At 59.6% G+C, this 57,550-nt stretch carries 50 protein-coding genes and 1 riboswitch (1 of these 51 cut by a window edge); of the genes, 21 read left to right on the top strand and 29 right to left on the bottom strand.

Features of this window, described 5'->3' with window-relative positions:
* The 11 genes from CGX12_RS03385 to CGX12_RS19810 all read right to left on the bottom strand — a co-directional run.
* On the bottom strand, positions 1–211 hold the start of the coding sequence (locus CGX12_RS03385; RefSeq protein ID WP_094038493.1) for an SDR family NAD(P)-dependent oxidoreductase. 539 nt of this gene lie to the left of the window's left edge; 211 of the gene's 750 nt are visible here — the first part of the coding sequence; it begins with the start codon at positions 209–211; its stop codon lies beyond the left edge, outside the window.
* Positions 195–1,058 carry a sugar phosphate isomerase/epimerase family protein gene (locus CGX12_RS03380; RefSeq protein WP_094038492.1) on the bottom strand — a complete coding sequence of 288 codons (864 nt, stop codon included), beginning with the start codon at positions 1,056–1,058 and terminating at the stop codon, positions 195–197. Before CGX12_RS03380 ends, CGX12_RS03385 begins: the two co-directional genes overlap by 17 nt.
* Before the next feature lie 12 nt (positions 1,059–1,070).
* Positions 1,071–1,955: an NAD(P)-dependent oxidoreductase gene (locus CGX12_RS03375; RefSeq protein ID WP_094038491.1), complete on the bottom strand. Its 885-nt coding sequence runs from the start codon at positions 1,953–1,955 to the stop codon at positions 1,071–1,073.
* 31 nt (positions 1,956–1,986) lie between these two features.
* Complete coding sequence (locus tag CGX12_RS03370) at positions 1,987–3,246, bottom strand: TRAP transporter large permease (RefSeq protein WP_094038490.1); 1,260 nt, start codon at positions 3,244–3,246, stop codon at positions 1,987–1,989.
* Complete coding sequence (locus tag CGX12_RS03365) at positions 3,243–3,809, bottom strand: TRAP transporter small permease (protein WP_094038489.1); 567 nt, start codon at positions 3,807–3,809, stop codon at positions 3,243–3,245. The genes CGX12_RS03370 and CGX12_RS03365 overlap by 4 nt, the downstream gene beginning before the upstream one ends.
* A 116-nt stretch (positions 3,810–3,925) precedes the next feature.
* Positions 3,926–4,900, bottom strand: a complete 975-nt coding sequence (locus tag CGX12_RS03360; protein ID WP_094038488.1) for a TRAP transporter substrate-binding protein — start codon at positions 4,898–4,900, stop codon at positions 3,926–3,928.
* Between the two features lie 91 nt (positions 4,901–4,991).
* A complete protein-coding gene (locus tag CGX12_RS03355) occupies positions 4,992–5,975 on the bottom strand; it encodes a transketolase family protein (protein ID WP_198401849.1) in 984 nt (327 codons plus the stop codon).
* A gap of 41 nt (positions 5,976–6,016) precedes the next feature.
* Positions 6,017–6,859: a transketolase gene (locus CGX12_RS03350; RefSeq protein WP_094038486.1), complete on the bottom strand. Its 843-nt coding sequence runs from the start codon at positions 6,857–6,859 to the stop codon at positions 6,017–6,019.
* A gap of 64 nt (positions 6,860–6,923) precedes the next feature.
* Positions 6,924–7,631 carry a FadR/GntR family transcriptional regulator gene (locus CGX12_RS20040; RefSeq protein WP_254918193.1) on the bottom strand — a complete coding sequence of 236 codons (708 nt, stop codon included), beginning with the start codon at positions 7,629–7,631 and terminating at the stop codon, positions 6,924–6,926.
* Positions 7,632–8,002: 371 nt separating this feature from the next.
* Complete coding sequence (locus CGX12_RS03340) at positions 8,003–9,481, bottom strand: aldehyde dehydrogenase (protein ID WP_094038484.1); 1,479 nt, start codon at positions 9,479–9,481, stop codon at positions 8,003–8,005.
* Positions 9,482–9,571: 90 nt separating this feature from the next.
* Positions 9,572–9,733, bottom strand: a complete 162-nt coding sequence (locus CGX12_RS19810) for a hypothetical protein (protein ID WP_176441988.1) — start codon at positions 9,731–9,733, stop codon at positions 9,572–9,574.
* Positions 9,734–9,891: 158 nt separating this feature from the next.
* On the opposite strand from CGX12_RS19810, the gene rpiB reads away from it, so the two are divergent.
* The 3 genes from rpiB (at position 9,892) to dhaL (ending at position 12,111) form a co-directional block, all read left to right on the top strand.
* Entirely contained in the window at positions 9,892–10,350 is a 459-nt protein-coding gene (rpiB, locus tag CGX12_RS03335) for a ribose 5-phosphate isomerase B (RefSeq protein WP_094038483.1), read from the top strand.
* Between the two features lie 109 nt (positions 10,351–10,459).
* Positions 10,460–11,467 carry a dihydroxyacetone kinase subunit DhaK gene (locus tag CGX12_RS03330; RefSeq protein ID WP_094038482.1) on the top strand — a complete coding sequence of 336 codons (1,008 nt, stop codon included), beginning with the start codon at positions 10,460–10,462 and terminating at the stop codon, positions 11,465–11,467.
* Entirely contained in the window at positions 11,467–12,111 is a 645-nt protein-coding gene (gene dhaL / locus CGX12_RS03325; protein ID WP_094038481.1) for a dihydroxyacetone kinase subunit DhaL, read from the top strand. Before CGX12_RS03330 ends, dhaL begins: the two co-directional genes overlap by 1 nt.
* A 1,063-nt stretch (positions 12,112–13,174) precedes the next feature.
* On the opposite strand, the gene derI is transcribed toward dhaL, so the two are convergent.
* From derI to CGX12_RS03310, 3 genes are all read right to left on the bottom strand, one after another.
* Positions 13,175–13,639: a D-erythrulose-4-phosphate isomerase gene (gene derI, locus CGX12_RS03320; RefSeq protein ID WP_094038480.1), complete on the bottom strand. Its 465-nt coding sequence runs from the start codon at positions 13,637–13,639 to the stop codon at positions 13,175–13,177.
* A gap of 270 nt (positions 13,640–13,909) precedes the next feature.
* Complete coding sequence (locus tag CGX12_RS03315; protein ID WP_094038479.1) at positions 13,910–14,680, bottom strand: triose-phosphate isomerase; 771 nt, start codon at positions 14,678–14,680, stop codon at positions 13,910–13,912.
* 10 nt (positions 14,681–14,690) lie between these two features.
* Positions 14,691–15,455, bottom strand: a complete 765-nt coding sequence (locus tag CGX12_RS03310; RefSeq protein WP_094038478.1) for a DeoR/GlpR family DNA-binding transcription regulator — start codon at positions 15,453–15,455, stop codon at positions 14,691–14,693.
* Positions 15,456–15,607: 152 nt separating this feature from the next.
* Between CGX12_RS03310 and tkt the strand changes: the two genes are divergently transcribed.
* Together tkt and fsa are read left to right on the top strand one after the other, a co-directional pair.
* Complete coding sequence (gene tkt, locus CGX12_RS03305) at positions 15,608–17,626, top strand: transketolase (RefSeq protein WP_094038477.1); 2,019 nt, start codon at positions 15,608–15,610, stop codon at positions 17,624–17,626.
* Between the two features lie 12 nt (positions 17,627–17,638).
* A complete protein-coding gene (gene fsa, locus CGX12_RS03300) occupies positions 17,639–18,292 on the top strand; it encodes a fructose-6-phosphate aldolase (protein ID WP_094038476.1) in 654 nt (217 codons plus the stop codon).
* 130 nt (positions 18,293–18,422) lie between these two features.
* On the opposite strand, the gene CGX12_RS03295 is transcribed toward fsa, so the two are convergent.
* The 5 genes from CGX12_RS03295 to CGX12_RS03275 form a co-directional block, all read right to left on the bottom strand.
* Positions 18,423–19,376, bottom strand: a complete 954-nt coding sequence (locus tag CGX12_RS03295; protein ID WP_094038475.1) for a sugar-binding transcriptional regulator — start codon at positions 19,374–19,376, stop codon at positions 18,423–18,425.
* Positions 19,377–19,452: 76 nt separating this feature from the next.
* Positions 19,453–20,598, bottom strand: coding sequence for an iron-containing alcohol dehydrogenase (locus CGX12_RS03290; RefSeq protein WP_094038474.1), 1,146 nt, complete (start codon positions 20,596–20,598; stop codon positions 19,453–19,455).
* 99 nt (positions 20,599–20,697) lie between these two features.
* Positions 20,698–21,630 (bottom strand): sugar phosphate isomerase/epimerase family protein, encoded by a 933-nt coding sequence (locus CGX12_RS03285; RefSeq protein WP_094038473.1) that lies wholly within the window; start codon positions 21,628–21,630, stop codon positions 20,698–20,700.
* A gap of 19 nt (positions 21,631–21,649) precedes the next feature.
* Entirely contained in the window at positions 21,650–23,185 is a 1,536-nt protein-coding gene (locus tag CGX12_RS03280) for a glycerol-3-phosphate dehydrogenase (RefSeq protein ID WP_094038472.1), read from the bottom strand.
* A complete protein-coding gene (locus tag CGX12_RS03275) occupies positions 23,182–24,816 on the bottom strand; it encodes an FGGY-family carbohydrate kinase (RefSeq protein WP_094038471.1) in 1,635 nt (544 codons plus the stop codon). Before CGX12_RS03275 ends, CGX12_RS03280 begins: the two co-directional genes overlap by 4 nt.
* A gap of 840 nt (positions 24,817–25,656) precedes the next feature.
* Between CGX12_RS03275 and CGX12_RS03270 the strand changes: the two genes are divergently transcribed.
* From CGX12_RS03270 to CGX12_RS03240, 7 genes are all read left to right on the top strand, one after another.
* Positions 25,657–26,307, top strand: a complete 651-nt coding sequence (locus tag CGX12_RS03270) for a DUF2291 family protein (protein ID WP_094038470.1) — start codon at positions 25,657–25,659, stop codon at positions 26,305–26,307.
* Positions 26,304–27,863: a sugar ABC transporter ATP-binding protein gene (locus CGX12_RS03265; RefSeq protein ID WP_094038469.1), complete on the top strand. Its 1,560-nt coding sequence runs from the start codon at positions 26,304–26,306 to the stop codon at positions 27,861–27,863. The genes CGX12_RS03270 and CGX12_RS03265 overlap by 4 nt, the downstream gene beginning before the upstream one ends.
* A gap of 54 nt (positions 27,864–27,917) precedes the next feature.
* Entirely contained in the window at positions 27,918–28,946 is a 1,029-nt protein-coding gene (locus tag CGX12_RS03260; RefSeq protein WP_094038468.1) for an ABC transporter permease, read from the top strand.
* Between the two features lie 96 nt (positions 28,947–29,042).
* Positions 29,043–29,990: a D-ribose ABC transporter substrate-binding protein gene (locus tag CGX12_RS03255; RefSeq protein WP_094038467.1), complete on the top strand. Its 948-nt coding sequence runs from the start codon at positions 29,043–29,045 to the stop codon at positions 29,988–29,990.
* Positions 29,991–30,087: 97 nt separating this feature from the next.
* Positions 30,088–30,954 (top strand): DeoR/GlpR family DNA-binding transcription regulator, encoded by an 867-nt coding sequence (locus CGX12_RS03250; protein WP_094038509.1) that lies wholly within the window; start codon positions 30,088–30,090, stop codon positions 30,952–30,954.
* Position 30,955: 1 nt separating this feature from the next.
* Positions 30,956–32,470 (top strand): FGGY-family carbohydrate kinase, encoded by a 1,515-nt coding sequence (locus CGX12_RS03245; RefSeq protein ID WP_094038466.1) that lies wholly within the window; start codon positions 30,956–30,958, stop codon positions 32,468–32,470.
* A gap of 21 nt (positions 32,471–32,491) precedes the next feature.
* Positions 32,492–34,180: a glycerol-3-phosphate dehydrogenase/oxidase gene (locus CGX12_RS03240; protein WP_094038465.1), complete on the top strand. Its 1,689-nt coding sequence runs from the start codon at positions 32,492–32,494 to the stop codon at positions 34,178–34,180.
* A 51-nt stretch (positions 34,181–34,231) separates the two neighbouring features.
* Here CGX12_RS03240 and mtnC read toward each other — a convergent pair whose 3' ends face one another.
* The 3 genes from mtnC to glpX form a co-directional block, all read right to left on the bottom strand.
* On the bottom strand, positions 34,232–34,978 hold the full coding sequence (gene mtnC, locus CGX12_RS03235) for an acireductone synthase (RefSeq protein WP_217898111.1): 747 nt from the start codon (positions 34,976–34,978) through the stop codon (positions 34,232–34,234).
* A 233-nt stretch (positions 34,979–35,211) separates the two neighbouring features.
* Positions 35,212–35,880 (bottom strand): 3,4-dihydroxy-2-butanone-4-phosphate synthase, encoded by a 669-nt coding sequence (ribB, locus tag CGX12_RS03230; protein ID WP_094038464.1) that lies wholly within the window; start codon positions 35,878–35,880, stop codon positions 35,212–35,214.
* A gap of 127 nt (positions 35,881–36,007) precedes the next feature.
* A riboswitch (FMN riboswitch) is annotated at positions 36,008–36,165 on the bottom strand.
* A gap of 148 nt (positions 36,166–36,313) precedes the next feature.
* Positions 36,314–37,282: a class II fructose-bisphosphatase gene (gene glpX, locus CGX12_RS03225; protein ID WP_094038463.1), complete on the bottom strand. Its 969-nt coding sequence runs from the start codon at positions 37,280–37,282 to the stop codon at positions 36,314–36,316.
* Positions 37,283–37,609: 327 nt separating this feature from the next.
* On the opposite strand from glpX, the gene CGX12_RS03220 reads away from it, so the two are divergent.
* From CGX12_RS03220 to CGX12_RS03190, 7 genes are all read left to right on the top strand, one after another.
* Positions 37,610–38,593, top strand: a complete 984-nt coding sequence (locus CGX12_RS03220; RefSeq protein WP_094038462.1) for a sugar-binding transcriptional regulator — start codon at positions 37,610–37,612, stop codon at positions 38,591–38,593.
* Between the two features lie 130 nt (positions 38,594–38,723).
* On the top strand, positions 38,724–39,659 hold the full coding sequence (locus tag CGX12_RS03215; RefSeq protein WP_094038461.1) for a chromate resistance protein ChrB domain-containing protein: 936 nt from the start codon (positions 38,724–38,726) through the stop codon (positions 39,657–39,659).
* A complete protein-coding gene (gene chrA / locus CGX12_RS03210) occupies positions 39,656–41,005 on the top strand; it encodes a chromate efflux transporter (RefSeq protein ID WP_094038460.1) in 1,350 nt (449 codons plus the stop codon). The genes CGX12_RS03215 and chrA overlap by 4 nt, the downstream gene beginning before the upstream one ends.
* A 194-nt stretch (positions 41,006–41,199) precedes the next feature.
* On the top strand, positions 41,200–42,228 hold the full coding sequence (locus CGX12_RS03205) for a sulfate ABC transporter substrate-binding protein (RefSeq protein ID WP_094038459.1): 1,029 nt from the start codon (positions 41,200–41,202) through the stop codon (positions 42,226–42,228).
* A 48-nt stretch (positions 42,229–42,276) separates the two neighbouring features.
* Positions 42,277–43,113, top strand: coding sequence for a sulfate ABC transporter permease subunit CysT (cysT, locus tag CGX12_RS03200; RefSeq protein WP_217898110.1), 837 nt, complete (start codon positions 42,277–42,279; stop codon positions 43,111–43,113).
* An 18-nt stretch (positions 43,114–43,131) separates the two neighbouring features.
* On the top strand, positions 43,132–44,013 hold the full coding sequence (gene cysW, locus CGX12_RS03195; protein WP_094038458.1) for a sulfate ABC transporter permease subunit CysW: 882 nt from the start codon (positions 43,132–43,134) through the stop codon (positions 44,011–44,013).
* 3 nt (positions 44,014–44,016) lie between these two features.
* Positions 44,017–45,084 (top strand): sulfate/molybdate ABC transporter ATP-binding protein, encoded by a 1,068-nt coding sequence (locus tag CGX12_RS03190; protein ID WP_094038457.1) that lies wholly within the window; start codon positions 44,017–44,019, stop codon positions 45,082–45,084.
* Between the two features lie 87 nt (positions 45,085–45,171).
* Here the strand turns inward: CGX12_RS03190 and CGX12_RS03185 are convergent, their stop codons facing one another.
* A complete protein-coding gene (locus CGX12_RS03185) occupies positions 45,172–46,116 on the bottom strand; it encodes a CysB family HTH-type transcriptional regulator (RefSeq protein WP_094038456.1) in 945 nt (314 codons plus the stop codon).
* A gap of 332 nt (positions 46,117–46,448) precedes the next feature.
* Positions 46,449–50,063, bottom strand: coding sequence for a bifunctional proline dehydrogenase/L-glutamate gamma-semialdehyde dehydrogenase PutA (gene putA / locus CGX12_RS03180; protein WP_094038455.1), 3,615 nt, complete (start codon positions 50,061–50,063; stop codon positions 46,449–46,451).
* Between the two features lie 234 nt (positions 50,064–50,297).
* On the opposite strand from putA, the gene CGX12_RS03175 reads away from it, so the two are divergent.
* Positions 50,298–50,750 (top strand): Lrp/AsnC ligand binding domain-containing protein, encoded by a 453-nt coding sequence (locus tag CGX12_RS03175; protein ID WP_094038454.1) that lies wholly within the window; start codon positions 50,298–50,300, stop codon positions 50,748–50,750.
* Positions 50,751–51,014: 264 nt separating this feature from the next.
* On the opposite strand, the gene CGX12_RS03170 is transcribed toward CGX12_RS03175, so the two are convergent.
* From CGX12_RS03170 to ttdA, 3 genes are all read right to left on the bottom strand, one after another.
* The gene (locus CGX12_RS03170; RefSeq protein ID WP_094038453.1) at positions 51,015–52,010 is read right to left on the bottom strand and encodes a TAXI family TRAP transporter solute-binding subunit; all 996 of its coding nucleotides are present in this window, start codon (positions 52,008–52,010) and stop codon (positions 51,015–51,017) included.
* Between the two features lie 227 nt (positions 52,011–52,237).
* Positions 52,238–52,846, bottom strand: a complete 609-nt coding sequence (gene ttdB / locus CGX12_RS03165; RefSeq protein WP_094038452.1) for a L(+)-tartrate dehydratase subunit beta — start codon at positions 52,844–52,846, stop codon at positions 52,238–52,240.
* Complete coding sequence (ttdA, locus tag CGX12_RS03160; RefSeq protein ID WP_094038451.1) at positions 52,843–53,748, bottom strand: L(+)-tartrate dehydratase subunit alpha; 906 nt, start codon at positions 53,746–53,748, stop codon at positions 52,843–52,845. Before ttdA ends, ttdB begins: the two co-directional genes overlap by 4 nt.
* Positions 53,749–53,997: 249 nt before the next feature.
* Here ttdA and CGX12_RS03155 point away from each other — a divergent pair, with 249 nt between their 5' ends.
* The gene (locus CGX12_RS03155; protein WP_094038450.1) at positions 53,998–54,921 is read left to right on the top strand and encodes a LysR family transcriptional regulator; all 924 of its coding nucleotides are present in this window, start codon (positions 53,998–54,000) and stop codon (positions 54,919–54,921) included.
* Positions 54,922–54,983: 62 nt separating this feature from the next.
* Here CGX12_RS03155 and CGX12_RS03150 read toward each other — a convergent pair whose 3' ends face one another.
* Positions 54,984–56,426: an SLC13 family permease gene (locus tag CGX12_RS03150; RefSeq protein WP_198401846.1), complete on the bottom strand. Its 1,443-nt coding sequence runs from the start codon at positions 56,424–56,426 to the stop codon at positions 54,984–54,986.
* A gap of 770 nt (positions 56,427–57,196) precedes the next feature.
* Positions 57,197–57,550: type 1 periplasmic-binding domain-containing protein (locus CGX12_RS19805; protein WP_217898109.1), on the bottom strand; the 354-nt coding region annotated here is incomplete at its 5' end.

The raw sequence follows: 57,550 nt of genomic DNA, 5'->3' as shown, positions 1-57,550 counted from the left end.
CCTTCTCGCAGGAGGCCTTGTCGGTGACGTCGCAGGCCACGCCGAAGGCGCGCTCGCCCACCGCCCTGGCCGCTTCCTCGCTCTGGGCCTGGTTCAGATCCAGGATGGCCACATAGGCGCCGTGCTTATGGAACAGCTCGGCGGTATTGCGGCCGATACCGCGGGGGCTGGCGGCACCGGTAATGACACACACTTTATTTTCCAGCAACATGGTCTATCTCCTTTAATACATCGTCAAGAAAAGTCAGGGATTTCAACAACTCGTTTTCAATTTCCGCCAACGGCAACAGCGTTGTCTTCTTGTAGGGTTTGGCGTCGTTATTGCGCAACAGCCGGAAGGGCAGTTCCAGACTGAATGACAATTCGGGAAAAGCGGCCTCGATGGCCGGCAGCAACCGGATAAAATCTATCTGGCCTTCGCCCAGGGCACAGAAGTGGTATTTTTCATCGCGGTAATAGGCGTCCTTGATATGCAGGTGCTCGCAGTACGGCAGGGCCTGCAGGGTATCGGCCACCGGATCCAGCCAGGGGCGGTGGGAAATGATGTTGCCCACGTCGTAATTGATGCTGAACACGTCTCGCTCCAGCCGCGCCAGCAAGGCGGGGATGTCGGCAGCGCTGTTCAGGATGTTGTCGACCCGGTCGCCGGGATTTTCCAGGCAAACCCGCAGGCCATGCTGGCGGGCGATGGCCGCCATATCCGGTGCCAGCTCGAAGAAACGTTCGGCGGTGGCCAGGGTGGCGGCATTGGTGACAAAGCGGGAGGCACCGAGCTCGGCGGCGAAGCGGGCCCGCACCTCGAACTGGGCGATAGCGTCTTCATCCCCCAGGTTGATATGGCCCGAAAAGGTGGGGCAGCGCTGCCCCAGGGAGTTCATCAGGGCCACCAGCTCACGGGCATAATCCCGGCTCAGATCGGCATCGGTAAACTCGTTGACGTAGCCCTTGATAAAGGCCAGCTCCACATTTTTTATGCCGCACCGCTGCATCGACTGCAGGATCTCAGGCATGGCATAGCCGTCGTAAGCACCGGTGCTTACGGAAATATCTCGTCCCATGGAATCTTTCCTTTATGCTTGGCAGTTGCCGTTAATCAGGTCGTAGCTCTGGATCACCTGGCTGTCATCCGCCTGGCCCAGGCCGCGGCCGGCGGTGGCGAGGAACATCTGGTGCGCCGCCGCCGCCAGCGGCAGTGCCACCCGGCTGTCGCTGCCCGAAGCCAGCACTATGCCTAAGTCCTTCACGAAAATGTCGATGGCGCTGGTCACCTCGGGATCATCCCGCAGCATGCGAGGGCCCCTGTCCTTCAGCATCCAACTGGCCGCCGCCGAGCCGCTCATGATCTCGAGCAACACCTGCAGATCCACCCCGGCCTTGCGCGCCAGGGAAAAGGCCTCGGCCACGGCGGCGATGTGCACGCCGCACAGCAGTTGGTTGACGGTCTTGACCACGGCGCCCTGTCCCGGCTCTTCGCCCACGTGGAACACCTTGTCACCCATGCCCCGCAGCACCGGAAAAATACGTTCGAAGACGGCTGCCGGTGCCGCCGCCATGATCGACAGGGTGCGGGCCCGGGCACCGACCACGCCGCCGGACACAGGGGCATCCACCAACTGCCGGCCGACGGCCGCTACCCGCTCCGCCAGCCGGGCTACCGCCGCCGACGGGCAGGTGGCCATCAATACCACCAGGGCGTCGTCCGCCAGGCTCTCAAGAGCCCCCTCGTCAAACAGTATCTGTTCGGCCTGGGTCGCGTTGACCACCATCAGGATCAGGGCGTCTGCCCCCCGGGCCGCGTCCCGGGCCGAGTCGCAGACCCGGCCGCCGGCGTCTGCCAGGGCCGCCAGGGCCCGAGGATTCATGTCGAAACCGGCCACCGGAAAGCGTGCCGACAGCAGGTTCCTGGCCATGGGCAGGCCCATGGAGCCCAGGCCGATAAAGGCTAATTGATTCATTTGCTGCTCCTTGTCGCGTCGTTCGCCGCGGTTAATAGATGGTGAAGGCCGGCACATAGGAGATCAGCAGCAGCACCGTAATCGCCACCAGGTAGAAGGGCCACAGCTCCCGCACAATGCGGCCGATCTTTTCCCGAGAGATGGCCGCGGCCACAAACAGGGTGGTACCTATGGGCGGGGTGAACAGGCCGATGCTCAGGTTCACCGCCATCATGATGCCGAGCTGGATGGGGTCCATGCCGATGCTGTTGCCCACCGCCACCAGGGTGGGACCGAGCAGCAGAATGGCGGCCGGCAGGTCCAGGAACATGCCGATGCACAGCAGCAGGATGTTCATGGCCAGGATGATCATCCAGGGGCTGGAGAACGCTTGCTGGGCGTAGCTGGCGATCTGGTTGGGGATCTGTTCGGTGATCAGCACATGGCCGACCAGGTTGGAGGCGACGATCACCAGCATTACGATGCCGGTGGTCAGGGCGGTGCCCACCAGGGCGCCGATCACCCGCTTGACGGTCAGATCCCGGTAGATGCACAGGCTGACCACCAGGGCATAGGCCACGGCGATCACGCTCACCTCGGTGGGAGTGGCGATGCCGGCGCGCAGCAGGATCACGATAAACAGCGGCATGGCCAGGGCAGGGGCGGCGAACAGCAGCGCCTTGAGCAACCCGCGTACCGAGAAGCTCTCTTTCAGCAGCGGGAAGCCCCGCAACCGCCCGGAGAAATAGCACACCATCATCATGCCGCCGGCCAGCATGATCCCGGGCAGTATGCCGGCCACGAACAGCGAGGCAATGGAGCTGTTGGACACCAGGGCATAGAGGATCAGCGGGATGGAAGGCGGGATCAGCCCGGCAATGACCGATGACGAGGCGGTGACCGCGGCGCTGAAGGCACCCGGATAGCCTTCCCGCTTCTGCCAGGGGATCAGCATGGAGCCCAGGGCCGAGGCCTCGGCCACCGCCGAACCGGACACCCCGCCGAACACGGTGGAGCCCACCACCGTTACCTGGCCCAGGCCGCCGTGAAAGCGCCCTACCAGGTAGGCGGCAAAGTCCACCAGTTTCCGGCCCAGGGTGCCGGACATCATCAGGCTGCCGGACAGGATGAAGAAGGGGATGGCCAGCATGGGAAAGCTCTGGGTGGGCTGGAACAGCTTCAGTACCGCGATCACGCTGGGCGCATCGCCCACGAACAAGACTGCCGCGCCGGCACTGATAATCAGCGCATAACCGACCGGAAACGCAAACAGCATCAGCAGGGCAAACAGCCCTATCATCAACGGAGTCATTCTGCCACCTCGGATTTAGTCATACGCTGATCAAAGGCGGACGCATCGGCCAAAAACCAGAGAATATTGGTGAACGCGGTCAGGGCGATGGCGCCGAAACCATACACAAGCGCCATATAGGCGTAGCTGGAAGAAATGCCGGAGATGGGGAATAACTGCCTGCCGGCAATGCGGACCACATCCACGCCGATATAAGCGAGGTAGCTGAAGGTCACAACCACCACCAGTTGCATCACCAGCATCAGCACCCGGGTCGCCGGGATATTGAGCAGTCCCAGGACGGCATTGACCGCCACGTGCTGGCCCCGCTGGGCCGCGGCGACGATGGCGCCCATCACCAACCAGGGAAAGAGCAGGTTCGGCATCTCCGCCGGCCAGCCCAGGCTTTGGGTGGTGAGATAACGCACCACCACATCGGCGCCAAGGAACAGGAACAAAGAGACAATCGCCGCCATGAAAATACCCAGTGCGGTATATTCAACGGCCTTGTCCAGCCCGCACAATAATCGGGCACCGGTACCGCCGCATGATGGTTGATACATGAGTTTTCCCTGTACGTTCATTTTCCGCCTCCTTGTTGAGGGGGTTGCAAGTCCCCGTTTTTCTATGCGCCCTGATGGGTGCGACACAAAAACAGGCACTCCGGAACAAGGCGGGGGAAAGTCCCCCGCCCTCGGGCTTACTTGGCGCGGGCCGCTTCCGCCACCAGTAGTGGTACCAGCTCCGGATACTGCTGCTGCCACTTGTCGTAGACCGCCTGGGTGGCCTCGGCAAAGACCTGGCTGTCGACGGCATTGAACTGCACGCCAGCCGCTTCCATCTCTGCACGCAGCTTGGACTCCTGCTCGACAAAGGTTCTGCGGTTGAACTCGCCGGCTTCCATCGCCGCTTCCTTGACTGCCTGCTGATCCGCCTCGGACAGACCATCCCAGATGAGTTTGCTCGCCAGCAACGGCGTGGACTCGTATTTGTGGCCGGTCAGGGAGATGTATTTCTGCACCTCGTAGAGTTTGGAAGAATGGATATTGGCCAGCGGATTCTCCTGGCCGTCCACTACGCCCTGCTGCAGCGCGATGTACAGCTCGGAGAACGCCATGGGCGTGGGGTTGGCACCCAGGGTCTGGAAAATATCCACCGTCATGGTATCGGGCGGGGTTCTCAGCTTGATACCGGCCAGATCCCCGGGTTTGGTGATGGGGCGGACGTTGTTACTGACATGACGGATGCCGTTGTCCCAGAACGACAGCACCACCAGTCCTTCTCGCTCGGCCAGGGCACCCAGCTCTTCACCCACGGGGCCATCCAGCGTCTGCCAGGCCTCTTCCGAGCTGGAAAACAGGAACGGCAGTCCAATCAGGCCAAATTCGGGGATCACGCTGGAGGTGGTGCCCTGGGAGTTGGCGCTGAAGGCGATGGCGCCCAGGCGCATGGAGGTGATGGCTTCGCTGTCTTCACCGAACTGGGCGTTGCCGCCGACGACCACCTTGATGCGGCCGTCGGTTTTTTCTTCCACCAGTTTGGCAAACAGCAGGGAGGCTTCGGCCTTGGGATTGCCGTCTGCGGCGTTATGGGCCAGACGCAATGTTTGCTGGGCCCATACCGGGGCAGAAGCGAGCGTGATAGCCAGTGCGGCGGTGGTCAGTACCTTTTTCATATCACAATCCTTACTAGTGAGAGTTATGTCCATATTTCACACAAAGGGCCGAGATCCCGATGGCCACAGGCCCCATGTCAGTTACCGCGTCTCAGAGCCATTCCCGGGTTCGGGCCACGATGCGATCCACGGAGATGCCGTAGCGGTCGTGCAGGGTGGGCAAGGCACCCGCATCCAGGAACTGATCCGGCAGTCCAATATGGCGGAATGCGGGGGTGACTCCGGCCCGCAACAGGGTGCCGGCCACCGCCTCGCCCAGGCCGCCGACGACAGAGTGATTCTCGGCCACCACCACCATGCGTCCGGGCTTGGCGGCTTCCCGCAGTATGGTGGCTTCGTCCAGGGGCTTGATGGTCGGCACGTGCAGCACCGCCGCGTCCACGCTGTCCTTCTGCAGCCGCTTGGCGGCGTCCAGGGCGCGCATGGTCATGAAGCCGGAAGAAATGAACAGCACCTCGCGGCCGTCGCGGAGCAACTTGGCCTTGCCCAGTTCGAAGCGGTAGTCATACTCGTCCAGTACCAGCGGCACATTGCCACGCGGCAGGCGCATGTATACCGGCCCCTGGTGCTCGGCGATGGCCGGCACCGCCTGCTCCACATCCAGGGCGTCGCACGGATCCACTATGGTCAGGTTGGGCATGGCACGGAAAATGGCGATATCGTCGGTGGCCTGGTGGCTGGGGCCGTACCCCGTGGTCAACCCCGGCAGGGCACAGGCGATCTTGACGTTCAGGTTTTCTTCGGCGATGGCCATGCAGATGAAATCGTAGGCCCGGCGCGAGGCAAACACCGCGTAGGTGGTGGCGAAGGGCAAGGCGCCTTCCCGCGCCAGGCCGGCGGCCGCGCTCATCAGCAGTTGCTCGGCCATGCCCATCTGGTAGAACCGCTCCGGGTAACGCTGGGCGAAAATATGCAGATCGGTATATTTGGCCAGGTCGGCGGTCAGGCCCACCACATTCGGATTGGTTTCCGCCAACTGGCTCAAGGCATGGCCAAAGGGAGCCGGGGCTGTTTTTTGTCCTTCCTCGGCGATGGAGGCAATCATGGCCGAAGTTTTCAGGCGAACTTTACTCATGTTAGTGTCCTTGTTATCCATTCACGGCAGATAAAACATCGTTATCGGGCTTGAAAGCCGGCATCCAGCGCGGCCAGGGCCTGCTCCCACTCCGACGGCTCGACCCGGATGAAGTGGGTCTTCTCGCGCTGCTCCAGGAATGGCACGCCCTGCCCCATGCGGGTGTCACAGATGATGATCCGGGGACCCTTGAAGTCGCTGTGGCGGGCCTGGTCGAAGGCCTGGCTGACCGCCGCTATGTCATTGCCGTTGACCCTTTGCACCTGCCAGCCGAACGCCTGCCATTTGTCGGCCAGGGGCTCGAAGTTCAGGATCTGGGTAGAGGGACCATCCGCCTGCTGGTTGTTGACATCGACGATGGCGATCAGATTGTCCAGCTGCCAGTGGCCGGCGGACATGGCCGCCTCCCAGGTGGATCCCTCATTCAGTTCACCATCGGACAGCAGGTTGTAGATAAACGAGCCGGACTGCTTTCTTTTCAGCCCCAGCGCCATGCCCACGGCGATGCCGAGGCCCTGGCCCAGCGAGCCGCCGGTGATTTCCATGCCAGGGGTATAGGAGGCCATGCCGGACATGGGCAACCGGCTTTCATCGGAGCCGTAGGTTTCCAGCTCGTCTTCCGGCACGATTCCGGCTTCGATCAGCGCGGCATAGAGGGCGATGGCGTAGTGGCCGATGGACAACAGGAAACGATCCCGACCTTCCCATTCGGGCTCGTCAGGCCGGTAATTGAGCGCCTGGAAGTAGGAGACCGCCAGCACATCGGCAATGCCCAGGGCCTGGCCCACATAGCCCTGCCCCTGAACCTCGCCCATGCGCAGGGCAAACCGGCGAATGCGGTAGGCGCGCTCTTCCAGACTGATTTGGACATGTTCCTGTTGCATAATAACCCCTTGTCTTCAGATAAAACGAATACGCAAACCCCGGGTGCAGCACCGCCTTGGCGATTCAATCCGCCGAGGTCAACCAGTTGATCTTTTCCTTTGATTCCTCGTCCCACACCCGGAAATGGGTATCCATGGCCCGCTTGGCGGCTTCCGGATCTCTATTACGCAGTGCGTCTATCACGGCCTGGTGGCTGCCGTTGGTCCGCGCCATCGATGCCGGCGACTGCCTCACCATGACCCGGCGGCGATGCACCACTTCCTTCAGTACCGAGGCCAGCCCCTGGATGATCAGGATGATGACCGGGTTCTGGGTCATGTAGGCCAGGTGGCGGTGAAAATCGTAATCCGCCGCCAGGCTCTCGTTGACGTTGCTGTTGTCGTTCATCACCTCGAGCAGTCCTTCCAGCTTGACGATATCGGCCTCGGTGGCTTTGCTGGCCGCACTGTAGGCGATTTCCCGCTCCAGCATTTCCCGGGCACCTTCCAGCGCGTCCACCGAGATGTAGCCGAGCCGCAGGGCGATATCGAAGTAGATCTGCACGAAGGCTGGCTGGGGCATCTGCAGGAAGGTGCCGCTGCCGCGGGTACGCCGAATGAAACCCAGGTTTTCCAGCGTGGCCAGTTGCTCCCTAACCATTGATCTCTGCACGCCTAATTGTTCAGCCAACTTACGCTCGGGAGGCAAGCGTATCCGGCCATACTCATCGGTTTCAGCCGTGGCCAGCACTTCCCTAAGGCGTTTGAATGTGTCCACTTTGCTATCTCCCATCCTGGCCAACCTCATTGGTAGTACCAATCCATGAGTAAAAAATAACAAAAGAATCACAGATAAACAAATTTCAGAACAAAAAATAAAAGCTTAAAAATCAAATACATAATTAATTTATGTTAATCAGTATCGTTTTTAGTGATCCGGATCGCACTAAAATTGATCATCTTGGTAGTACCAAGTTAGAGCTTTTGTCAGCGATAACGGGGAAGAAAGGAAGGATGACAGTCAACAAACGAACATTGGTTCACAGGAATAAACCAAAGATCAATCGTGTGGCGACGAGGGAGTACGCGCACGTCCGGATGGCGACCGTGAGCCACGCGCAGGAAATGGATGCGCCGCCGGCAGCAAGGCCGGCGACGGATGACTCAGCGGATCACGAAAGGGTCGGGCACGTCTTCCGTCGTCGATAACCACACCGACTTGACCTTGAGGTATTCACGCAAGCTATCCTGGCCACTCTCCTTGCCCAGGCCGCTCTGCTTGAAGCCACCGAAAGGTGTAAGGTAGCTCATGGTGCGGTAGGTATTGACCCAGACCGTGCCCGCCTCCAGCCGGTCCGGCAAGGTCAGGGCCCGGCGCAGATCCTCGGTCCATATTCCCGCGGCAAGGCCGTAAGGGCTGTCGTTGGCAATTGCCACCGCCTCCTCTTCATCCTCGAACGGAATGATGGACAGCACGGGGCCGAACACCTCTTCCCGGGCGATGCGCATGCGGTTGTGCACTCCGGCGAAGATGGTGGGCTCAACAAACCATCCTTGTTCAAGCCCAGGCGTATCAGGCCGGCCACCTCCCAGCAGGCAGTCGGCCCCCTCCGCCCTGGCGATATCAATGTAGCCGAGGATCTTCTCCAGCTGCGGCAGGTTGGTGACCGGTCCCACCTGGGTATCCGGGCTCATGGGATCACCGAGCCGGGCGTGGCGGGCGAAGGCCAGCAGCTTGTCGACGAACTCGTCGTGAATGGCACGCTGCACCAGCAGCCGGGAGCCGGCGACACAGGTCTGGCCGCTGGCGGCGAATATGCCGGAGATCACCCCCTTGACCGCGTTGTCCTGGCGGGCGTCGGCAAAGACGATATTGGGCGATTTGCCGCCCAGCTCCATGGTGACCCGCTTCATGCCCCGGGCCGCCGCCTGGTAAATCTGCCGGCCGGTCTGATCCGACCCGGTAAAGGCCACCTTGGCGACTTGCGGATGTTCCACCAAGGGCGCCCCCACCTCGGCGCCGAAGCCGGTGACTACGTTCAGCACCCCGGGGGGAAAGCCGACCCGCTCGACGATGCGCGCAAATTCCAGCAGGGAAGCGCTGGTGTATTCCGATGGCTTGAATACCACCGTATTGCCCGCCGCCAACGCCGGCGCCAGCTTCCAGCTGGCGAGCAGCAGCGGCGAGTTCCAGGGAATAATGGCCGCCACGACCCCCACCGGCTCATGCCGGGTGTAATTGAAATGACCGGCCTTGTCGGTAGGGATCACCGCGCCCTCAATCTTGTCGGCCAGGCCGCCATAGTAGTAGTACCACTGGCGCAGGTAATGGGTCTGAGCACGCATTTCGGCATAGAGCTTGCCATTGTCACGTACCTCTATGCCGGCCAGGAAATCGGCCCGATCGGCCAGCGCATCCCCCAGCCGGCGCAGCAACTCGCCCCGGCCGCTGGCGGTGAGCCCGCGCCAGGCCGGATCCTGCAGAGCCCTGGCCGCGGCGGCAACCGCGCAGTCCACGTCTGCCCCATTGCCCCTGGGGATCCTCGCCCAGGGCAGGCCGGTATAAGGATTGGAGGATTCAAACCACTCGCCGGACAGGGATTCGACCCAGCGCCCGTCGATATACATCCGATATTGCTGCATGGATCACTCCTGTATGCACAATGTTTTGGCGCCACCCAAAGACGGCGTCGTCAAGGGCCCTCGCCTACCGATCTTCAAACTAGCACCCAATCATCTGCATCCATTAAGCTCTTTTGAACAGGTCGTGATCCGGATCAAAAATCCAGCAATATTTTTACCAACTGCCTTCACGGCCGTCGCGGCTCGCCTTTTCACCCAGAAACGACTAATCACCTGATAAAAAATACTTTTTCTGCCACTCTTCTTGCTCATCCCCCCCCCCCTGTTCCAGTATCTTTTCCCCTCGCCACAATCGAACATAAGAACACATTAATAACAAAAGTATTCACAACACAACCCTATTGCCTTAGACTGAAACCATCAAATGAAACAACAAATGAACAATTGAACAATCAATCGGGAGGTCCACCATGATCACCAAGAAGATAGCGATCGGCTGCGACGATGCGGCCGTGGAGATGAAGAACACCCTCAAGCAGTACCTGACCGAGTTGGGCTTCGAGGTCAGCGATTTCGGGGTCGAGGCCGGGGTCAGCGTGCACTACCCTGACATCGCCTACCAACTGGCCACCTCGGTGCGCGACGGCGCCCAGGAGCTCGGCATTCTGTGCTGCGGTACCGGTATCGGCATGGCCATCACCGCCAACAAGGTTAATGGCATCCGCGCCGCCCAGGCCCACGACACCTATTCGGCCCAGCGGGCACGCAAGAGCAACGACGCCCAGATCATCACCCTGGGCGCCCGTGTGGTGGGCATCGAGCTGGCCAAAGAAATCGTGCATGCCTTCGTCACCTCGGATTTCGAGGCGGGCCGCTCCGGGCCCAAGGTGGAACGCATCCGTTACTATGAAAACCTCGACAAACGGTAACGGGCTCACAGCTCGCACGGAAGAAGGATTACGGGCATAGGGGATTCACATATAGTCCCTTATGGCTCAGTCACATGTACAAGCAAGGAATGACAACAGGAGTGTTCTAATGCAGCGCATCATCAACGATCCGGATCTGGTAGTGGAAGAATCGGTACTGGGCTACGTCAAGGCCCATCCCCGGCTGCTGGCCCACACCGACAACCCGCGGGTGCTGAAGTACCCGGGCAAGGTCGCCGACAACAAGGTGGGGGTGATCACCGGCGGCGGCTCCGGCCACGAGCCGGCCTTCCTCGGCTACGTGGGCAAAAACCTGCTGGACGCCGTGGCCGTCGGTGAAATATTTTCCTCCCCCACCGCCATCAGCTTTCTCGATGCCGCCAAGGCCGCCGACCGGGGCGCGGGGGTGGCCTGCCTGTACGGCAACTACGCCGGCGACAACATGAACGTCAAGATGGCCACCAAGATGGCCGAGAAACAGGGCATCACCATCAAGACGGTGGTGGCCAACGACGACGTGGCCTCGGCCCCCGCCACCGAGCTCGGCAAGCGCCGGGGCGTGGCCGGCGAGATCCTGATGTGGAAAACAGGCGGTGCCGCCGCCGCCCGCGGCTACGACCTGGACGGGGTGATCCGGGTAGCCCAGCGCACCATCGAGCAGACCCGCAGCATCGGCGTGGGCCTGTCTTCCTGCGTGATCCCCGCGGCCGGCAAGCCCAACTTCCATATCGAGGCGGGCACCATGGAAGTGGGCATCGGCCACCACGGCGAGCCGGGTATCAACGTGACCGCCCTGGCACCGGCCAACGAGATGGCACGCATCATGGTGGACACCGTGGTACCCGACCTGCCCTTCACCGCCGACGATGAGGTGGCGGTGCTGATCTCCGGCCTGGGCGCCACCCCCAACAACGAGCTGCATATTCTCTATTCGGCGGTGGCCGAACTGCTGCAGGAAAAGGGGATCCGGGTGCACCGCAGCTACGTGGGCAACTATTTCACCTCGCTGGAAATGCTCGGCGCTACCCTGACGGTACTGAAGCTGGACGACGAACTGAAACAACTGCTGGACCTGCCGGCCACATCCATTGGCCTGACCCAGGTGGAGGAAGACTGATGAGCACATTCAACAATTTGCACGGCAAGCAGTGCGTGCTGGAGATCTGCGACAAGATCATCGACAACAAGGCCTACCTGAGCGAGGTCGACGGCCTGATCGGCGACGGCGACCACGGCATCAACATGGCCAAGGGCTTCAACCTGTGCAAGAACGATCTGCAGGCGCTGGACACCGTCACCCTGGATCAGAGCTTCTCCATCCTGGCGAACATCCTGATGGGCTCCATCGGTGGCTCCATGGGCCCGCTCTACGGCAGCATCTTCTTCGGCATGGCCTCGGCCATCGAAGGCCGGGACAGCATCGATGCGGAACAATTCGACACCATGCTGCGTGAAGGGCTGGCCAGCGTACAGGAGATCAGCAGTGCCCAGGTGGGCGACAAGTGCCTGATGGATGCCCTGGTGCCGGCGGTCGATGCCTTTTCCGCCGCCGTCGCCGCCGGCGACGGCTTCGCGGACTGCCTGGCAAAAATGGCGGCCGCCGCCCAGGCGGGCAGTGAGTCCACCAAGGATCTGGTGGCCAGGATCGGCCGCGCCAGCCGGCTGGGCGAACGCTCCCGCGGCGTGCTGGATGCCGGCTCTGTGTCCTGCGCCATGATCCTGGGCACCCTGGCGGAGGCGGTAGCCAGGCGCCTGGATTAATCTCTCCGTGGTATTAAGCTAAACCACTATAATCGGCATAAGGGTGGCTACAGTGTTGAACTGTTTAACATATGGCCACCCTACTTCCTCTCCAAGACTTCCGTGTAGGTGATGCAACCCCACACAAGCGTAAGGTTGCGAATGAAGTGCGAGTCTTGTCCTCCGCAGACGGCCCGCCAGTATAATGCCCTCTGCACTCTATCAATCTGCGCAATGCAAGAACTTCGCGATCACCTGTTCCTGGCTTTCTATCACCCTTATATTCATAGGGGTAGTGGCCAATGCAATCGCCCAGCGTTCAAGTTGTCCACTTTATTCAGCAACACCAAGCGCTTCTGCTGTCCGCACCATTGGCGGTAGTGACCGCAGAACTGGGAGCCCGTAGCCGGCGCTTTAGCCGCCGGAACATACCGGACCGGCACGGCAGGCACACCACCAGTTGCAGGTTCGCACCACGTAAACGGGCGTCAACAGCCCCACCACCAACCATCACTACCGTCCGCAACTAAATAACTGATCCTAATAGTGCTACATCGACCGGGTCCCACACGCAGACACGCCGTAAACCCGTCCCTGTGGGCTCCGCCGCGCCATCCCTGGCGCGGAGGGTCTGCTTAGCGAAACCCAGTCGCTGCCGGTAGTGATCTACCATTCGGAACAGCTATTTAGGATAGTCCTGAAGCCAGAAACAGGAGCAAGAGCAAGAGCAGGAACACCAAGATAATTTATATATTCAGACACAATCACCGAACCAAATGGAGGGCGACCGCTAGGAATGCTCTCTTCCCGTCAAATATCATATTTGGAGGAAAATAAAAAATCCGATGACCACCAGTCATCGGATTTTTACCATCTAAAAAGTCTATCTAAACGAACCAAACTAGCCAACCAGAATTATAACTCCCTCAACTTTATTTGCACGCGGAAAATATTAACAAGCGCTACTAAACATTACAACCACACGTATTAATGCCATCCTATTTCCGGAAAAAACTTTTATTTTTTCAGAAAACCTTTCTTAATCACAACTGAGCCTCATTATCAGATCAGTTACATAGATCTCTTAATTTGATAAATATTTTCGGTATTTACAATCAACTTCATTAATCGCATTCACATTTCCGGTGGAGCGCCCTTGCTCGTCAAATGTCTCTTTCAGATATGCATCGGCGATAGCTTTGGCTACTTCCGCTCCAATCACACGGGCCCCCATCGTTATAATTTGAGCATTGTTGGAAAGTGCGGCCCTCTCGGCAGAGTAAGTGTCGTTTGCCAAAGCAGCACGAATACCTGGTACTTTGTTGGCGGCGATACAAACGCCAATACCCGTACCACAGACAAGAATAGCACGATCATAAGTTCCGTCGATCACTCTGGATGCAACACGATCAGACAAATTTGCATAGAAAGGATCGGCCCCCTCTGAATCACGAGATATATCCTCGACATCATAACGTGTGGACAGATAGTCAGCCAATATTTTCGCCAGGTCCTCGCCTGCGCTATCACCGGCAATTGCAATTTTCATATCAAGACTCCTTGATTTGTTAAGACATTAACAACAGATAGATATTACTCGAGCACTATCACATTAATTTTCAATGGGCACATTGCAAATGTATATATAGGATATTCAACTCAACGTTCACCGAGACATTACTATCACTTAACACAAGTCGCCAACGACAGCTCAATTACTGTGTGACTATGGTAAAAATTTTTTGAAATCATTTTTTACAAATAGCACACTCAATAGGCCAAACCAAGGCCTCCACAACTAACCATTCAGTACAGGAAGTTAAATAAATGCCGAACACTTTCTCAAAATATTTAGAAATCCCTCTACTTGCCATGCGGAGCGTCCAATGAAAAGACCATCTATATGCGGGCAACGGATCAACTCTTCGCAATTATCCGAGTTCACCGAACCTCCATATAAACAGGGAACCCGCCGACCAAGCACGGCCTCTGCCACCTGGATGATTTCCGCCTGACGTTCGTCCGCATAACCAGGGGTGGCTGGAATTCCACCCTCGCCAATAGCCCATACCGGTTCGTAAGCCAGCAGAATGGGAGCTGATTTCTGCATCTCATCCAGATACTGAAGCGCGCCACGCACCTGGGCTTCCAGCACCGTCGCAGCCTGGCCGTTCTCGCGGTCCCGCAGGGTCTCTCCGATGCAGATCAAGGGAATAAAACCATGCCGCACCGCAGCCTCTGTTTTCAGACCAACGGTATGATCGGTCTCTCCGAAATGTTCACGACGCTCCGAGTGACCCAGTTCGATGATATCGAGACCGCAGTCTTTCAGCATCAAGGGAGAAATCTCACCCGTCCAGGCACCAGTGTCAGCCCAGTGCATATTCTGAGCTCCTACCTTCACCCGCGTACCGGCCAGTGCCGCCTTTACCTCGCGCGCGGCGGTGAAGGGCGGGATCACAAAGCGCTGGATACGCGGATCGGCATCCGACTCGGTTTCCTTCAGTCCCTCGGCGAAGCGCAGGGCCTCAGCCAGAGTCTTGTTCATCTTCCAGCTCGTACCAATCCAAAAATCTGCTTGTGTTGCCATTTGTCGCATCCTAGTGATTTGCTACTGTCAGTTTGATACCACCTCTGTCCAGCTCGCCGCATACCTTCTGGTCGGGCAACTGATCGGTGATGATAGTGTCAAACTCCTCAAGGTCGGCGAGCAAGTGCAGAGCGACCCTGTCGAAACGCCCGTGGTGAACCATCAAACAAGACTTCGCAGCCCCCTTAAGCATTGCTCTCTTGGCTCTTACCACTTCTCCATCCATATGAAATGCCTTGTTGCCTGATACCGCAGGGGTGGATAGGAAGGCAATATCGGCTCGCAAACTGGCCAGGTTTTGCTCCGTCAGAACGCCAAAGTATCCATTGAACTTGGCCGAGTAACACCCTCCCAACGCGATCAAGCTGATCCCACTCTCATGACGTAAGCAGTCCAGGATGGCAGCATTGTTGGTGATCACCGTAAGCGGTCTCTTCTCAGGCAGCATGGATCCCAACACGGCAGCCATGGAGCCATCGTTGATCATGACGGTCATCCCAGGCTCGATCTGCTCCAGGGCCTTACGTGCAATCAACTCCTTATCCTCACTTCCCTGCCGCTCTCGGAATCGGAAATCACTCTCGAACTGCATACCCGCTTCGATCGTAGCCCCACCACGCACCTTGCGTAACACGCCTTCCCGTTCCAGCTCATCCAGATCACGATGAATGGTCATCTTCGACACGAAGAAGCGTTGTGAGAGGTCTTCAACCTCCACCCCCCCCTTGTCTCCCAAGAGTTCCATGATCAGCTGTTTACGCTCTTCCCTCTTCATCGGACTCTCCTGCCTGAACCCGTCAGGCAACGCTGCAAGTGTATTATTAACATTAATTGAAACATTTTCAATGCTAGGATTGTTATTTTGTTATGTTTTGATGTTATATTGTACGCCGACTTCCTAACAAATCACTTATAGGATAACAAACCATGATACTTTCAGAGACAGTTGAAGCCAAAGCAAAGCTGGATCCGGAGAATTTCTCTCTCGCCAACTGCATACGTGCACTCTCTATTGATGCGGTAGAGGCCGCGAATTCTGGTCATCCGGGGGCGCCCATGGGGATGGCGGACGCGGCAACTGTGCTTTTCCGCAAACATCTGAAGTTTGACGCCAGCCAGCCTGACTGGCCGGACCGGGACCGTTTTGTGCTATCCAATGGCCATGCCTCCATGCTGTTATATAGCCTGTTACATTTAACAGGTTACGAAGCCATGACGCAGGAGCAGCTGCGCAACTTCAGGCAGTGGGGTTCCATCACTGCTGGTCACCCTGAATATGGGCACACCCCGGGGGTAGAAACAACAACGGGCCCCCTCGGGCAGGGCTTTGCCGGAGCCGTCGGCATGGCCATCGCCGAGAGAAGACTGGCGAGCGAGTTCGGTGACGATCTCGTCGATCACCACACTTACGTGTTCCTCGGTGACGGATGTTTACAGGAAGGGATCGGTCAAGAAGCGGCCAGCCTCGCCGGTCACCTGGGCCTGGGCAAGCTGATCGTGCTTTACGATGATAACGAAATTACGATAGACGGCCCCACCTCTGTCTCCTTTTCTGAGGATGTTCTGGGACGTTTCACAAGCTGCGGCTGGCATGTACATCGGTGTGACGGCCATGATCCCGTAGCGATCGATATGGCGATCCAGGCTGCAAAAGCAGAAACGGACAAGCCTTCTATTATCTCGCTGAAAACAGTGATCGGCTTCGGCTCCCCCAACAAGGCAGGCTCGGCTTCATCCCACGGTTCTCCGTTAGGTACCGAGGAAGCAGCCCTGGCCAAGACGGCGCTTGGCTGGTCTGCGGAGCCCTTCGTCATCCCGCCATCATTGCGCCAGCAGTGGCTGGATATCGGCAAACGCGGCAGCGAAGCACGAACACAATGGGAGAGCCGACTGGCGTGTCGGCCCGAGGATGTGGCAACCGAGTTCAATCGCCGGTTAAAGGCAGAGCTGCCGCAGGAGTACGCCACGGCCCTGAAGCTGGCACGCCATGCCCTGTTCCAACAGCCAAAGAAGATAGCTACCCGCAAAGCCAGTCAGTTGGCACTGGAAGCTCTCGCCCCTGCCCTGCCCGAACTCATCGGTGGTTCCGCCGACCTGACCGGCTCCAACCTGACACGTGTTAACGCGGTTGACAGCCAATACACCAAAGAACGGCCGGGGCGGTATATCGGGTACGGCGTGCGTGAGTTCGGCATGGCGGCAGCGATGAACGGCCTGTCGGTACACGGCGGCTTTATCCCGTACGGCGGAACCTTTCTGGTGTTCTCCGACTATGCCCGCAACGCCATTCGTCTCTCGGCGCTGATGGGTATAGGCACCATCTACGTAATGACACACGATAGCATAGGGCTGGGTGAAGACGGTCCGACCCACCAGCCGGTCGAACATCTCGCCTCACTGCGCGCTATGCCTAACCTTCACACCTTTCGTCCCGCGGATGCAGTCGAGGCCCTTGAATGCTGGGACATCGCGATTCGCAGCCGTACAACACCTTCCTTAATGGCACTATCGCGGCAGGACGTGCCTCAACTGCGTACCGAGGTCACAGATGAAAACCTTAGCGCACGCGGTGCCTACATCATCCGCCAGTGCGGCCAGCACAGAGATCTGACCCTGCTGGCAACCGGAACCGAAGTGGCACTGGCTGTTGAAGCTGCTGCAGCCCTGCAGGCGCAGGGTGTCGGTGTCACCGTTGTATCCATGCCTTGCTGGGACCTGTTCGAACAGCAGCCAAAAGCGTATCGCGACGAGATACTCGGAAAGGCCCCGCGCATCGCAGTCGAGGCGGCCGGCAAGTTTGGCTGGACAAGATACGTTGCCAGCGAAGAAGACGTTATCGGCATGAACGGTTTCGGTGCTTCAGCACCCGCCGACATACTGTACCAAAAGTTCAACATCACCGGCGAGGCTATCATCGCCCGCGCCAAGGCCCTGCTGACTAACTGATAAGGAGAAAACATGAAATTCTTTGTTGATACCGCAATCGTAAAAGACATCGAAGAACTCAACAGCTATGGTCTGTTGGACGGGGTTACGACCAATCCCTCGTTGATTGCCAAGTCAGGCCGAAATTTCCTCGAAGTTATCGCAGAAATCTGCGATCTGATAGAGGGCCCGGTATCGGCTGAAGTCGCCTCGATGGACTATGAAAACATGATCGCCGAAGGTGAACATCTGGCGCGAATTGCAAGCAACATCGTGATCAAACTTCCGCTGACACTGAACGGGCTCAAGGCATGTCGTCACTTCAGCCAGAAGGGTATCAAAACCAATGTCACCCTATGCTTCTCGGCAAACCAGGCGTTGCTGGCCGCTAAAGCAGGCGCAACCTATATCTCCCCGTTCCTGGGACGTCTGGATGACCTCAATATCGATGGTATGGAGCTTATTCGCGAGATCCGCGCCATCTACGACAACTATGGTTTCAATACCGAGATACTTGCCGCCTCCGTACGCAGTGCCAATCACGTCAAGGATGCCGCTATTGCCGGCGCCGATGTCGCCACCATTCCGCCTGATGTCATTCGCAATCTGGTCAATCATGTCCTGACGGACAAGGGACTGGCTCAGTTCGAGCGAGACTGGGCACAAACCGGACAGACAATTATCTGATCCGAGGCGTCGGTCCGACCTTGCCGGCCTTCACTTCCGGCAAGGTCGTTATTCACCCCTGGTGATATCGGAGAGCGAAGACCAAATGGTCAGCACCTGGTTATGCCGGAATATTCATTCAGAGTCGGCGCTAGCCGAGCAGGGCCTGAGCCGTGCGTTCATCCGTGATCAGCCCCGTCAGAATGCGGCTTTTCAGTATTGCACGAATGGCGTCGATTTTTCCGGGACCACCCGCAACCGCGACCACCTGCCCCTCTGGGTTGGTAGCGAAAGGAATCGACAGAATGCGAGCCGTCAGACGGGTATTCAGCAAGTTTCCCGACCTATCGAAAAAGTGGCCCGCAGCCTCGCCAACACCACCGGCTGCCGAAATCTCCTCGATTTCTTCACGGGATATAGTCCCAGACGAAACCAACTGAGCTGTCGTATCCACTGTGCCTATACCCAGCAGCTTGACGTCGGCGTGTTCGGCCATGGCAAACACATCACGAACACCTCTCTGAGAGAGCAGGACTTCACGGTCTTCGACCGTATTTGCCAACAACGGTACGGGCATAATGTAGGCAGGCGCTCCGGTCTTGCTCGACATCCAGTAAAGGACGTCATCCCGGTTTACCGCATAATCTCGCGTAAGTCCGCCGATAAGGGAGACAAAACGGACATCGTGGGCCTCCATTCGAGGCATATGAGAAATAGAGGCTGACAATGAGCGCCCCAGCGAAAGGCCGATCGTCATTGGCTTCCTGCTGGCCAGTTGCTGCCGCAGAAAACCTGCGCCCGCCTGTCCTAGGGCACGTAGCGGTATGCCCTCCTCCCCCAGATCCGGCGCAACCTGACAATAGCTGAGGCCATAAGTCCGCAAAAGCTGATTTTCCAAACCCACGCACTCGGTAATTTCGCCATCGATCGTCACTTTGATTGCGCCATCCGCAACCGCCCTGGCTATCAGACGGTGTGTTTTCACGGAAGTCAGACCCAGGCGTTTCGCGACAGCCGCCTGGGTCAAACCACCCACGTAGTGCAGCCAGGCGGCGCGAATGGCAAGAGACTCTTCGTTGTCAAGGTTGAGATCTAATTTTTCCATCTGGTACTCGTTGTCAATTTATCCCCAAGGCAATGCATGACTGTTTCTGGCTTTGCCGCTAAAGGGCAATGGCCGGTCAAACTGCAGCCTCCAACAGCTCGATCAGGTCTGCCTCCGTGAGTGCGACCGGATTCGCTTTCATCGATGAAGAACTGGCGGCAGCGTGAGCAGCGGCGAGCCTGTCCGCACGGGTAACGCCCAGTGAGGCCAGCCCCTTGAGGCCCGAATCCTTGATCCACAGATCAAAGTCGTTCAGGGCTCTTTCCGTACGGAAACCGAATTCAGCCGATATCCATGCGACGACCTGGTTGATACGGTTCACGATTTCGGGATCTCTGGCCCTGTTCAGATTCATCATCAAGCCATGAGGCAACAGGACACCACAGATAGCACCGTGCGGAGCATGGCTGATACCGCCGATAGGTCCGGCCAGTCCATGAACCACTCCGAGACCCGCATTCGCTAACGCCATGCCGCCACACACGCTGACCCATGATAGCTCATCGCGCGCGCTGACGTCTTCGCTCTGCATCAAACGGCGCAACGCCGCGAGTCCGCGAGGGATGGCGTCTCGGCAGAGCACGTCGGTCATCGGATTTGAATGCTTGCAAATAAACGGCTCGATCACTTGGGTGATGGCGTCAAGACCGGATGCCAGGGTCACCCGATACGGGGTACTATCGGTCAGGGCAGGATCCACAAGCGCCAGCCTCGGCAGCAGGCGCCGATCTCGCAAACTGACTTTGCGGCAGTGCTCAGGGACATCGATCACCGCGTTACGGGTAAGTTCGGCGCCGGTGCCGGAGGTGGTGGGCACGGCGACCAATGGCAGTGGTTCAATATTGAGCGGCAACCCCTTGCCGACAACCTCAAGGTGATCCAGCAGAGGGGTAGGGCTTGGAATCATCGCCGCCAACGCCTTGCCGGCATCGATCACCGAACCACCACCTATCGACAAAACCAGCTCGGCGCGGTGACGACGCCCCTGCTCTATTCCCTTTTCGATAAGATCGATATCCGGCTCCCGCTCGACAACGAAAGTACTCAGCACCAGCCCAGCCTCTTCCAACCCCGTTATGACAGGCGCGGTTCTCTCGGCATTACGCCCCCGTACCACCAGCACGCGATTGCCAAGCACCATGACCCGGGCAGGCAGCGTGGCTACCTCTCCGCGACCGAAGCACAGCTCCGCCGCCGTGCTAAAACCAAAATTTCTGATCAAGGCTCTTTCCTTTGACTATGCGTTCCTGGGCAGCAGAAAAAAACCTTCACCTGCTGACACAGATGAAGGTCAAGGCACAACCCACTTCCGCCCAAAACGTTAAATGTTAAGCCTGTCTATACCTGAATCCAGGTAAGGAGCCCAAAAGGCCACACTCTCCGCAATATGCGCCACAACCTGGCGGTCTGTCGGCTCACGCTCTTTGAAACTCAATTCAAGACAGATCTCGTTATCCACTGCACCGCCCCGTTCCAGCGCTTCGAGCAGAGGCTTTGGTTGAATCCGGCCATTGGCATTGTATTCGGCGATGAAGGGGCGATGCCCTCCCTTGTCCATGAGGCTCTGCTTGATGTGAATAATCGGAGATACGCGCGGTACGGCCCGAGCCCAGGCATAGGGATCGTAATCATCCGGGTTCTCGGACATCACATCACCGTGATCGATATCCGCCATCATCCACATGGGAATTGCCATGTTAGCATCGTTCAGACGCTGTTGCAGAGCCATACTGCTCTCGATCGTCTCGCCGAACTCTCGGCCAATGCTCATCGGCTCCCAGAAGACATACTCCAACCCCGCCGCTTTTGCATGTTCGGCCACTTCGGACCAGCAATCGATCGCGATCCGGATCAGCGCCTCACGGCGCACCGGATCATCAAAGTCCCGATACGTCATAATTGCGAACTGGGTACCGACCGCCTTGCCGCCGAGATCGGCGGTAATATCGGCGAAGGTTTTGAACCAGTCCATATAGTAACGCCGGACATCAGCGTCAGGGTGACCAAAGTGATTCAGTCGACCATAAGGGCCGGTCATTCCCGACGTGACTCTGACACCGGTACGATCCAGCGCCGACTTCATCTGCCTTGTCAGGCGCCTGATGACAGATGCAGGCCAGCTGGGGTTGATGAACTCATGGGTCAGTTGCAGATCCCGTACCTTGATCTGATGGGCCACGGTGTCAATCAAATCATCCGGGTCTGCAAAACGGTTAACCAAAGGGTTGGTGTTAAGACCTAACGTAAGTGCCATTCAATCTACCTCTTTATATTCAGGATACCGCCGACAGACTCACTTCAGCCTTGAATGGATAGTGATCAAACAGCCAGGCTTCTAATTTTGCCTTCTCCTCGTCATTCAAACGCAACCCTTCCTTGGTCCGCCGCGACAGTATGTCATCTGCAGTCTGCGCCCACTCGTTCTCCACCAGATAGCGCACTTCGGCTTCATACAGGTTGGCCCCGAAGTGCTGGCCGAGTCCCTTCAGTGATTGTACCTGACCGATGATCTGTCCGGTGATGGTGCCATAGAGACGGCCATAGTGGTCCAGCAGGCTACGCGGAAGCCAGGCATATTTCTGGCGCAGACTGTCGAGAAATTGCACATAATCCGCATCAGGAATGTCGCCCCCCGGAAGCGTTGCCGAGCGGGTCCAATCCGGCCCCATGCTCGGGAACAGTTTGGCGATACGCTGCAGTGCGTGTTCGGAAAGTTTGCGGAAAGTCGTGATCTTGCCGCCAAAGACATTCAACAGCGCCGCCCCCTCGGTCTCGTCGAGATCAAAAACGTAATCGCGGGTAACTGCCGATGGGTTCCCTTGGCCGTCATCAAACAGTGGCCGTACTCCGGAAAAGGTCTCGATCACATCCTCGCGACGCAATTGCTCCTTGAAGTAGCGATTAACCGCCGCCAGCAGGTATTCGATTTCACTCTCGTCTGCAGCCACCTCCTCAACCCGACCCTCGTACGGAATATCCGTGGTGCCGATCAGCGCCTTATCTCCCTCATAGGGATTGATGAAGATCACGCGCTTGTCGTGGTTCTGGAACAGATAGGCCTGCTGACCCTGCCAGAATTTAGGCACGATAATATGGGAACCTTTTACCAAGCGAATATTCCGGTTGCTCCTGGCCCCGGCCACATCATCAATCACGTGCCGGACCCAGGGACCTGCGGCATTCACCAATACCTTGGCACGCACCTGCTGTTGTTCACCGGTGACCTCGTTGCGGGTCGTCACCAGCCAGGAACCTCTGTCCCTGCGAGCCGAGACACAACTGGTCCGGGTCAACACCTGCGCTCCCCGTTGTGCCGCATCCAATGCATTCAGGATCACCAGCCGGGCATCATCCACCCAGCAGTCGGAATACTCGAAGCCCAGGGGGTAAGTATCCTTGATCGGCGCCCCCTCGGGATCACGGTGCAAGTCAAGCGTACGGGTACCCGGCAGTTTTTTGCGCCCCCCCAGGTGGTCGTACAGGAACAATCCCAAACGCACCAGCCAGGCAGGACGATCCTGCTTGCTGTGTGGCAGTACGAAGCGCATCGGCCAGATAATGTGGCTGGCAGAATTCAGTAACACCTCACGCTCGATAAGTGCCTCACGAACCAGACGGAACTCGTAGTATTCCAGGTAACGCAGGCCACCGTGCACCAATTTGCCGGAGCGGGATGAAGTACCCTCTGCCAGGTCGTCCTTCTCACACAGAATCACCGACAGGCCTCGTCCTGCCGCGTCACGAGCAATGCCAGCACCGTTAATGCCACCGCCAATGACGAAGAGATCTACCATCTGTTCTGTATTCATTCCTTTGCTCCTTTTAATTCCGATGCCGACCGTTGAACCGAATCGGAAGCTTGAGACTTGCTGTATTCGTTCGAAGATGGGTGTTGCTGACTGACAAGCCGTCCCCATACCCCGGAGAGTGATTCGCGAACCTCACGGTATTCGGTGAAGAGGTCACTGTAGCGGGACGTTAGCTCCGCCTTGGCGGCTTCGACGTCACCGAGCAATGGGCTGACCCAATCGGCAATACAAGCGTCCATTGAGTCGTAGATCCCGTTGGCGACCGCCGCCATCATCGCCGCCCCCGCCGCGCCCGCTTCCTCCCGCGCCGACACTCGAACAGACGCCCCCAGTGAGGCAGCCAGGATGGCACGTATCTGAGGTGAGCGAGCCGCACCGCCACTCAATCGCAGTTCATTGGGTAACGGCCCCATGGCGTTGTAACAATCACGCATCGCCATCCCCAGCCCTTCAACAACTGCACGCACCAGATCGGGGAAACGGTGCTGATATGAAAGTCCGACAAAACTGGCGCGGGCATGGGCATCGACAAAGGGGCCTCGTTCACCGGCTTCTGATATATAGGGGTGATAAAGAAGTTGTCCCGTCGGGGACTGAGCCAGCCACTGATCGACTTTGGGTACGAGATCGCTCAAGTTGCTTGTCAGGCCCGCCGAAGTGAGCAGATCTGCCGCCAGGTTCAGTAGCCAGTCAAGATTCAGGGTTGCCGCCATGTTGGACTGAACCTGAGTAACGCGCCCCTGAATAGGCAACGCAATGACATAGCCCGTCCCTTCAGGGTTCAGGTACACTCGATCCGCGGCGACAGAACGCATATGCACGCCAGTAGAGCCGATCACCGAGCAGGCTACCCCCTCTTCTCCCGTGTGGACACCGGCGCCAAGCGCCGTCATCACCATGTCGACATAGGCCAGGGATACCGGTGTACCCGCCTTGAGTCCGGTCAGTCTGGCAGCCTCAACCGACAATGGATGCGCGACCTGTGAACCATCGACGATATCGGGCAGAAGTGAACGATGGGCTGTCAACCCCAGCGCTTCGATTACACTGTCTTCATAACGGCGGGTCCTGAAATTACCAAAGGTAAAACAAGCCTCGGAGGGGTCTGTCGCACGCACTCCGGTAAGATTCAGATAGAGCCAATCTTTGCAATGCATCGCGCAATCGGCCCTAGCCAGCAATGCCGGTTCGTGCTTCGCCATATGAGCCAGTTGACTGCCCTGCTGACAAGCATTCAGTCCTGTGCCTGTGGCTTCGAACCGATTGCGGGATAAATGAGAACCGTTCAGATCCCTTACGGTAGGTGCGGAGCGCGCATCCAACCAGATCCAGGCGTCGGTAAACGCCCTGTTTTCGGCGTCTACCAGCCAGGTGCCGTCCCCCTGTGCGGTGACGGATACCGCCAGCGTGCGCTCTGCCAGCCCCGGGACTTTCTCGGCCAACACCCGCAATGACTGCGCACAATCACACCAGGTGCGTACCATGTCCTGGGTGGCCATTCCCCCCGCTCCGGTACGATACTCATTGCGCACCGAGGCGACGGCTATCTGCCTGCCACGGGTATCGAAGGCGACGGATTTGATAACGGATGTACCGGCGTCGATGCCGATAAGAATATCTGCAGAGTTCATAGGGACTGCTCTCCTGCCGGCTTCTGCCAAAAAAAGCAGCTATGTCGCTTGAGGTAGATCATCTTGACTCCCAGGAGTTGATGGAAGCCGCTGGGTACATCCGGAGAATGCTCTCACAGAGATAACACAGAGACTGAAATTTTTTCACATGTGTGTAAATTATTTCCACTAACCCATCTACTGTCAACCCAAAGTTTCCCCCCTCGTCCCCCTCAGCTCGTCGCTTGCTCCGGCACCACCATCGACAACCGACTAGCCTATGACCACCAGAACGACTCGTGAGAAACGATCAAAAATAAACATAACAAATTGTTTTTTAATTAATTTATTAAATATAACAAGCATGACCTAGAGCACCATACGACCAGCTACTGGCTATAGAAATGCCAGGGCCAGAAAAGTTGACTGAGCTCACACGGCTAAAACAACAGTGATATTTTTATCCATCAATGTAAAAAATTTCATTGACAGCCAATGTGATTTATCCGACTGTAAACGGAGAATTTCACGTTAACTTAACACTTGGTACACATTGCAAGGATGCTGCGCGGACTAGGTTTGCTCGTCGAAAATCACAGACAAACAGCATGCTTGAGCTTGGAACGAGACAAATAGCAATGATCCAGACGAGTTCAATATCCGTAGTACAAAGTTCACCGCTACACCCAGGGCGCACTCAAGGTGAGTGCAGAAATCTGCACATGCATCGCCCCGCGTCTATTCATTCCTGTTCACCTCTGCCCAAGCTGAGGCGTCCTCATCGGGCAGCAGTTGGCCAACACATCATTCGTTCTTGTCAGGCAGAGAGTTCCTCATGCCTGTGTCAGATGGGTACTCAATATGCAAACTGAATTGTCTCAACGCTTAGCGTCCCAATCCCGTCGCCGCTTGTTCGCAGGAGCAGCCGTTGCAGCCGTCCTCGTTTCGGCCATGGCTCTGGACACCAAGGTGATCGTTTTAGGCTCGGATCAAGACATCCGCCAGCAAGCCTTCTCGCCCGATGCCTATGGTCAGCAAGAGTTTCCGCGGATCCGACATCACATTCTCGAGAATGCCGTCGATGCCAGGGTGCTGTGGGAGGATATCCAGCTCGACAAGGCTGCGGCTGGCCAGAAGTATGGTGTCAGCGCCGGTGCCGGCTCGGTGATTCCCGTCTCCTTCAGCGGCACAGTAGGCAGCGGTAATGCAGGCATTTATTACGTGGATGTGGAAGGCATGCCCGACGGTCAGAAAATACGGATTCAGACAGGACCCGCCATTCACGGAACGGACATCCGTGACGCCACAGGCACTATCGAGTTCGGTCAATTCAAGAACCAGATCGAATATCAGGACGTAGGGGCTGCCCTGAACAGGGCGATGAAAGACGAAGTCCTGGCGTCCATCGACACCTCATCACTGACCGGCAAAACAGTTGAGGTGACAGGTGTGTTCAAGTTGATCAACACAAATAACTGGCTGGTTACTCCAGTAAGGCTGGAAGTCAAATGAGTATTAATGCAAGTGATGTAAGGGAAATCCCTCGCGAGCGCCCGGATAAGACAGAGGTAGTGCTGGCTGCACGTCACATTGCCAAGTCCTACGGCAATACCCATGCGTTGAAGGGGGTAAACTTCGATATTCATCGCGGTCAGGTGACTACGCTCTTCGGAGAGAACGGAGCAGGGAAGTCCACGCTGATGAAGATCCTGTCGGGCGTTGTGACGCCGACATCCGGTGACATCCTGCTGGACGGAGAGGCGGTGGCCTTTTCATCCTCCTCCGAAGCTCAGGAGCGGGGTATTTCCATCATTCATCAGGAGCTAAGCCTGGCCCCCAACCTCAATGTCCGCGACAACATTTTCATGGGCCGAGAGATAATGACAGCCTCGGGTATCGATTACGCGGAGGAAGAGCGACTGACGCGGCAGTTGATGAAAGAGCTGGAAGAGGATATTGACCCCCTCACGCCCGTGGAGGAACTACGCCTGGGACAGCAGCAGATCGTTGAGATTGCGCGCGCCCTGTCGGTTAACTCTCGCGTATTGATCATGGACGAACCCACCTCAGCCCTGAGCGCGTCCGAAGTTGAGGTGCTGTTCAAGGTGATTCGCGACCTGACCAGCCGCGGTGTTTCCATCGTGTACATATCCCATCACCTCGAAGAGGCATTGCAGATTACCGATCATGCTGTCGTGCTGCGCGATGGCACCATGACCGCCTACGCCCAGCGGAAGGATATCGATCTGGAGTGGATCGTCCGCCATATGGTCGGCGAAAACTTCGATCTGGGATCCCCTCCGAGCGGTTATGAGATGGGAGAAAATGCTCTGACGATCAAGGGCCTGAGCGTTACCAGCGAAAGTGGCGGCTACAACCTGGTCGATAACTTGTCCCTGAATGTACGTGCCGGTGAGATTGTCTGTATCTATGGTCTGATGGGGGCAGGAAGAACCGAACTCATGGAATGCATCGGCGGGCGGCTCAAAGCCTCCTCCGGCCAGGTACTGCTGCATGGTCAGGAAGTCTCCGGTCTTTCGATCGGACAGCGTATTCAAGCAGGCCTGGTTCTGGTGCCCGAAGACCGTCAGCGCGACGGTTTGGTACAGACCATGAGTGTCGGGCAGAACCTCTCACTGGCCAGTATCGGCGCCTTTACCCGCCGGCTCGTAACATCGCTGAAAGATGAGCAACGGATCATCGACACCATGATCCGTGATATTACCGTCAAGACTGCCGGCGGTGAGGCGGAGATAGGTTCCCTCTCCGGCGGAAATCAACAGAAAGTGGTCATTGGCAAGATGCTGGCCACTCATCCCAGCGTGGTGCTGCTGGACGAGCCCAGCCGAGGTATCGATATCGGGGCCAAAGCCGAGGTATTCAAGTTATTGGCGGAACGAGCCAAATCCGGACTCGCTGTCATTTATTCCACCTCAGAGGTCGGAGAATGCCTAAGCATCGCACACCGCATCATCGTGATGCATCGCGGTCGCATAGCTGCTGAGTTTGGTCCATCCGTGACTAAAGAAGAGATCATGGCGGCTTCCGGTGAATCGGTAGTCCACTAATACATTCTGACATGCGAGGTATAAAAAATGACAGCTACTATTGGAAGTCAAGCAATGTATAAGACAGAGAGTAAGACCGGAAAAAGTCTGAATATCGGCCGTCTGCTACTCGAAGGACGAGCATACTTCGCTCTTATTGCAATCATCATCGTTTTTTCTTTAATGTCACCGAACTACTTAACGGTGAATAACCTGCTCATCATGTCTTCGCACGTGGCTATATTCGGGCTGCTCGCAATCGGCATGCTGCTGGTCATTCTCAACGGTGGTATCGATCTGTCCGTAGGCTCTACCCTTGGTCTTTCCGGTGTGTTTGCCGGTTATCTGATGCAAGGAGTACAGGTTGATGCCATGGGGGTTATTCTCTATCCGCCGGTCTGGGTTGTCGCATTACTCACCTGTATGTTGGGCGCCGCCATCGGCATCATAAATGGTGTTCTGATCGCTCATTTCCGCGTTCCCCCTTTCGTCGCCACATTAGGCACGCTTTATGTCGCCAGAGGTGCTGCTTTGCTGATGACCGATGGCCTGACTTTCAATAAACTCGCAGGCGCGGAAGAGCTCGGTAATACCGGTTTTGACTGGCTTGGTTTCAACCGACTGGCCGGCATTCCCATCAGTGTGATTATCATGGTGGCAGTCGCCATTCTCTGCGGGATAATGCTCAGTCGTACCGCCTTCGGCCGCTGGCTCTATGCTTCTGGCGGCAACGAGCGCGCAGCCGAGCTGTCTGGTATCCCCACCAAGCGCGTCAAGATTGTCGTGTATATGTTGTCCGGCATCTGTGCAGCCATAGCAGGTCTGGTGCTGTCGTCACAGCTGACCTCGGCAGGTCCTACCGCCGGTACCACTTACGAACTGACAGCGATTGCGGCTGTCGTCATTGGCGGAGCAGCCTTGACCGGCGGACGCGGTAACGTCCGCGGCACCCTGCTTGGCGCATTTGTTATCGGTTTCCTGTCTGACGGTCTCGTGATCATCGGTGTTTCTGCTTACTGGCAGACCGTATTCACGGGAGCAGTCATTGTCCTTGCTGTTCTGCTGAATAGCTTGCAGTACAAACGCAAAGGTAAAAGCAGCTGACATAAAAACTGATTCATACCCTGTGCGGCTCGCCGGATCGGGTAAGGAAAACCCGCCGAGTCTCGGCAATCGAAAAACCAAAATGGAGTTTACAGCATGTTGAAATACACTAAACGTCTTCTGGCAGTTTCGGCTGCAACCCTGTCGCTAATGACCACCTCGGCCTGGGCGGATGGACTTATTTCAATCATCGTCAATGATCCTTCCAACCCTTATTGGCGCACCGAGGGAGAAGTCGCTAAACAAACTGCAGAAAGCCTGGGCTACCAAGCCACAGTTGCTGCACACCGGGGGGATACCAACGCTGAGAGCAACTTGATTGATACTGCAATTACCAACAAGTCCAAAGCGATCATTCTTGACCCGGCCAATGCGGACGGCTCTATCGGTGCCGTACGCAAAGCCCATAGCGCGGGTATTCCCGTCTTCTTGATCAACGCTGAGATCAACGAAGAAGGGCTGGCCAAAGCCCAGTTGGTATCGAACAATGCACAGGGGGCAGAACTCGGTGCCATGCAATGGGTCGAGAGCATGGGTGATACCGGAAAATATGTAGAGCTGCTCGGGGCTCCATCCGATAACAACTCGCACACACGTTCAAACGGCTACGTTACGGTTCTTAGCCAATATCCCGATCTGGTCCGGGTTGCCGGCGACATCGCCAACTGGGATCGCACCCAGGGCTATACCAAAATGCAGTCGATGCTGCAGGCCAACCCCAATATCACCGGCGTCATCAGCGGTAATGACGAAATGGCGCTGGGTGCCATCGCAGCCCTTAAAGAAGCGGGCAAGCTGTCTCAGGTCAAGGTTGGCGGCTTCGACGGCTCCCCTGATGCAATTGATGCTATCAGGGCGGGAGAGCTGGAATACACCGTCCTGCAGCCTGTCGCAGTGTTTGCCGAAGCCGCCGTACGCCAAGCCGACAACTACCTGCGTACCGGCAGTACTGGCGTCGATAGAGAGAAGCAACTGTTCGATTGTGTCATCGTCACGGCCGACAACGTCGACAAATACACCTCCCCCTTCGTTCTTACCCAGTGATCCGACCTGAAGGTGCCCTGTGGGCACCTTCCTTTTTTGCTGCTTCAGCAACTGTTTCAGCATTCCCGGTCTGGATCAAGTTATGCGGAATATAGCAATGACCAGAAAAAAAAATGCCCCCGCACTCGATCTCATTTTCAATGACGTCATCCCCTCCGATAGCCGTCAGGCCAGGCAGCTTACGCGTCGACAACTGATTGTAGAGGCAGTGATCCAGGAAGGTTCAGTGCGTATTGAAGATCTCGTTGAGCGTTTCGGTATCAGCCTGATGACCATTCACCGGGATCTGGATGAATTAGAAGAACGGGGCTTGCTGCGCAAGGGACGAGGCATCGTTTCAGCAACACCCACCAGCTTGGTCGAAGCCAGCGACCTTTATCGCTCCTCCCGGCAACTGAGAGAAAAGCAAGCCATTGCCAAGGCAGCCGTTGAAAGCATAGAGCCTGGCCAATCACTGTTTCTCGACGATTCGACCACTGTGTTTCAGATGGCACGCTTGCTCCCCGGCAAGGCTCCCCTGACCGTGATAACCAACTCGTTGTCGCTGATTAACGAAATGAAAGACAGCAGCGACATCAACCTGATTAGCCTGGGAGGACAATACCAGAGCTGGTGCAACGCTTTTCTCGGTCAGATTACCCGTCACGAAATATCCATGCTCAGTGCCGACCTGTGTTTCGTTTCCATGTCGGCCATCGTCAACGGCCAGATCTTCCATCAGTCTCCCGAAATGGTTGAGACCAAGAAGGCCATGTATGACTCTGCCAGCCGGCGCATTCTGCTGGCCGATCACACCAAATTCGAAAAAAGAGCGCTGTACCGCTATTTGGCGTTGGCTGACTTCGACTTAGTAATCGTTGATGAACTGACCCCTGAAAGTGAGATAGACAAGATACGAAACCAGGGCATAGAGGTCCGCATCGCCAAACTGGGCTCTTTACACTCTGTTCACAACGGGGAGTGACATGAAATATATCCTAGGAGTAGACAGCGGGCTGACCGTCACCAAGGCAGCGGTTTTCGATAGCAACGGCCGCACAGTGGCAGTATCCAGGCGGCGATTACCACAGTTGCTGCCGCAACCCCACCGGGTCGAGCGGGATATGCACATGCTGTGGCAACAAACCGCAGAGGTTATCAAGGAAGCCATTCATCACAGCGGATGCCGGCCATCGGATATAGCCGTGGTCTCGGTAACAGCACATGGGGACGGAGTTTATCTGCTCGACCATCAGCAAAATCCTCTTGGCCCCGGCATACTCTCTCTCGATACCCGCGCTCACCCGATCGTTTGCGAATGGCGAGAGCAGGGCCTGGACAGGGATGCAATAACGCTCTCCGGCCAGGTCCCTCACCCATCGGCGCCTTCCGCCTTACTGAGCTGGATACAGCGGCACCAGCCGGAGCGCTACAAGAAGATAGGCACCATACTGAGTTGCAAGGACTGGTTGCGCTATTGCCTGAGCGGTTCGCTGGGCACAGACATGACCGAAGCCAGCACATCGTTTACAGCCGTCGAAACCCAACAATACGACGGCGCTATCCTGCAGCTCTATGGCCTTGACTCACTCTATTCAGCACTTCCTGAGATGGCCCCGTCGGCCCAGATCGTCGGAGCGGTCACAGCAAAAGCCGCCGGGCAAACCGGATTGCTTGAGGGTACACCGGTTGCCGCTGGCCTCCACGATGTGACGGCATCGGCCTTGGGCATTGGGGGACATAGTCTGCACAATGCCACTATCGTGGCCGGAACCTATTCCATCAACGAGGTCCTCGCCGATCAACCCAAGCTGGACCCAGGCTGGTTCTGCCGTAATTCTATCGAGCCCGGACTCTGGCACTGTATGTCGATCTCGCCCGCCTCGGCCACCAACTACGACTGGTTTATAGATACCTTTTTCGCATCGGAACGAGAAGTATCCGTCTCTATTCACCAACGCCTGAACGACGAATTGACAACGGCGATGCAAGCGCCCAGCGCCACTCTATTCCACCCTTATCTTTTCGGATCACCATTTGGTGGCAACAGCAGTGGGGGTTTCTTGGGCGTTCATGGCTGGCATGACCGAGGCACACTACTGAAGGCAGTAATCGAGGGGATAGTGTTCAACCACCGCTGGCACGTGGAAAAGCTCCAGGGCAGCTTTCCAATCCAGCATATTCATCTCACGGGTGGAATCTCGAGAAACACCAATATTGCCCAGATGTTTGCCGACATATTGGGTCTGCCTGTCGATGTGAGTACGACGGAGGAACCCGCTGCCTGGGGGGCTGCCCTCTGTGGTGGCGCAGCAACCGGCCTGTTCGAAAGCGCTTTTTGCGATCCCAGGGAGCTCAGCACTCTCAAGCATACCTATCAGCCTCGAACCGAACGCACCGAGTTCTTCGATGCTCGCTACCGAATTTTCTGTCAGGCAGCGGAGCAACTACAGCCAATCTGGGATGCGCTGGCGTCGCACCCCATGCCACAGGGACTTTGAACCAGGAGCAGATAAATCAAGATGCAAGCAACTTCACCCTCTATATCAGAGCCTTGTGCACCGACTCCGGTCGATGTACTGATTATCGGCGCCGGGATAAATGGAGCAGGCCTGTTCCGAGACCTCTGTGAGCAGGGCATCACAGCGATGCTGGTCGACAAGGGCGATTACGGCTCCGGCACCAGCGCTGCGCCCTCACGACTGATCCATGGGGGCATTAAATACCTGGAAACAGCCGAGTTGCGACTGGTCGCCCAATCGGCACTAGAGCGCAACCTGCTGCTTAAAAACGCACCGCATCAGGTGCATCCCCTGAAGACGACGATTCCCATCTTTTCCTGGTTCAAGGGAACAACGGCGGCACTGCGTACCCTGTTTGGCAGCACCTCGGCCCCCCGGAGTCGGGGCGCCGTGCTCGTCAAGATCGGACTCAGGCTTTATGACTATTTTGGCGCCCAGAATCGGGTCATGCCCAGACACCGGATGCTTTCCAAAAAACGGGCTTTGAGCATATTGCCCAACCTGACGAATCGCATCGTCGCGGCCGGCGCCTATTACGATGCGAAAGTCAACTACCCCGAACGGTTGGTGCTGGAGCTGGTGCAGGATGGACTCGGTGCCAATCCCAAAGCTCGGGCCTTGAACTATACCCGGGTACTCGGTCAGACATCGGGTATCGTCGAATTGCAAGGCGATAGCGGCCAGCGCTACCGTGTGCAGCCGAAAATCGTGGTCAACGCGGCCGGTCCCTGGATTGACAAGGTGAATCAGTCTCTTGGCGTCCAAAGCACGCTCATAGGCGGTACCAAGGGCTCACACGTTATAATTGACCATCCTGAGCTGGCGCAACAACTGAAGGATCAGATGATCTACTTCGAAGCCGATGACGGTCGTATCTGCCTGATCTTCGAATACCTGGGGCGACTGATCCTCGGCTCCTCCGATATCCCCCATGACGATCCCGACCAAGTAGGCTGTACCGAAGCCGAACTGCAATACTTTCTCGACAGCGTGCGCGCCCTTCTACCCGGAACCCAGATCACTCAAGAGCAGATCGTCTATGCCTATTCCGGAATACGACCTTTGCCCCGCTCCCAAGCCAGGGAGCCTGGATTAATCAGTCGTGATCACTCAGCTCCTCGCATCGACGCCACTCCGGAGCGGCCCTTCTCAATACGGTCATTGGTCGGTGGCAAATGGACCACTTTCCGGGGCTTTGCCGAAGAGGTAGCCGATACGCTTCTTGAAGAGCTGAAACATCCTCGCAAGTGCTCGACCCGGCAACTCAGCATCGGCGGAGGAGCCGGCTACCCTGGACCCCATGAGCGCCATGACTGGATCAGAGCACTCGCCGACAACACCGGCCTGACCGAAGTACGTATCCAACAACTGCTGGAGCGTTACGGCACCAGGGCAGCAGCGATAGCACAACAAGAAAGCACAACGAACCGGAAAGAAAAGCTGGAGTCGGGTACCACATACAGTCCGGCCGAGCTCGACTGGATAGCGCGTAACGAACAGGTCGTGCACCTGGATGATCTGCTCATTCGCCGGACAGCGCTTGCAGTACGCGGCGATCTCGATATTGCAGGAATAGAGGAAATATCCGCTATTGTGGCAGCGGCACTGGGGTGGCCGGAATCAGTGAGACTGGACGAGGTAAAAAAAAGCATTGAGCTTCTGCGAACAAAGCATCAAGTGAAACTCTGATTGTTGAATCTGTGGCTGCTCCGCCCGACAAAGGGAGCAGCCACCTTCCTATTAAAATTCGAATACGGCATCCAGCTCATCAAAACTGCTGACTGACGGGTGTCTGTCAGCGTTATCCGGACTGTCACCGCGGATCAACAGGCAGGTCTGCATGCCTGCCTCTGCAGCCGCATCCAACTCCTGAACAACGTCCGATAGAAAGAGGACTGCGCCGGCTTCACAAGCTATCGACTCGATAATGTGGCGATAGGCGACCGGTTCACGTTTTGCGCCTATTTCGGTATCGAAATAGCCGCTCAGAAACGGCGTCATGTCTCCCTCAACGGTATGTCCGAAGATGCCAATCTGTGCGTCAACAGACCCCGACGAGAAAACATAGACAGGAATACCGTTCTCGTACCAGCCTTTTATGTGCGTATAGGCATCGGCATATACATGGCTGGTAAACAGCTTTTCCTCGAAGGCCTGCTTCCAGACTTTCCCCTGCAACGCCTTTAGCGGTGTAGCTTTGACATCCTGTTCTACCCACTGCAGCAACGTCCCGATGACGACATCCGGCTCCGTTGAACCAACCTCCTGTTCTACCTGCGCCAAGTAGGGCCTGATCTCGGGATCGGTCCAGTGTGCCTTTACAAATGCAGGCAGGTGCTCCTTCGAATAGGGGAAAAGCACCTGATGGACAAACTCGATATTGCTCGTTGTACCTTCTATATCAGTCACGACCGCTCTAATCTTCATCATCTGCCCCTTACAGTGTTTATTACTCTGGTTGAAAGCCGCCGCCGCGACCGTTTTCATTCCCAGCCATGCAGCAGCATAGTCAGTTCCTCAGCTTGGCGAACTTTTCGACCACGAGCCCAAACCCCGAAATAGCATTAAACATCAACGGCAAACTCAGGAAACGCATTATGCCAAGGCCGAGATCTCGCCAGGTCTGAGGCCCTAACCCCACCATCGGGTCGCCGATACATTCTGGCAACAAGCCGCCCACCCTTGGTGAGCGGCCTCGAATTTTACGCCGGCCCCCTTATTCAGCCGGCCTCGGCCAGCAGTTCGCTGCGGTATTGGACGATGTCCTCGATGGTCAGCACCGGCATGTCGTGCCGCTTGCCGAAGGCCACGATTTCCGGCAACCGGGCCATGGAGCCGTCCTCGTTGGTCAGCTCGCACAGCACCCCGGCGGGCTTGAGCCCCGCCAGTTTCATCAGATCCACGGTGCCTTCGGTGTGGCCGCGCCGGCTCAATACTCCGCCAGGCTGGGCCTTGAGGGGGAAGATATGGCCGGGACGGGCCAGGTCGGCGGCCCGGGCGCCGTCGGCGATGGCGGTCCTGACCGTGGTCACCCGGTCGGCGGCGGACACGCCGGTGCTCACCCCTTCCTTGGCCTCGATGCTGACGGTAAAGGCGGTCTGGTTCTTGCTGGAGTTATCGACCACCATGGGCGGCAGCTCCAGCCGGCGGGCCAGCTCGTCGGTGATGCACAGGCAGACGATGCCGCTGCACTCGCGGATCATCAGCGCCATCTGCGCAGAAGTCAGGCTCTCGGCCGCATAGATGAGATCCCCTTCGTTTTCCCGGTCTTCATCATCCACCACCAGCACGCCCTGCCCGGCTCGCAGGGCGAGCAGGGCGCGTTCCACGCGCTCGATGGGGGTACCGAATTCGGCCAAAAGAGAAGGACTTTGAACAAACTGATTCATGGTAAAAGCTCCTGTTGCTACCAGAATCAGGGCATGGGAACAGTGGCTTTCCGCCAGGGAAAGCCTTTCAGGATACCGGCAAAACGACGATGCGACACCGCCGCCCTGGGGCAGCGGAGGCCGGCTCCCTTATCCTCTTCCATCCGGACTATCACCGTCGGCTCTGGCGTCTCACCAGATCTGCTGACCCCGGCCACAGGCCGGGCGCTCGCGGGCTCGTTGCCACCCATGGGGCTGCTGCAACATACCGCCGGTGGGGACTTTCACCCCGCCCTGAGAATAAGTAAATAAAATAAAACACCGCATTGGCGGCACGGCATTGTACGACACCGGTGCCCAAGTTTTAAACCAATATTGCACCCAGCCTATGGCTGTGCAGCCCCGGCCATGCGGACAACGGGCACGCCTTGCGGCAGGCCCCGGCCGGATCGCCTCAGTGCTGGGCGCGGATGCGTCGCACCGCCTTGGTGTGGCCGCAGATCACCAGCGTCTCCGTGGTCAACCGGCCATCGTCGTAGCGACGGACGCCTTCCAGCAGCTCGCCCCCGGTGATGCCGGTGGCCAGGAAAGCGATGTCGTCGGAGCGAACCATCTCCTCCAGCGTCAGCGCCGCTCCCGCGACCACGCCCATCTCCCGGCAACGACGGGCCTCCTGCTCACTGGCGGCGTCGTTGGCGGGGCTCGCCCCCTTGGCCTCGCTGCGCAGCAACAGTCGGCCCTGCATGTCGCCCCCCAGGCTGCGCGCCACCGCGGCGGAAATCACCCCCTCGGGCGCACCGCCGATACAATACATCATGTCGATGCCGGTATCGGGCAGGCAGGCCAGCACCGAGGCCGCCACGTCACCGTCGGGAAAGGCGAATACCCGTGCCCCCAGCCGGTGCAGCTCGGCAATCACCGCCTCGTGACGGGGCTTGGCCAGCGTCGCCACCGTCAGTTCGGACAACGGCTTGCCGAGGGCTTTCGCCACCGCCCGGGCATTGTCGGCCAGGGAGCGCTGCAGATCGATACTCCCCTTGGCCCCCTGCCCCACCACCAGCTTTTCCATGTACATGTCGGGTGCCGAGAGAAAACTCCCCCTGGCTCCCGCCGCCAGCACCACCAGCGCATTGGCCTGGCCCATGGCGGTCATGCGGGTGCCTTCGATGGGGTCCACCGCTATGTCCACGGCCACACCGCCCCGTCCCAGATGCTCGCCGATATAGAGCATGGGCGCCTCGTCGATTTCCCCCTCGCCGATCACGATGCGACCGTCGATCGGGCTCTGATTGAGCAAGTCGCGCATGGCCACCACGGCGGCCTGGTCGGCGGCGTTCTTGTCGCCGCGGCCCAGCCAGGCGTAGCCGGCCAGAGCCGCGGCCTCGGTCACCGCGCTCAGGCGGTAGAGCAGGTCCTGATCCATCTAAAGCCTCCCTTCAAGATATGGCGCCGGCAGGCTGCCGCGCACCTTGCTGGTCGAACACAGGGTAGCGCCGCCGCCAAACAAATGTCAACGATAAAAACAAATGAACAAAGCAAACATTCTGATGAAATCCCACAAACATTCTAAAATCACAGTTAAACCGCAAAATACGTCAAAATAATGACTAATAAAGGCCAGGGCTCGCCATAACTCAGCATATCATTGGTTATTAATGAAAACTTATGTAACAAATGCGCGTGCGACCGGCTTCTGTTACTTAAGTGCCTGATGTAGAATGACCGCCGGATAAAAAGGGGGAATCTTCATATGCTGGATCGGCAGGAAAGCGCGGAAATCGCACTGATGACGGAAATCGCCACGCTCTATTACGTGGAAGGCGAGACCCAGGAGGCCATCGCCCAGCGCCTGGACATGTCCCGTATCAAGGTCGGCCGTCTGATCAAGCGGGCCCACGCGGTCGGCATCGTCGACGTGCGGGTGCGCCACCACCCCTCGGTGAGCGCCGATATCGAAAAGGCGCTGATTGAACGTTTCGGCATCAAGCGCGCGCTGATCGCCCTGGATCACACAGACCCCGAACGCCAGCGCTCGGAGGTGGCGTCGCTGGTGGCCGATCACCTCACCCGTCAGCTCAGCGATGGCAGCGTGGTGGCGGTGGGCATGGGCCGCAATGTGGGCGCGGTGGCCGACAATGTGTTTACCGACAACAGCTACAAATGCTCCTTCGTCTGCGCCATCGGCGGCTCGCTCAAGGCCGGCGAATACATGAACCCGGATCACATCTGCCGCCGCCTGGCCGCCAAGTTCGGCGGCGACAGCGAAACCCTCTATGCTCCCGCCCTGGTGCAGCACCCGGAGCTGCGCCAGCAATTGCTGGAAAACAGCACGGTGCGCCAGACCCTGGACCGGGCCCGGCGCGCCGACATGGCGCTGATCGGGGTGGGCGACATGAGCGAAGACAGCAACATGGTGCGCATGGGCTGGTTCTCCCCCCAGGAGATCGCCGAGGCCCGGCTGTTGGGCACGGTGGGCGACATGATGGGGTACGACTTCATCGACATCCATGGCCAGACCTCCCAGACCAAGATGCAGGCCCGGGTGATCGGGCTGACCATCGGCGATCTGGCGCGGATTCCGGACGTTATCGCCATCGCCAGCGAAAGAACCAAGGCCGCCGGCATCCTTGGCGCCCTGCGCACCGGGGTGATCGACACCCTGGCCACCAGCTCGGCCAACGCCCTGACAGTGCTCAGCCTGGACGACGCCACCCGTAAAAAAGAGCAACCATAACCCCTCGCATCGAGGACAACTGCAGATTGGCACCTTGCTGTGGTGGGGCGCTGGCGGAGCTCTTGCGCAGGGGAAAAGACATCACTACTCTTGTAGCACTCTCTACAAAAATGTCTTTATCTCTACGACTATGAACTGGCTACTGTTGATCCTGACGCTGCCCACCGGGAATGCCACCGCGCGCATGCGGGCCTGGCGGGCGCTCAAGGCCTCCGGCGCCGCCGTGCTGCGCGACGGTGTCTACCTGTTGCCGGCACGGGACGAGCTGCGGCCGACCCTTCGCCAGATCGCCCGGGATGTCGGCGAACAGGGCGGCACCGCGTTTTTGCTCGACACCCGCAACGAAGAAGGGCCGGATTTTGTCCCCTGGTTTGATCGCGGCCAGGAGTTCAAGGAATTCCTGGGCGAACTCGCCGAACTGCAGGCACAGTTGGCCGCCACGCCAGCCCAGGACAACCTCAAACAGGTACGCAAGTTGCGCAAGCGTTTCGGCCAGTTGGCCGCCATCGACTTCTTCCCCGACCAGCCCCAACACCAGGCGGAAACGGCCCTGGTGCAGCTGGAGCGGGAAATAGCCCGCCGGATGAGCCCCGACGAACCCAGCCCGACCGGCACGCCGCTGCCGGCGCTGAATATCGCCGACTACCGCAACAGCTTGTGGGCCACCCGCGCCCGCCCCTGGGTCGACCGGCTGGCCAGCGCCTGGCTTATTCGCCGCTTTATCGATCCCGGCGCCCGGCTGCTGTGGCTGACGTCGGTGCGGGATTGTCCCCCCGAGGCGCTGGGCTTCGACTTCGACGGCGCCGCCTTCAGCCATGTCGGCGACCTGGTCACCTTCGAGGTGCTGCTGGCCAGTTTCGGCCTCGGCACAACCGCCTTGCAGCGCCTGGCCGGCATCGTCCATTACCTGGACGTGGGCGGCATCCCGCCCCCCGAGGCCAGCGGCATCGAAAGCCTGCTGGCCGGCCTGCGCGACACCCTCGCCGACGACGATGCCCTGCTGGCCGCCGCCAGCACCGTCTTCGACGGTTTACTCACCACCTTTGAAAAGGACATTTCCCGATGAAGCACCCCCTCGCCGATACCAAGGCGCCGCCAGCCGAGGTCAGTTTCTGGCAGGCCCTGCTGTTCTGGCTCAAGCTGGGCTTTATCAGTTTCGGCGGCCCGGCCGGGCAAATCGCCATCATGCACAGCGAGCTGGTGGATCGCCGCCGCTGGATCAGCGAAAAGCGTTTCCTGCACGCCCTCAACTACTGCATGGTACTGCCCGGGCCCGAAGCCCAGCAGTTGGCTGTTTATATCGGCTGGCTGCTGCACCGCACCAGGGGCGGGCTGGTGGCCGGCATCCTGTTCGTGCTGCCCTCCCTGTTTATCCTTATCGGCCTGTCCTGGATCTACCTGGCCTTCGGCGATGTGCCCCTGGTGGAGGGGATTTTCTACGGCATCAAGCCGGCGGTCACCGCCATCGTGGCCCAGGCCGCCTGGCGCATCGGCTCCCGGGTGCTGAAAAACCGGGTGCTCTGGGCCATCGCCACCGCCTCGTTCATCGCCATTTTCGCCTTCAACCTGCCCTTCCCGGCCATACTGCTGGGCGCCGCCCTGATCGGCTACATCGGCGGCCGCATCACCCCGTCCCGCTTCCAGGCCGGCGGCGGCCATGCCGCCTCCTCCACCGCAGCCGGCCCGGCGATCATCGACGATGACACCCCCACCCCGGAGCACGCGGTGTTCCGCTGGTCGCGGCTGGGCTGGGTGCTGCTGGTCGGTGCCCTGCTCTGGCTGTTGCCCATGGCGGCCATGACCACCACCCTGGGCTGGTCCCATGATCTGACCCAGATGGGCTGGTTCTTTACCAAGGCGGCCCTGCTGACCTTCGGCGGGGCCTATGCGGTGCTGCCCTATGTCTACCAGGGCGCGGTGGGGCACCATGGCTGGGTCAGCCCCACCCAGATGATCGACGGCCTGGCGCTGGGCGAAACCACACCAGGCCCGCTGATCATGGTGGTCGCCTTCGTCGGCTTTGTCGGTGGCTATGTCAAGGCGCTGTTCGGCCCGGACAGCCTGTTCCTGGCCGGCGCCGCCGCGGCCGCCCTGGTGACCTGGTTTACCTTTTTGCCCTCTTTCCTGTTTATTCTCGCCGGCGGTCCCCTGGTGGAGTCTACCCACGGCAACCTCCACCTGACCGCGCCCCTGACGGCCATTACCGCCGCCGTGGTCGGGGTGGTCCTGAACCTGGCGCTGTTTTTCGGCTATCACGTGCTCTGGCCCCAGGGTTTTGGCGGCCTGTTCGACTGGCCATCGGCCCTGATCGCCCTCGCCGCCGCTATCGCCCTGTTCCGCTATAAACGCAATGTGATCCTGGTGCTCAGCCTGAGTGCCCTGGCCGGGCTGGCCGTCCATCTCTTGCTTTGATCTTTGCACATAGCCCAGAGCTCCTGACCGAGCTTTGGGCTATACGCGCACCGCTGTTCCGCCTTATCTGCCGACCGTCTTCTTTATTCATTTTTCAGATAAGAATTTATTTTTTATTTCGTTTTTAAAGGTTAACCCCTGCCCTAACATCCTTCCCAGACACCGATACCATCATCGACTCAGGAGACAAAAGGATGTCCAAACTCAATCGTACCTTCAAACAACTGGCCGCCGCCGGCCTGCTTTCCGCCACCGCCTTCGCCAGCCTGGCCGCCAGTCCGGTGACCCTGCTCAACGTGTCCTACGATCCCACTCGGGAGCTGTACCGGGAATATAACCAGTGGTTCAGCGACCGGTGGCAGGCCGAACACGACCAGAAGGTGACTGTTCGCCAGTCCCACGGTGGCTCCGGCTCCCAGGCCCGCTCGGTGATCGATGGCCTGGAGGCGGACGTGGTTACCCTGGCCCTGGCCTACGACGTGGACGCCCTGCGCCAGCACGGCGAGCTGATCCCGGAAAACTGGCAGTCCAGGCTGGCCAACAACAGCTCGCCCTACACCTCCACCATAGTGCTGCTGGTGCGCAAGGGGAATCCCAAGAACATTTTGGACTGGGATGACCTGATCCGCGACGACGTGGAAGTGATCACCCCCAACCCCAAAACCTCCGGCGGTGCCCGCTGGAACTACCTGGCCGCCTGGGGTTACGCCCTCAAGCAAGATGGCGGTGACGAGCAAAAAGCCTACGAGTTCGTGGAAAAACTGTTCAAGAACGTGCCGGTGCTGGACCCCGGCGCACGCGCCGCCACCAACACCTTTGTGCAGCGTGGCTTGGGGGATGTGTTCATCGCCTGGGAGAACGAGGCTTTCCTGTCGGTCGAGCAGCTTGGCAAGGGCGAGTTCGAAATCGTGGTGCCCTCGATCAGCATCCTGGCCGAGCCGCCGGTCACGGTGGTGGACAAGAATGTCGACCGCAAGGGCACCCGCGCCATTGCCCAGGCCTACCTGGAAGGGCTTTATACCGATGATGCCCAGCGCCTGGCCGGCAAACACTACTATCGCCCGTCCAACCCCGACATCGCCGCCGAGTTCGCCGAGCAGTTTCCCGATGTAAAACTGTTCAGCATCGATGACGTGTTCGGTGGCTGGCAGCAGGCCCAGGACACCCACTTCAACGACGGTGGCAAGTTCGACGCTATTCTCGAAAGCATCGCCAAGCGTTAACCGTTAACAGAACTCAGGGGCCCTCGGGCCCCGCTCAAGGAGTGCAGTATGATGTTTTCCTCCGCCAGGCGTCGCAGCGTAATCCCGGGCTTCGGTCTGACCCTGGGATTTTCGCTGTTGTACCTGACCTTTATTTTCCTGATCCCGGTCGGCAGCCTGCTGCTCTATACCAGTCTGATGAGCTGGGAGGAGTTCTGGCGCGCCATCAGCCATCCCCAGGTGGTGGCCTCCTATAAGCTGTCGTTCTCGGCCGCCTTTATCGGCGCCGCCATCAACCTGGTGTTCGGCGCCCTGGTGGCCTGGGTGCTGGTACGTTATTCCTTTCCCGGCAAGCGGCTGGTGGACGGGCTTATCGACCTGCCCTTCGCCCTGCCCACCGCCGTGGCCGGCATCGCCCTGGTCACCCTGTACGCCAGCACCGGCTGGGTGGGCCAGTATTTCCACGCCTTCGGCATCCGCATCGCCTATACCCAGATTGGCGTGGTACTGGCCCTGACCTACATCGGCCTGCCCTTCGTGGTGCGCACCGTGCAGCCGGTGCTGGAGGATCTGGAAGCCGAACTGGAGGAAGCCTCCGCCAGCCTGGGCGCCGGCCGGCTGACCACGGTGCGCCGGGTAATACTGCCCGCGCTGCTGCCGGCCCTGCTCACCGGCTTTGCCCTGGCCTTCGCCCGGGCCATCGGCGAATACGGCTCGGTGGTGTTTATCTCGGGCAACCTGCCCTACAAGACCGAGATCACCCCGCTGCTGATCGTGGCCAAGGCCGAGCAGTACGACTATAACGGCGCCGCCGCCATCGGCACCGTGATGCTGCTGGCCGCCTTCGTGATGCTGCTGGTGATCAATTTCCTGCAGTGGTGGTCCAGCCGCCGCTTTGCCCACTGATGTGTCGGAGACCATACCATGACCACACTAACCCACTCCGCCCCGCTCGCCACCGGCAGCGACTGGCAGCGGGCCACCGAAGAGCCCGCCTGGGTAAGGCGCACCCTCACCGGCATCGCCCTGACCTTTCTGGCGCTGTTCCTGGTGCTGCCGCTGCTGGTGGTGCTGTACGGCGCCTTCGAGCAGGGGCTGTCGGTCTGGCTCGCCGCCGTGACCGAACCCGACGCCGCCGCCGCCATCCGCCTCACCCTGCTGGTGGTGCTGTTGGTGGTGCCCGCCAACGTCATCTTCGGGGTGGCCATCGCCTGGGCCATCGCCAAGTTCGAGTTTCGCGGCAAGCCTATATTGCTGTCGATTATCGACATGCCCTTCGCCATCTCGCCGGTGGTGGTGGGGCTGATTTTCGTGATCCTGTTCGGCTCCCAGGGCTGGCTGGGTGACTGGCTCAGCGCCCATGAGCTGCGCATCATCTTCGCCGTGCCCGGCATCGTGCTGGTGATCACCTTCGGCACCCTGCCCTTCGTGGCGCGCGAGCTGATCCCGCTGATGCAGCAACAAGGCAAGCAGGAGGAAGAAGCCTCCCTCACCCTGGGCGCCAGCGGCCTCAAGACCTTCTGGTACGTGACCCTGCCCAACATCAAGTGGGGCCTCATCTACGGCATCATCCTCTGCAACGCCCGCGCCATGGGCGAATTCGGGGCCGTGGCCATCGTTTCCGGGCGGATCCGGGGCGAAACCAACACCATGCCCCTGCATATCGAGGTGCTCTACAACGAGTACATGTTCACCGCCGCCTTCGCGGTGTCCTCCATCCTCACCGGCCTGGCCCTGGTCACCATCGCCCTCAAGTCCGGGGTGGAGTGGCTCGAACAGCGTAACCACCAGCATTCTGCGAGTTGACCCATGAGCATCAAGATTGAGAACCTGAACAAGCGTTTCGGCGACTTTGTCGCGGTAGACAACATCAACCTGACCCTGCCGGACGGGCAGCTCACCGCCCTGCTCGGCCCCTCCGGCTCGGGCAAGACCACCCTGCTGCGCATGATTGCCGGCCTGGAGCAGCCGGACTCCGGCCGCATCTCCTTCTACGGGGAAGACGCCACCGATCTGCACGTCAGCCACCGGGGGGTGGGCTTCGTGTTCCAGCACTACGCCCTGTTCAAGCACATGACGGTATTCGAAAACGTGGCATACGGCCTGACCGTGCGCCCGCGCCGGCTGCGTCCGGACAAGGCCGCCATCCGCAAGAAGGTGATGAGCCTGCTGGAGCTGGTGCAGCTGGACTGGACCGCCGATCGTTATCCGTCCCAGCTGTCCGGCGGCCAGCGCCAGCGCATCGCCCTGGCCCGCGCCCTGGCGGTGGAGCCCAAGGTGCTGCTGCTGGACGAGCCCTTCGGCGCCCTCGACGCCAAGGTCAGGGCCGAGTTGCGCCGCTGGCTGCGCCGGCTGCACGACGAAATTCACGTCACCAGCGTGTTCGTGACCCATGATCAGGAAGAGGCACTGGAGGTGTCCGACCGGGTGGTGGTGATGAACCAGGGCCGGGTCGAGCAGGAAGGCTCGCCGGAAGAGGTGTACGATCACCCGGCCAATCCCTTCGTGTACCAGTTCCTCGGCAACGTCAACCTGTTCCACGCCCGGGTGGGCCAGGGCGCCGCCACCATCGGCGGGCTGCGCTTGCCGGTACCGGAGCTGAAGGAAGTGGAAAACGAGGCCGGCCTGGCCTACGTTCGCCCCCACGAGATAGAGGTACTGGCCGGCCCGGCGCCGGACGCCCTGCACGCGGTGCTCGAGAGCCTGACCGTGGTCGGCCCCACCGTCCGGCTGGAGCTCAGGGCGGACGACGCCAAGGGGCTGATCCAGGCCGAGCTGCCCAAGACCCACTTCCGCACCCTGGGACTGCTCGCCGGCGACGATGCCTGGTTGCGCCCGCTGCAAAGCCGAGTGTTCCTCAACCAGCACAGCGCCTGAATCCTCAAAAAAGCTCAAGCAAGGGGGGAGGCCGCGGCCTCCCCCCTTGGTCTGTTATTCCCCGGGCATGGATGCCATGCCCGCACCTCACACCGGCTCGGCCTCCTCGACGCCGAACATGGCCTCGTCGGCCGCTTCCCGGGTCAGCCCGGGGCTGCACAGGCTGAGGAAGTCGTAGACATAGCCGCGCAGAAAGGAGCCCCGCCGCACCCCCAGGTAGGTGGTGTTGGTGGGGAACAGCTGGCGGCAGTCGAGCAACCGCAGCCCCTGATCCCGCCGCTCGTCGAAGGCCATGGACGCCATGATGCCGATGCCCAAGTCCAGCTCCACATAGGTCTTTATCACGTCCGCATCCAGGGCCGACATGGCGATGTCGAGCTGGATGCCCGCCGTCCGGAACGCCTCGTCGATGTTGTTCCGACCGGTGTAGCCCTCGTGGTAGGTGATCACCGGATAGGCGGCGATATCGGCCAGCGAAACCTGCGGCAGGCGGGCCAGGGGGTGCGCCTCGGGCACCACCACGCTGTGATGCCAGCGGTAATAGGGAAAGCAGGCGAAGTGCCGCTGGTTGGCCAGCAGGCCCTCGGTGGCGATGCCCACGTCCACCTCGCCGGCCTTGAGCAGCTCCGCGATTTCGTCGGGCCCGCACTGGTGCAGCGCCAGCCGCACCTTGGGGAATTTTTGCTGGAACTGCTTGAGCACCGCCGGCAGCGCGTAGCGGGCCTGGGTGTGGGTGGTGGCGATGCGCAGGCTGCCGCTGTCGCTGTGCACGAACTGCTGGGCCGCCTGACGCATGTTGTCGAGCTCGGCCAGGATCCGCTCCACCGAGCCCAGCACCAGCTCGCCCGGCTCGGTCAACCCCAGCAGCCGCTTGCCCCGCCGTTCGAACAGGGTCACGCCCAGCTCCTCCTCCAGATCCCGCAGGTGCTTGCTGACCCCGGACTGGGAAGTGAACAGGGCCGTCGACACCGCCGTCAGGTTGAACTGCCGCCGCGCCGTTTCCCGTACTATCCGTAACTGCTGTAGGTTCATGATCCTGCCTGGCCTCTGATTTCTTATTCCTTTATGAAATATAAAATCCAATTCATATATTCATAAATAATCTTTTTCGATATCAATAGCAGGATTGGTAGTAACAGGGCCTCTGTCCTGGCCCCAGAGCACCAAGAAAGTTCAAAAATCAAGCAGCGCCATGCCTTACCCGTAGGCGCCCGTTCACGTGGCGCAAGCCTGCAGCGATGGGGAGCCGGAAACATAAAAAAACCGCCTTTCCCGGCGGGAAAGGCGGTCAGCATGCGGCTTACTGGGGCGCCGGCGGACGCATGCCGCCTTGGCGGCATGCGTTGCACGGTTCCCTCCGGGGCTTACTCCGAGGCGGCGATCAGGCTGGCGTTGCCGCCCGCCGCGGTGGTGTCGACGCACAGGTGGCGTTCGATCACGAAGCGCTCGGGCAGCGCCTGCTCGGTGATCAGCGGCAGCAGGGCACCGTCGCGGCGCGCCAGGGCCAGCCGGTACTGGCGCAGGGTGGCGGTGTCGGCATGGCTTGCTACCGCCTCGAAGCCGCTGAGGCTTTCGAGGGCGGCGGGCTGCAGCAGGCCGTCCAGGCCGATGGCCGGAATGCCGGCCGCCGCGGCGCCTGCCAGCGCCGTACTCGCCCCGGGCGCCACCACCACCACGGCATTGCCCTGGGACAGGGCGGTGCCGGCCTGGGCCATGGCCGAGGCCAGATCCGGCCCCAGGCAGAGCAGGGTGCCGCGGGCAAAGCAACGCAGCCGGTTGAGTTCGCCGGTCGGGCCCGGCATCTCTTCCGCCGTGGCGTCCAGCGCCGCCGGCACGGTGCCGAAGATGGGCGCCAGCCGCTCGGCCCGGTGTTGGGCGCGGGCCCAGTCCTTGCCGTCCAGCCGGCCGATGGCCTCCTGCACCTGGGCCGCCGTTACCGCGGCCGCCGCCGCCGGCACGCCCGCCCCGGTGTCCACCTTCATAAAGCGGCGCACATACTGGGGACCGCCCGCCTTGGGACCGGTGCCCGAGAGCCCTTCGCCGCCGAAGGGCTGGGAGCCGACGATGGCGCCGATCTGGTTGCGGTTGACGTAGATATTGCCGACCTTGATGCGGCCGGTGATGCGCTCCACCCGCTTGTCGACCCGGGTATGCAGGCCGAAGGTCAGGCCGAAGCCCTGGGCGTTGATCTGGTCCACCACCTGGTCGAGTTCATGGGCCTCGAAGGTAGCCACGTGCAGCACGGGCCCGAAGATCTCCTCCTCCAGCTCGTGGATGCCCTCGAGCTTGATCACCGTCGGCGCCACGAAGAGCCCCTCGGCGGGCACCGGCAGCTGCTTGAGCACCCGCCCCCGGCGCGCGAACTTTTCGCAGTGCGCCTCAATGCCGCGCTTGGCGTTCTCGTCGATCACCGGGCCCACGTCGGTGTCGAGCTGCCAGGGGTTGCCCAGGCGCAGCTCGTCCATGGCGCCGAACAGCATCTCCAGCAGGTGATCGGCGATGTCCTTCTGCACATAGAGCATGCGCAGGGCGGAGCAGCGCTGGCCGGCGCTCTGGAAGGAAGAGGCCAGCACGTCGCGCACCACCTGCTCCGGCAGCGCGGTGGAGTCCACTATCATGGCGTTGAGGCCGCCGGTTTCCGCCACCAGGGGCGCGTCCGGCGCCATGGACTCGGCCATCACCTTGTTGATGCGCTGGGCGGTGGCGGTGGAACCGGTAAAGCAGACGCCGTCGATGCGCGGGTCCGAGGTCAGCGCCGCGCCCACGGTGCTGCCGCTGCCGGGCAGCAGCTGGATGGCCTCGCGGGGAATGCCGGCCTCGTGCATCAGCTCGACCGCCCGGCTGGCGATCAGCGCGGTCTGGCCGGCGGGCTTGGCGATGACGGCGTTGCCCGCCGCCAGCCCCGCCAGCACCTGGCCGGCGAAGATGGCCAGGGGGAAGTTCCAGGGCGAGATACAGGCGATCACGCCTCGGCCGGCGCCGACGTCCTGGTTGCGCTCGGCTTCATTCGGATAGTAGCGGGCGAAGTCGACCGCCTCACGGATTTCGGCAACCCCATCCAGCAGGGTCTTGCCCGCTTCCCGGGTGGCCAGGGCGAACAGCTCGGCGGCGTGCTCCTCGAACAGGTCGGCCACCCGGCGGATGCGCGCGCAGCGCTCGGCCACCGGCAGGGCGGACCAGAGCTCGAACCCGGTGCGGGCGGCGGCGATGGCGGTGTCGATATCCTCTTTCGACGCTTGGGTGACATGGCCCACCAGGTCCGACGGCACCGCCGGGTTGCGCACTTCCTCTGTCAGGGTGCTGCTCACCGGGCCGGCGATCACGGGCCCGCCGGTCCACTGTCGGGTCTTGAAGGGCGCGCGGGCGGCCTCGATCTCCGCCACCTCTACCGGGTTGGTGATGTCCCAGCCCCGGGCGTTGCGGCGTTTGGCGCCGTAGAGATCGGCCGGGCGCGCTATGGTCTTGCTCGACACCTGGTCGCCCATGGCCGCCACCGCATCGAAGGGATCCCGGGCGATATCCTCGGGCTGGATGCGGGTGTCGACAATCTGGTTGACGAAGGAGCTGTTGGCGCCGTTTTCCAGCAGGCGGCGCACCAGGTAGGCCAGCAGATCCTGGTGGGCGCCCACCGGCGCATAGATGCGGCAGCGGGTGCCCTGCTTGGTGAGCACGGCGTCGTGCAGGGACTCGCCCATGCCGTGCAAGCGCTGGAACTCGAAGCAGTCGCGGCCCTGGGCCAGCTCGAGGATGGCCGACACCGAGTGGGCGTTGTGGGTGGCGAACTGGGGATAGATGCGGTCGGTCATGCCCAGCAGCTTCTTGGCGCAGGCGATATAGGACAGATCGCTGTTGACCTTGCGGGTGAACACCGGAAAGTCCGCCAGCCCCATCACCTGGGCGCGCTTGATCTCCGCGTCCCAGTAGGCGCCTTTCACCAGCCGCACCATGATGCGGCGGTCGAGCTTGTCGGCCAGGGCGTACAGCCAGTCGAGCACGTGAGCGGCCCGCTTGCCGAAGGCCTGCACCACGATGCCGAAGCCGTCCCAGTCCGCCAGGGCGGGATCGGACAGCACCGCTTCGATCACGTCCAGGGACAGGTCCAGGCGATCCGCTTCCTCCGCGTCGATGTTGAAGCCCATGTTGGCGGCCTTGGCCTGTTTGGCCAGCTCCAGGGTGCGGGGCACCAGCTCGTTCATCACCCGTGCTTTCTGGCCGAACTCGTAGCGGGCGTGCAGCGCCGACAGCTTGACCGAAATGCCCGGGTTCTGGCGGATGTCCGGGTGCTTGCAGTGCGACGCTAGGGACTTGATGGCATCGGAGTAGGCCTTGTGGTAACGCAGGGCGTCGGCGTCGGTACGGGCAGCCTCGCCCAGCATGTCATAGGAATAGGTGTAACCCCGCTCCTCGTATTTATTGGCGCGCTTGAGCGCCTCTTCGATGTTGCGGCCCAGCACGAACTGGCGCCCCATCTCCTTCATCGCCTGGCCGACGGCGGTGCGCACCACCGGCTCGCCCAGGCGCTTGATCATGGCACGCAAGGTGGTGGCCAGGCCCTGGCGGTCCACCGGCGACAGCAGCTTGCCGGTGACCAGCAGCGCCCAGGTAGAGCTGTTGATCAGCGAGGAGCTGGAACGGCCGCGGTGCTCGCCCCAGTTGCCGGATGAAATCTTGTCTTCGATCAGCTCGTCGATGGTGCTCTTGTCCGGCACCCGCAGCAGCGCCTCGGCCAGGCACATCAGCGCCACGCCTTCCTTGGTGGTGAGGCCGTACTGGGCCAGGAACTTTTCCATCATGGTCGGGGTGGAACTGGCGCGCACCTGGCGCACCAGCTCGGCGGCCCGGGCCGACATGCGGGCGCGAACGTCGGCGGACACCTGGGCATTGGCCGCCAGGGCCTTGACCACCCCGGCTTCATCCGCCAGGTAATGACTCCGAACCTGCTCCCGGCAAGCCGCCAGCGACAGTGCATGATCTTTCATCCGACCTTCTCCTCGGTGTGTACGATTTTGTTGGCATCATGCTAACCGAAAGTGAATACCCATTTTTCCTATATAAGCATCTTCAACTTCACTTATGGACTTTTTATTGGCATTTATTTTTAACCTTTAACCACAAAAAATGATAAAAATAGCCATATCGACCAATCACCGGTTTTTGGCCGGGAACAGGGCGCGCAACGCTATGGGCACCTTGAACGAATAGGGAGGAGAACAATGGGACAACTGGACAGGGCGGACCTGCAGATCATCCAGGAGCTGCGCGAAAACGCCCGCATCACCCTCACCGAGCTGGCCGCCCGGGTCGGGCTGTCGAAAACCCCCTGCCAGCTGCGCATGCGCCGGCTGGAGGAGCAGGGCTACATCACCGGCTACACCGCCCTGGTGGATCAGAGCAAGCTGGGGCTCAGCCATATCTCCTTCGTGCAGATCACCCTGAACGACACCAGCAGCAAGGCCCTTACCGCCTTCAACAAGGCGGCGCTCAAAATAGCGGAAGTGGAGCAGTGCCATATGATCGCCGGCGGCTTCGACTACCTGCTGAAGATCCGCACCAAGGACATGGCCTCCTACCGCATGGTGCTGGGCGAGAAAATCTCCGCCCTGCCCCATGTGCTGCAGACCAGCACCTTCGTGGTAATGGAAAACGTGCGGGATATCGGGCTGTAGGACACCGAACAGCGTAGCAGTTGATCTGTATGATGCTTCTTGGGGCGCAGGCGGGCCGCCTGCGCCCCACCAGCAAGGCGCACATCTGCTAACGGCATGTGCTGCTGCCCTTCGATATCAGCACCTCGGAGAACGCCGTGCTCTGAACTTCCCGCCCGGGGACCGTCCGGTTAATAGAGAAAGCATCCCGCCTGGCCAGGCGGAATGCGTGAATCACTTGCTGATGGCGCCGTGACGGTACATGCCCAAAGCGGTTGTAGCGGCTTACTGCTGGATCTGCGTCAGGGTCAGTCCATTTTCCGTCCAGAAGCGGGCCGCGCCTTCATGGACCTTGTTCACCACGCCATTCAGCCCGGACGCCATGGTCATGGTCCTGGCAGCGTCATGCACCTGATGCAGGTATGCCAGGCCTTCCGGCGAGTAGATGCTGCCCATCAGTTGGTAAACCCTGTCCTTGTCCATATGAGGGCCGGCCACCCAAAGGGCGGAGTCCTGGATGGTGACCACGTCGCAATCCACGCCCGGATAGGTACCGGCGGGGATGATCACGGTGGCGTAGTAGGGATGATCATGGAACAGGGTGCCTTTCTCGGCGGCCTCGTTCAGCTGCAGCAGGCGGATCCTGTTGCTGTTGGCGGCCTGATTGACAGACTCGTTGGGAAAGCCGGCGAACACCCAGAGGGCATCGAGCCGGCCTTCTCCCAAGGCGGCTGCACCCTGGTTGTTGCCGACATATTGGGGCTCAATCTTGTCCCACAGGCCCACCCCCTCGAAGAAGCGCCGGGCGGAGGCGGCAGCTCCGGAGCCAACCTCCCCCACGGCCACTTTCTTGCCGGCCAGTTGGGCTACGTCGGTGATGCCGGAGCCCTCCAGCACGATCAGGTGGGCCGGGGCACCGTACAGGTAGGCGACGGCCCGGACGTTGCGGTAGCGGCGGGGGTCGTTGTCCAGCTTGCCCTGCATCCCCAGGTAGATGTCGCCGGCATAGACGATGCCGAAGTCGGCGTCCCGGGCGTCGACCCGGCGCAGGTTTTCCACCGAGCCGGCAGAGGACTGGCTGGACAGGTCCACCCCCTCCATGGAGCTCGACAGCCGGCTGGCGATGCCCTCGGAGAAGGACTGGAAAGTACTGCCGTCAGGGCCGCCGGAAAAGGTAAAGGACTCGGCAGAGACCGGGGCGTTCATGCCGACGGCCGCCAGGGCGGCCAGGATCAGGGGGAGCAGCGCTCTGGAGGGGTTGAACCGTTGCGTCAGCGTCATGGTGATTTCCTTATTTATGATGGGGCGGGGTCCCGTATCCGTCAGGCGCCAATTCCGCGCCGGAGCGCGGCGGCCGGAGCCGGCGTCGACCGGACTTCCACCACCGACATACCGAGCCCCCGCCACAGCATGCCTGCCCGGTCCGTCCGGTCGCCACCCTTGTCTCCCGCCGCCGTGCTCCGGCCCTTTGGCCTGCCCGGATACCGGGCCCCATGGCGTGTTGCGGCTTATTTGATGAAGCGGACCTGCTCGTAGATTTTTTCCAGCACCGGTTTCTTCTTCTCGTTAAAGCGGGCCTTGTTCTGCTCGAAGATGTTATTGCCCTTGGTGTCGATGGAGATGATCAGCGGGCCGAATTCCTTGACACGATTGACCCACAGCGTTTCCGGCATGCCCAGATCCTGCCATTCGGCACGCTCTATGGCCTCGACCTTGGTGGCCGCCACCACGGCGCAGCCGCCGGGGAACACCGCGTGCACCGCCTTGTGCTCGAGGCAGCCCTGGGCCGTCTCCTCGCCCATGCCGCCCTTGCCGACAATCAGCTTGACGCCGGTCTGCTCGATAAAGGCCTTCTCGAACTTCTCCATGCGCATGCTGGTGGTGGGGCCGATGGACACCATCTCGAAGCCGCCGTCTTCCTTTTCCCGGACGATGGGGCCGGCATGGAAAATGGCGCCGCCCTTCAGATCGACCGGCAGCTCGCGCTTGAGCTCGATCAGCCGCCGGTGCGCCACATCACGGCAGGTTACCAACTGCCCGGTCAGGTACACCACGTCGCCCACGTTGAGGGACTCGAGATCTTCGTCTCTGATGGGGGTAGTCAGTACTTTTTTCATAACACAACTCCTTGATGTGACAAGACTTCATATGACAGGTCGGCATTGAAGCGGATGGTGCCGCGGCGGTGCGCCCAGCAGCCGGTGGACACCGCCACCCCGATGGTGGAAGGATGGCGAGCGGAGGACTCGATGTTGACTCCCATTACGCTGGTGTTGCCGGTCAGGCCCTGGGGGCCGATGCCGATCTCGTTGAGGCCATCGGTCAGCAGCTCTTCCATCAGGGCGGCGTTGTCGTTGGCATTCTTGCTGCCCACCGGGCGCAGTATGGCCTTCTTGGACAGACGCGCCGCCGTTTCCACCGAGGTGGACACCCCAACGCCGACCAGCAAGGGCGGGCAGGCATTGATGCCGCGGGAGGTGATCACATCGAACACGAACTCGGCCACGCCTTCATATCCCTGGCCGGGCATCAATACCTTGGCGGAGCCGGGAAGGGTGCAACCGCCGCCGGCCATATAGACTTCGATGGTGGCGCTGTCGTCGCCGGGGACGATATCCCAGTCCAGCCACGGGATCTTGGAGCCGGCGTTGGTGCCGGTATTCTTTTCGTCGAAGGTTTCCACCGCGTTGTGCCGCAGGGGGCCGATACGGGTGGCTTCAATGGTGGCATTGCGCAGTATTTCTTCCAGCTCGCCCAAATAGGGAAACTTGGCGCCGACGGTAAGGAAATATTGAATCACACCGGTATCCTGACAGCTGGGTCTATTGAGCTTGTCCGCGGCATCCTGATTCTCTGCCATGGTATCGAAAATAGCGATGGCCAGCGGGTTGGTTTCTTTTTTTCTCAGCTCGGCCTGTTTTTCCTTTACATCCGTCGGCAGTCGCTTACCGATATAACTGGTAAACTTGGCGATGACATCGGTCAATTTACCTACGGCTTCGTCATGATTTAAGCTCATTACGGCTATCCTCTTCTTGTTCAGAAATCGGCATTTCCTGTCGGCTTGTCAAAAATAAAGACAAGAGGCACGTCATTTGAATTGGTTCCAGGTTAAAACCCGATGCGTTATTGCCGCATCCATTCAATATCCATGTGGTAAATCCCTTTTTTATGGAAGGGATGTTCATATGGTACAATTGCATTGTAAGCTGTTAATCAAATGTTGAGGTTGATTAGGGCTCACTTCATTCTTTCCTTGAGGTTAACAATGAACCAAGTTTCCGAGCTGGGCTTCTTCGTCCTGCTGGCCAAGGCCGGCAGCCTGGCCGCCGCCGCCCGGGAGATGAACGTCACTCCCTCCGCCGTGACCAAGCGGCTGTCGAGCCTGGAAGACCGGCTGGGGGTGCGGCTGCTGAACCGGACCACCCGCAGGATCAGCCTGACCAACGAAGGCGAGATCTACCTGCACCACGCCCAGCGGATACTGACGGACATCGCGGACATGGAAGGGCTGGTTGCCCACAGCCGCACCACCCCCAAGGGCTTGCTGCGCATCAATGCCCCGCTCGGCTTCGGCCGCTCCTACATCGCCCCGGTGGCGTCCGAATTCATGCAGCTTTATCCCGAGGTGGAAATACAGCTGACACTGACCGACAGGCCTATCAGCCTGCCCGACGAGGCCATCGACATCGCCATCCGCTTCGGCGAGATCCCCGACTCCCGGCTGTTCGCCAGAAAAATCGCCGCCAATCGCCGCTTGCTGTGCGCCGCCCCCGGCTATCTCAAGCGGCACGGTCGGCCGGCCACGGCCGCCGAGCTGTCCGGGCACCAGTGCATCGTGCTCCGGCAGAACGACGCTACCTACGGCCTGTGGCGCCTGTCCAAGGACGGCAAGACCGAAAACATCCGGGTCAGCGGCAAGGCCAGCACCAACGACGGCGAAGTGGCGCTCAAGTGGGCCCTGGACGGCCACGGGATCCTGATGCGGGCGGAATGGGATCTGGCCCGCTACCTGCGCAGCGGCAGGCTGGAGCTGGTGCTGGAGGACTACGCCACCCCGCCGGCGGACATTTACGCGGTTTACCTGGAAAAACTGAACATCTCGGCCAAGGTCGTGGCCTTTCTCGATTACTTGCAGGAATCCTTCCTGCCGGAAAGGCAGGAGCGGGATGACAACCCTTCCATCTGGTAGGCAACGAAAAAAGGGCGGCATCCCTTGCCGCCCTTCGTCATTTTATATCACCGCCCCGAGGCTCAGAGCATGCCGCCGAAGATAAGCGGCACCAGGTACGAGATGATGATCACCGAGAACACCACGCCGAGCAGGTTCAGCCATATCCCGGCCCTGACCATGGTACTGATCTTCAGGTAACCGGTCGCGAACACGATGGCGTTGGGCGGCGCGGCAACCGGCGACATAAAGGCGAAGGTCGCCCCCATGCAGGCCGCCACCATCAGGATGATGGGATCCATGCCCAGGGCGGCAGCCCCGGCGGCCACGATGGGATACACCATGGTGGCGGTGGCGGTGTTGGAGGTGAACTCGGTGAGCAGGGTGATCACTCCCACGATCAGCGCTATGGTCAGCCACAGCGGCACCTCGGTGAAGTTGACCAGTTGCCCGCCTATCCACTGATCCAGGCCGGAGCTGGTGATACCGCCGGCAATGGCCAGGCCGCCGCCGAACAGCCACAGTATTCCCCAGGGCAGCTTCTTCACCGTGTCCCAGTCCAGGATAGTGCCGGCGGCGTTCCTGGCCGGCAGGATAAACAGTACGAAGGCACCGCACAGGGCGATGATGGTGTCGTCGATGCCGGGGATCAGGGCCTTGAGCACGAAGCTGCGGGTTATCCATGCCAGGGCGACCAGCGAGAATACTGCCAGCACCACGGCTTCCTCGAAGCTCATTTTACCCAGTTCCTTCTTCTCCTTTTTAATCACCTCCACGCCACCGGGAAGATGTTTGACCTTCATCGGAAAGGCAATCTTGACCAGGTACAGCCAGATCAGCGGGATCAGGATGGCCACCAGCGGAATGCCGAACAGCAGCCACTGGGCAAAGGAGATCTCCACGTCGTACAGCTTCTTGACGGTGGCCGCCAGTATGGTGTTGGCGGGGGCGCCGATCAGGGAGCCGAAACCACCCAGGGTGGCGGCATAGGCGGTGCCCAGCATCATCGCCGTGCCGAAGGGAAAGTTGCCGGGCGTGGTGTCCACCCCGGGGCTGTTCTTCTGGATGGCGTCGGCAAGATGCTTGGTGACCGCCAGGCTCATGGGCACCATCATCATGGTGGTGGCGGTGTTGGAAATCCACATCGACAGAAAAGCGGTGGCCGTCATGAACCCGAGGATAATCATGTTCGGGTTGGTGCCGATGAAGGAAATGATGCCGAGCGCGATCCGGCGGTGCAGGTTCCATTTTTCCATGGCCAGCGCCATCATGAAGCTGCCCACGAACAGGAAGATCAGCGGATCGCCATAGGAGGCGGACACCGCGCCCGTGTTCATTACGCCCATCAGCGGGAACAGGATCAGCGGCAACAGGGAAGTCAGCGGGATGGGAATGGCTTCCGTTATCCACCAGGTCGCCACCCAGGCCACGATGGCCAATACCGCCACCGCCCCGGCCGACATGCCTGCCGGCGCGAAAAAGGCATTGATAATAAAGAACAGGGCCGGCCCCATCAGCAGCCCCATCCATTGCGCGTTACTGTAACTCCTCGATCTTTTATTGTCCGCGGCCGAATCCTGGTTTCCCGGACTCAATCCCAGTGTGAGAATAAACCTCAGCGTTCTTTTGGCTTGATCGTTCCAAGCCCACATTTGATTCCAGAATGTCCTGACGGATGACATGGCCGATAACTCCCTTTTCTGTTTGGGCCGGTAAAAACCCTTTCAGCTATTTCCATTGGCATATAAATAGGGACGAGTCTGTTTATTGCATCCGGGGTGGATGCAATCATAATCCTTATATACCTTGCCTGGCGTTAACGTCAGGCCTCAATCGCCACAAACCGTTAACGCGTTGTTAATATAACTCCCTGCAAGATGTAATGGATTAACGTGGATTCACTTCATTATTGAAATGAGCTCAATAATTCATGCCCGGCGTCACCGTCATTCGCCGGGCAGGCTTTTTCGAAGGGAGATACCGTGGGCGGGCAGGCTCAGTCCCAGCGGACGACGTGTTTTCAGCCAGCATTTTTTTCATCGGCGCCGGGCTGTGCGGCAGCAGGCCCTTCCTCGAGGCCGAAGGGTTTGAAGAGGGTGTTGAACACCGCCAGGATTGAGCTGCCGCTGCCCCGCTCATTGAGCAAAGTTATGCTCAAAAATCATTGAATCTGGCTTTTTTGAGCGACATTTTGCTCAAGATGGCTCGAAAGCATCGTATCCCGACGTCCGCGGTGGCCCGTCTGGCGACAAGGGCTAAAGTGGGGGCAAAGCCGGCCACTCGCGATCCGGCGTCCTCAGTCACCCAGGTTTTCCGGGGTGAACAGAGTGAAGTCGATGCGGCCGCCGGCGGCGGGCGGGGTGGTCCGTTCCAGGTGGCAGATCAGCAGCTCCAGTGCGCGGAAGGCGTGCAGCTCCGGGTTTTGATCCAGGGTCAGGTGCATTTTGCCCTGGCGCAGCAGGGACTGGGTGGTGGGGTGCAGCTCGTGGCCGATAAAAACGCAGCGCCCGGCCAGTTGCCGCCGCTCCAGCAGGCCGGCGATGATGCCGTTGCCGGGCCCGGTGTTGTACAGCCCGGCCACCGCCCCCGCCGCCAGCCGCTCGCGCACCAGGGATTCGATCAATTCGTTCTGCTCGCGCCCTTCCAGCAC

Source organism: Zobellella denitrificans (assembly GCF_002237365.1).
Lineage (GTDB): Bacteria > Pseudomonadota > Gammaproteobacteria > Enterobacterales > Aeromonadaceae > Oceanimonas > Oceanimonas denitrificans.
Note: the sequence above shows the minus strand (reverse complement) of the source record. Positions and strands in the feature narration are given on the sequence as shown.

Excerpts from the sequence above, each read along its gene's own strand:
- CGX12_RS03380 (WP_094038492.1), bottom strand. The coding sequence starts at position 1,058 with ATGGGACGAGATATTTCCGTAAGCACCGGTGCTTACGACGGCTATGCC.
- CGX12_RS03375 (WP_094038491.1), bottom strand. The coding sequence starts at position 1,955 with ATGAATCAATTAGCCTTTATCGGCCTGGGCTCCATGGGCCTGCCCATG.
- CGX12_RS03370 (WP_094038490.1), bottom strand. The coding sequence starts at position 3,246 with ATGACTCCGTTGATGATAGGGCTGTTTGCCCTGCTGATGCTGTTTGCG.
- CGX12_RS03365 (WP_094038489.1), bottom strand. The coding sequence starts at position 3,809 with ATGAACGTACAGGGAAAACTCATGTATCAACCATCATGCGGCGGTACC.
- CGX12_RS03360 (WP_094038488.1), bottom strand. The coding sequence starts at position 4,900 with ATGAAAAAGGTACTGACCACCGCCGCACTGGCTATCACGCTCGCTTCT.
- CGX12_RS03355 (WP_198401849.1), bottom strand. The coding sequence starts at position 5,975 with ATGAGTAAAGTTCGCCTGAAAACTTCGGCCATGATTGCCTCCATCGCC.
- CGX12_RS03350 (WP_094038486.1), bottom strand. The coding sequence starts at position 6,859 with ATGCAACAGGAACATGTCCAAATCAGTCTGGAAGAGCGCGCCTACCGC.
- CGX12_RS20040 (WP_254918193.1), bottom strand. The coding sequence starts at position 7,631 with ATGGGAGATAGCAAAGTGGACACATTCAAACGCCTTAGGGAAGTGCTG.
- CGX12_RS03340 (WP_094038484.1), bottom strand. The coding sequence starts at position 9,481 with ATGCAGCAATATCGGATGTATATCGACGGGCGCTGGGTCGAATCCCTG.
- CGX12_RS19810 (WP_176441988.1), bottom strand. The coding sequence starts at position 9,733 with ATGAGCAAGAAGAGTGGCAGAAAAAGTATTTTTTATCAGGTGATTAGT.
- rpiB (WP_094038483.1), top strand. The coding sequence starts at position 9,892 with ATGATCACCAAGAAGATAGCGATCGGCTGCGACGATGCGGCCGTGGAG.
- CGX12_RS03330 (WP_094038482.1), top strand. The coding sequence starts at position 10,460 with ATGCAGCGCATCATCAACGATCCGGATCTGGTAGTGGAAGAATCGGTA.
- dhaL (WP_094038481.1), top strand. The coding sequence starts at position 11,467 with ATGAGCACATTCAACAATTTGCACGGCAAGCAGTGCGTGCTGGAGATC.
- derI (WP_094038480.1), bottom strand. The coding sequence starts at position 13,639 with ATGAAAATTGCAATTGCCGGTGATAGCGCAGGCGAGGACCTGGCGAAA.
- CGX12_RS03315 (WP_094038479.1), bottom strand. The coding sequence starts at position 14,680 with ATGGCAACACAAGCAGATTTTTGGATTGGTACGAGCTGGAAGATGAAC.
- CGX12_RS03310 (WP_094038478.1), bottom strand. The coding sequence starts at position 15,455 with ATGAAGAGGGAAGAGCGTAAACAGCTGATCATGGAACTCTTGGGAGAC.
- tkt (WP_094038477.1), top strand. The coding sequence starts at position 15,608 with ATGATACTTTCAGAGACAGTTGAAGCCAAAGCAAAGCTGGATCCGGAG.
- fsa (WP_094038476.1), top strand. The coding sequence starts at position 17,639 with ATGAAATTCTTTGTTGATACCGCAATCGTAAAAGACATCGAAGAACTC.
- CGX12_RS03295 (WP_094038475.1), bottom strand. The coding sequence starts at position 19,376 with ATGGAAAAATTAGATCTCAACCTTGACAACGAAGAGTCTCTTGCCATT.
- CGX12_RS03285 (WP_094038473.1), bottom strand. The coding sequence starts at position 21,630 with ATGGCACTTACGTTAGGTCTTAACACCAACCCTTTGGTTAACCGTTTT.
- CGX12_RS03280 (WP_094038472.1), bottom strand. The coding sequence starts at position 23,185 with ATGAATACAGAACAGATGGTAGATCTCTTCGTCATTGGCGGTGGCATT.
- CGX12_RS03275 (WP_094038471.1), bottom strand. The coding sequence starts at position 24,816 with ATGAACTCTGCAGATATTCTTATCGGCATCGACGCCGGTACATCCGTT.
- CGX12_RS03270 (WP_094038470.1), top strand. The coding sequence starts at position 25,657 with ATGCAAACTGAATTGTCTCAACGCTTAGCGTCCCAATCCCGTCGCCGC.
- CGX12_RS03265 (WP_094038469.1), top strand. The coding sequence starts at position 26,304 with ATGAGTATTAATGCAAGTGATGTAAGGGAAATCCCTCGCGAGCGCCCG.
- CGX12_RS03260 (WP_094038468.1), top strand. The coding sequence starts at position 27,918 with ATGTATAAGACAGAGAGTAAGACCGGAAAAAGTCTGAATATCGGCCGT.
- CGX12_RS03255 (WP_094038467.1), top strand. The coding sequence starts at position 29,043 with ATGTTGAAATACACTAAACGTCTTCTGGCAGTTTCGGCTGCAACCCTG.
- CGX12_RS03250 (WP_094038509.1), top strand. The coding sequence starts at position 30,088 with ATGACCAGAAAAAAAAATGCCCCCGCACTCGATCTCATTTTCAATGAC.
- CGX12_RS03245 (WP_094038466.1), top strand. The coding sequence starts at position 30,956 with ATGAAATATATCCTAGGAGTAGACAGCGGGCTGACCGTCACCAAGGCA.
- CGX12_RS03240 (WP_094038465.1), top strand. The coding sequence starts at position 32,492 with ATGCAAGCAACTTCACCCTCTATATCAGAGCCTTGTGCACCGACTCCG.
- mtnC (WP_217898111.1), bottom strand. The coding sequence starts at position 34,978 with ATGAAAACGGTCGCGGCGGCGGCTTTCAACCAGAGTAATAAACACTGT.
- ribB (WP_094038464.1), bottom strand. The coding sequence starts at position 35,880 with ATGAATCAGTTTGTTCAAAGTCCTTCTCTTTTGGCCGAATTCGGTACC.
- glpX (WP_094038463.1), bottom strand. The coding sequence starts at position 37,282 with ATGGATCAGGACCTGCTCTACCGCCTGAGCGCGGTGACCGAGGCCGCG.
- CGX12_RS03220 (WP_094038462.1), top strand. The coding sequence starts at position 37,610 with ATGCTGGATCGGCAGGAAAGCGCGGAAATCGCACTGATGACGGAAATC.
- CGX12_RS03215 (WP_094038461.1), top strand. The coding sequence starts at position 38,724 with ATGAACTGGCTACTGTTGATCCTGACGCTGCCCACCGGGAATGCCACC.
- chrA (WP_094038460.1), top strand. The coding sequence starts at position 39,656 with ATGAAGCACCCCCTCGCCGATACCAAGGCGCCGCCAGCCGAGGTCAGT.
- CGX12_RS03205 (WP_094038459.1), top strand. The coding sequence starts at position 41,200 with ATGTCCAAACTCAATCGTACCTTCAAACAACTGGCCGCCGCCGGCCTG.
- cysT (WP_217898110.1), top strand. The coding sequence starts at position 42,277 with ATGATGTTTTCCTCCGCCAGGCGTCGCAGCGTAATCCCGGGCTTCGGT.
- cysW (WP_094038458.1), top strand. The coding sequence starts at position 43,132 with ATGACCACACTAACCCACTCCGCCCCGCTCGCCACCGGCAGCGACTGG.
- CGX12_RS03190 (WP_094038457.1), top strand. The coding sequence starts at position 44,017 with ATGAGCATCAAGATTGAGAACCTGAACAAGCGTTTCGGCGACTTTGTC.
- CGX12_RS03185 (WP_094038456.1), bottom strand. The coding sequence starts at position 46,116 with ATGAACCTACAGCAGTTACGGATAGTACGGGAAACGGCGCGGCGGCAG.
- putA (WP_094038455.1), bottom strand. The coding sequence starts at position 50,063 with ATGAAAGATCATGCACTGTCGCTGGCGGCTTGCCGGGAGCAGGTTCGG.
- CGX12_RS03175 (WP_094038454.1), top strand. The coding sequence starts at position 50,298 with ATGGGACAACTGGACAGGGCGGACCTGCAGATCATCCAGGAGCTGCGC.
- CGX12_RS03170 (WP_094038453.1), bottom strand. The coding sequence starts at position 52,010 with ATGACGCTGACGCAACGGTTCAACCCCTCCAGAGCGCTGCTCCCCCTG.
- ttdB (WP_094038452.1), bottom strand. The coding sequence starts at position 52,846 with ATGAAAAAAGTACTGACTACCCCCATCAGAGACGAAGATCTCGAGTCC.
- ttdA (WP_094038451.1), bottom strand. The coding sequence starts at position 53,748 with ATGAGCTTAAATCATGACGAAGCCGTAGGTAAATTGACCGATGTCATC.
- CGX12_RS03155 (WP_094038450.1), top strand. The coding sequence starts at position 53,998 with ATGAACCAAGTTTCCGAGCTGGGCTTCTTCGTCCTGCTGGCCAAGGCC.
- CGX12_RS03150 (WP_198401846.1), bottom strand. The coding sequence starts at position 56,426 with ATGGGGCTGCTGATGGGGCCGGCCCTGTTCTTTATTATCAATGCCTTT.